The sequence below is a fragment of the Cognatundibacterium crateris genome, assembly GCF_010078235.1.
In the GTDB taxonomy this organism is placed as follows: domain Bacteria; phylum Pseudomonadota; class Gammaproteobacteria; order Burkholderiales; family Burkholderiaceae_D; genus Undibacterium; species Undibacterium crateris.
The window spans coordinates 173015-223806 of record NZ_JAABOS010000009.1; the positions used below are offsets into that span (position 1 = coordinate 173015).

Genomic DNA, 50792 nt, shown 5'->3' on the forward strand with positions numbered 1-50792 from the left:
CATCAGCAGCAGCGCGCTGGCGCAAGGCGTCGCCACCGAACAAATGCAAAGCGTCACCATAGGCGCAGTGCGTGCGCCGCTGGCGGCCCATTTACCGAATACCCTGGCAACGCTGAGCGATGAAGAACTGCGCGCTCAGCAAAACATTTTTAATCCGGAAGATGCGCTGCGCACCATGCCAAATACCGGCATCCGCAAACGTTATAGCGGGGATCGCAATGCGCTGATCAGCGGGCGCAGCTTCGGCAGTACCCAGGCGGCACGCGCACTGGTGCTGATGGATGGCTATCTGCTGTCGAATTTTCTGGGGCGTTTCGATGCACCACGCTGGAATATGCTGGCCCCTGAAGACCTTGAGCGCGTCGATATGCTGTATGGTCCCTACTCCGCTATTTTCCCGGGTAACGCTATCGGCAGCACCGTCATCATGACGACGCGCAAACCCAGTAAGCTGGAAGCCTCGGCGCGTATCGCAGTGCAATCAGAAGACTACCGTGATTACGGACACAGCGAAACCTTCACCAATACCCAGACCACGTTCCGGCTGGGTGACAAACTGGCATCCGGACTATGGTATCGCTTACTGGTGAACCGCCAGGACTCGACCGGTCACCCTATGCAGTATTACGCGCTCAATGCAGCCGCCGATGGCAGCTTCAGCAAACCGGCTGGCGTCAAGCCGGTGACAGCGGTCAGCGGTATTCAATATGATCTGGCACCAACCGGACAGCGTCGTGCCGTGTTCGGTGCGAATAGCGGCGCGATCGATCATACTGTGCAAACCACGGCCAAACTGAGCTGGGGCGCGGATCTCAGCCCGGCACTGACGTTCGATGGCATGCTGGCCTGGTGGTATAACGACAGTGCGAGCCGGAACCGCAGCTTTTTGAAAGATGCGCAAGGCAACAGCGTCTGGTCGGGCCGGGTCAGCCAGGATGGCAATATGTTTGATGTGCCGGCCAATGCGTTCGCGCCCTCTAACCGGCAGGAAAATAATCTGCAGGCAGGACTGACGCTGAAAACGCGTTACCGTGAAGGCTGGAATCAATCACTGGTCGCCAGCCAATACCAATTGCTCAAAGATGTACAACGCACCGCCGCACAGGCAGATCCGCTGGCCGCCAATGGCGGCAGCGGCAGCGCAACCGTGCGTGACGGCACCCGCTTCCGCACCATGGAATATCAGGCGACCTATACCCCGGTCGCGAATGACTGGGGGCGTGGTCAGCATGCCTTGAGCCTGGGACTGCATGCCAACGACTATCATCTGCAACAGAATACCCAGAATCTGAGCGACTGGCGTATTGGCCAGAGTCAGCCTGTGCAGTCGGTCGGTGGCGACACCCGTTTGCTTGCGCTGTATCTGCAGGATGCCTGGCGTTTCGCGCCGGACTGGAAAGTGACCGCCGGCCTGCGCTACGAAGACTGGCAAGCCAGCCACGGCAGCCAGGAAATCAAACCGCTGCCTGCGGTCAGCTATGCCGACCGCCATCTGCAGGCATGGTCGCCGAAATTCTCACTGAGCTGGGACGCGACTGATGATTTGAGCCTGCGTGCATCGCTGGGACGCGGCACCCGCTTTGCCACCGTGGCCGAACTGTTTCAAGGCTCGCAATCCGGCAATACGCTGGTGGTGAATGATCCCTACTTACGTCCGGAACGTTCGGATGCGGCTGAACTGGTGCTGGAAAAACGTCTGCATCAGGCCAACCTGCGCCTGTCGCTGTATCAGGATAAGGTGCGCGATAGCATCTGGAGTCAGACCAATGTGCTGGTATTCCCGAATATCACCAACGTACAAAATGTCGGTCTGGTACGCACCCGTGGCATCGAGCTGGCTGGCGATGTACACGACTGGCTGATCCCGCATCTGGACCTGAATGCTAACCTGGCCTGGAATCAGTCACGCATACTGGAGAACGAACGCTTTCCTGCTTCGGTAGGAAAAAACTGGGTACGGATACCGGACTGGCGCGCCAATATCACACTGGCCTATCAATGGAATGCGCAATGGAATCTGGCCGGCAGCTATCGCTATTCAGGACGTCAATACAATGAACTGACCAATAGCGACATCATTCCGGATACCTATGGTGGTTCGTCGCGCATACGCCAGCTGGATCTGCGCTTGCGCTTCCGTCCGGCCAAAGGTGTGGAGCTGGCTGCCGGTATTGATAATGTGGGCAATCAGCTCGCCTATCAGTATCACCCGCTGCCAGGCCGCAGCCTGTTTGCTGAAATGCGCTACAACTACTGATGTGACCAATCCAGCGGCCAGCGCTATTTAGGCCGCTGTGGACTATTTTCCGGAGACCCTGATGACTACGCACTCCCCTGACCGCCATTCCACCAGTGCGGTATTACACCGGCTGTTCTGGCGTCTGCATTTCTGGTCAGGCTTACTGACTGCGCCTATCGTGCTGCTGGCAGCACTGACCGGAATACTGTATATCTTCACGCCGCAAATCGAGGCGCTGCGCCATGCTGAGCTGGATCGCGTGACTCAAATACCAGCGGCACTACCACCACTGCCGCTCGATCAGCAGCTTGCGGCAGCGCGTGCCGCCGTGCCCGGCTTACCAGTCAAGGCCATCGTACCGGCCTATACGCCAGGTGAAACCAGTCTGGTTTTATTCGGTGAACAAAAAATGCGCGGCATGCCAAAAGCGGCCGCTGCAAACCCCGCAACGGCACCCCATCCGGTGCATCAGCATGCTGATCAACATGCCAGCCATCTGGGTGGCGCGCCAGGCGCTGCATCTGCCATCAGCAGCACTGAGCATCACAGCGCAGCGAAGGAAATCACCAGCTATGTCGATCCCGGCACAGCGACCGTACAAGGCAATTTACCGGATGCAGAACGCTTTAAGAACTGGTCGCGCAAGCTGCATTCCAGTCTGCTGCAAGGTGATGGCTGGCGCTGGCTGATCGAGCTCGGTGCCAGCTGGATGCTGGTCATGATGCTGACCGGTTTCTATCTGTGGTGGCCGCGTGGCCGCGCTGGCTGGCGCAAGGCTTTACTGCCAGCGGCCAGTAATAAAGCAGGCCATAGCCGCGCCAGCTGGCGCTACTGGCATAGCATCAGCAGCGTGCTGCTGGCGCTGTTCACACTGACGATATTGCTGACCGGACTGACCTGGTCGAAATATACCGGTGAAAATTTCCGCGCTCTGCAAAACGCGACCGGGCAAGCCACGCCTAAGCCGCCGCGTGATCTGGCCTCGGTAGTCAATGAGGGACAAGCGCCTCTCAGCGCAGAACAGATCTACACTCTGGCCAAAGCACAGGCACCTGCTATCCGTCTGCGCATGACGCCGCCGAACCATGCGAGCGGTGTATGGCGTATAGAAAATGAGGATCGCAGCCAGCCTGAGAAGCGCTTTCAGCTAGTGCTGGATGCCTACAGCGGCCAGCGTCTGTACTATGCGGGCTGGGATCAGTTACCCTTGCTGTCCAAGGCGACCGCAGTTGGCATTCCATTTCATCGTGGTGAGTTCGGCTGGTGGAATCAGGCGCTGTTACTGGCGATAGGCTGCAGCGCGATTTTTTCCGTTTTGTCCGGCTATGTGATGTGGTGGCAGCGCCGCCGTCCTGCCAGCGTCTCTGCACCCGCGCTGCACGGCAGCCATGTACGCGCGCTGCCGTGGTGGCTGGTAGTGGTTGCAGCGGTACTGGCGTACTGCATGCCGGTATTCGGCATCAGCCTGCTGCTGATGTTGCTGATCGAGGCCAGCGTCTTATTGCTCAAACCTAAGGTCTAAGACCTAAGTACTGAGCGCTGAGAACTGAAGCCTGAGGCCAGATCCGCGTCTGGCCTCAGGATCAATGAAGCAGTATTTCACTGACGCGGGATCTTTCCAAACGCCTCACCGCGCTTCCAGACCGGCATGGCCGGTGCATTGCCGACTTCCTGTCCCAGCCTGAGTGTGAACAAGGCTTGCTGCAGCATGCCGCTCAGGTCCCAGTCGGGATGATAGACATCACGTACGGTGTGATAATCCTGTTTGAAATCGCGCATTTTTTTCAGATAGCTGTCGGGCGGCGTTTTATCAAAGTCAAAATGCCCATCGCCCGAAAATACCGCAGAGCCGACATTGAAAGCCGGGATACCGGCGCGTGCAAAATTAAAGTGATCAGCACGGAAGTACGCACCACCCAGATCCGGCACGGTCGGTGCGATACGCAGCTTCATCGCCTTCGCCACTTTGACTGCGCTGTGATACAGGCTACTGCGCTCACTGCCCGCCACGCCTATGTCCTTAGTCGCTGCCACAAAATTCATACTATCCAGATTCAGATCGGCAGCCGTTTTTGCCAGCGGCCACGGTGCCTGCTGCACATAGGCTGCGCTGCCCAACAAATACTGTTCTTCGGCGGCTGGCCACAGAAAAATCTGAGTACGCCGGGTTGGCTGGCGCACAGCGAGCCTTGCCATTTCGAGTAAGGCGGCGCTGCCGGATGCATTATCGACTGCGCCATTCCAGATCTGGGTCTTGCCATTGGCATCGGTTTCCATGCCCAGATGATCCCAATGGGCCGAGTAAATCACAGCCTCTGATTTCAACACAGGATCAGTGCCCGGCACCATGCCCAACACATTGTACTGCCTTACCTGGCGCACCTGATTGTGCACCTCCACCTGTGCCGTTGCATTCAGCGCCACCGGCTGAAAATCACGACGCTCGGCTTGTTGGCGCAGTTGATCAAGGTCCTGACCAGCTGCGGCAAACAATTGGCGCGCCACCTCTTCCTGTATCCAGCCTTCCAGCGGATTGCCCATGCCAGGAGAGCTGAAGCGTTCGTGGCTGAAACTGGTTTGCGGTACATTCCAGCCATAGGCCGCCGAGGCATTGGTGTGGATCAGTAACACCCCGGCCGCACCCTGACGTGCGGCTTCTTCGAACTTATACGTCCAGCGGCCATAATAGGTCAGCGCCGCTCCGCCAAAGCGCTGTGGCTCTGCTGCGTTAGGCTGCGGATCATTGACCATCATCACCAGCAATTTGCCTTTGACATCGGTCTGTTTAAAGTCGTCCCAATTTTCTTCGGGAGCGCGGATGCCATAGCCGACGAACAGTAAAGGCGCAGAGAAGCTGACTTGCTGGCGGCCACCGGAAGAGCCAAACACGACATCTCTACCCAACACCGGTGTCCACTGTTGGCCACCGGCAGAAAAGCGTATCTGGCTGTTCGCCAGGGTCTGACTGCCTATGATATCGACCGCCTGGCGATAGCCCTGCACTTTGTCACCCGGCAGCACCTGCAAGCCAATCAGCGCAGCCTGAGTTTCCAGATAGCGCACGGCCAGATCACCACCGCGCTGGCCGGTCCCCCGGCCTTCCAGTAAATCATCGGCCAGAAAAGAAAGGTGAGCGCGTAAATGGGTTTCGCTCAAAGGCGCGCCAAGCTTGGTGTTCGTGTTGGTGGCAGTGCTGGCGGACGCGGCAACCGCCAGTTGGCTGGCACTGCCCAACAGGCAGCCGGAGGCCAGCAGCAGCGCCAGCGAGCGGGTCGTCAATTTTTTTGAAGTCATAGAGATCATGAATAAGCCCGGCGATTCAGGCCGGGCGAAATGAGTAAGGAGTGTGACCGTGCGCTGCGAATAAGTCAGGGTACGATGGTCGTAAACAAATACACGGCGAAAATCACCAGATGGATAGTGCCTTGCATGATGGTGGTGCGACCAGTACCCAGCGAGATGGTGGTCACGATCAGCGACAACAGCAAGAGCACGGTGGATTTCGTATCGATGCCCAGTGACAGCTGCCAGCCAGTCAGGATAGAAATCACCGCCACCACCGGTATCGTCAAACCGATACTCGCCAGTGCAGAACCCAGCGCCAGATTGATACTGGTTTGCAGACGGTTGGCACGCGCGGCGCTGAGTGCGGCCAGCCCTTCCGGCAACAGCACGATGATGGCGATGATAATACCGACCAGCGCCTTAGGCGCACCGGCTGCGGCAACAGCGGATTCCAGTGCCGGTGCCAGTGCTTTCGCCAGCAGCACCACTGCCACCAGACAAACTAACAGCAGTCCCAGACTGGTCCAGGCCATGCGCGCCGACGGTAGCGGCGCATGCACGTCTTCATCGGCAGCATGGCTTTCAGGTAAAAAATAATCGCGGTGTCTGACGGTCTGCACCAGCACGAAAGTCCCGTACAACACGACTGAGACGATAGCGATAAAGCCCAGCTGGCTGGCACTGTAAAACGGCCCTGCCACGGACGAGGTAAAGTTAGGCAGTACCAGCGTCAGCACCGATAAAGCAGCCAGCGTGGCGAGTGAGGTGCTGGCGCCTTGCAGGCCAAAGCTTTGCTCGCGATGGCGAATGCCGCCAACCAGCAGACACAGTCCTATGATGCCGGTCAGGATGACCATGATCGCCGCGAATACGGTATCCCTGGCCAGCCCGGCCGTAGTTTCACCGCCCGCTAACATCAGTGACACAATTAAAGCGACTTCAATCAGCGTAACGGCGATCGCCAATAATAGCGTACCGAAGGGTTCGCCGATTTTATGCGCCACCACTTCGGCATGAAACACAGCGGTCAGCACACCACCAAATAAAGCGGCGGTCAGCAGTATTCCATACCAGCTGGCGCTGCATAACAGGCTGCCGCCCAGGATCAGGCAGGCAGCCAGCGGTGTGAGCACCGACCAGCGCGGAAGTTTGTCAGAAATTTTCATAAAGATAGGATGAGTAAAAATCAGTAAGGGAAATCAATGCGTATCAGGATGAAATAGGGACAGGGGATTTCATCATGAGTTCCTGTGCTTCGTGTGCGAGCAAAGAATAACAGCGCAGATCCTGATATTTGCCGTTTTTATATTCACATTCACGCAGTATGCCCTCCAGCTGAAAGCCGTGACGCTCGACCAGGCGCCAGCTGGCGGCATTGTCCGGCTCCACCAGCGCCTGTATGCGGTGCAGACCCAGATCACGGAAGCAGCATGTCAGGATAGCCGGTAACACTTCGGCCATCACACCGCGGCGCCAGAACGCAGGTGTTAACCAGAAACCGATTTCCGCGCAATGATCTTCCTGCTCCCATTCATGCAAACCGCAGGTTCCTATTAATTGCTCCGGGTGTTCACGTTCAGCGATGCCCCACCAGATACCGATGCGGGTTTTCCAGACCAGCTCATACCAGTCCATCTGCGCCTGAGTCGATTCCAGCGTGTCGTAACTGATGCCGTAATAGGCAGTCACTGCTTCGTCAGATAAACCGGCAAAAATCGCGGGCTGATCAGCAGGCACGATCTGCCTCAATATAAATCGTCCGGTCTGGAGTTGTGGGAAGCTGGCAGCTTGGTTCATGGTTCTATCCATCTTCAATTCATTAGTGTTCATTTTTTTATCACAGCACAGCTGCTGCTTGCACTGCCCTGATGGGCGGCACCGCTGATGCTCAGTCCAGTCAGCATCCAATCAGCATCCAGTCACAGCGGGCTTTTTTCTGAGTTCTATTTTAATATTAAGTGAGAATAATTCCCTGCTTTTAGCTACCCTATGCTGAGCCGTAAACGTATAATCGGCGGAAGTTTTTTTTAGGAGTTGTTATGAGTCTGGCCATGATCGCATTTTTTAAGGCAATGATACTGGTGCCTATCACCTTATTACCTCTCGTGAATCCGATTGCGATTGCGCCGATTTACCTGTCTATGACGGGTCCGCAAGAGCCCGAAGTCGCGAAACGCATGGCGAAACGAATCGCGATTAACTGCTTCTTCATGTTGATGGTCACGATTTTTGTCGGCTCTTATGTACTGAATTTTTTCGGCATTTCCTTACCTATCGTCCGTATCGCCGGTGGTATCGTGGTCGGCATGGCAGGCTGGAAGCTGCTGAATGACCAGAGTCAGGATAAATTACTGAACTCGGTCGCGGCTTCGCATACCGGCGCCTGGAGCAAAGAAGAATTGCGCCGCCGCAGTTTTTATCCTTTCAGCTTCCCGCTGACCGTCGGCCCCGGCACTATCGCAGCTTCGATTACCATCGGTACCCAAATGCCACGCAAGCCTATCGACTGGCTGGTGACCAGCGTCGCATCGGCGCTGGGTGTGCTGCTGACCACACTGGTGGTGTATCTGTGCTACCGCTTTGCACGTAATATGGGCCAGTTCCTCGGCGACGTCGGCGGCACTGTATTGATGCGTCTGTCTGCGTTTATCCTGGTTTGTATCGGCATAGAAATCGGCTGGGCCGGCGTATCTGAATTACTCAGCGACCTGGCGCGCTGATTCTGTATCCGCATGGCAGGCACAAGCCTCGCCATGCGCAGCGGCGACCAGCTCATGCAGGATGCCGCATTCCTTCCCCTGATGTCTCTCATCGCAACTGGCTCTTAAGCTGCACAGTTGCTTCTCCAGCGCGTGCATACTCGCCAGCCTGGCCCTGACCCGCGCAATCTGTTGTTCAATGAGCGAGTTGATATCGCCACAATCCTCAGCCGGACTCACCATAAATGCCACCAGGCGCCGTACCTCGGCTAAAGGGATATCGAGTGCGCGACAATGCCGGATAAACGATAGACGCTCCAGATGCAGTGCGCTATAGCGGCGATACCCATTCGCTTCGCGCTCAGGCTCAGGCAGCAAGCCCTGTTTTTCATAATAGCGAATCGTCTCCAGATCGACCCCGGTTGCAGCTGCCAGCTCACTGATACGCATACTTTACTCCGTTTGTTAATGCCGCAAAAAAAAGCTTGACCCTGTAGCGACTCCAGAGTCTACACTGATTTCATTCTATCGTTACAGGCACGCTCACATGACGCACACACCTCACGAACAACCCCACGCCGCCGGTTCCACATGTACGCATCAGCATGAGCATGAGCACAAACATGAACATGCATCACATCAGCACGGCTCACATGCGCACCAGCATGATCATGAACACGCGGAGCAGGACGATGCCTGCTGTGCACCGGCTACGCTCGCTGTGAGCCGTGAACAGCCACCCGCCAATGCGGTGAGCAGCCGCTTTCATATCGCGGCGATGGATTGTCCGACCGAAGAAGCCCTGATACGCAAACAACTGTCCAGCGATAGCAATATCCTGGGGCTGGACTTTGATTTGCTCAACCGTATTCTGACTGTGCATCAGCGTACACCAGACACCGATCATGTCAGCGCAGCTTTAGTCGCGCTGGGCATGCAGCCGCAATTGCTGGAAGCAGGGGTAGAGCCGACACCGGTTTCTGCCATTGACAGCAAACTGCGCTGGCGGGTTGCCATCGGTGGCTTGCTGGCCTTTGGCTCAGAAGCCATCGCCTGGTGGCAGCAAGCTGATCAAACGCTGGCGGTCGCTGCGATGGCATTGGGCTCCATCCTGATTTGCGGTCTGCCGACACTGAAAAAAGGCTGGATTGCGCTGCGCCATTTCACACTGAACATCCATTTACTGATGACGGCAGCCGTGATCGGTGCGTTCGCCATCGGCCAGTGGCCTGAAGCGGCAATGGTGATCTGCCTGTTTGCAGTCGCCGAGATGATAGAAGCGGCCAGTCTGGAACGCGCACGTGACGCCATCAGTGGCTTGCTGGCGCAGGCACCGGAAACCGCGCTGGTGCAACAGCCGGATGCGAGCTGGCTCAGCACACCGACGGCAGAAATCGCTGTCGGCGCGCTGTTATTGTGCCGCCCCGGTGACCGCATCGCGCTCGATGGCGTGGTCGAACAGGGGCAGTCTTCGGTCAATCAGGCCGCCATTACCGGTGAGAGTATGCCGGTCACGAAGCAGCCTGGAGATACCGTCTTTGCCGGCACCATCAACCAGAGTGCGGCGCTGCAGTTACGCGTCACGGCTAACGCTGGCAGCTCTATGCTGGCACGCATCGCACAATCGGTACAGGCGGCGCAAAGCCAGCGCGCCCCCACCCAGGGCTTCGTTGACCGCTTCGCTGCCATCTATACACCGGTAGTATTTATCGCAGCGATTTTGCTGGCTGTGCTGCCGCCCTTATTGTTACAACATGGCTGGCATGACAGCCTGTACCGTGCACTGGTTTTGCTGGTGATCGCCTGCCCTTGTGCACTGGTGATTTCAACGCCGGTCACCGTCGTTAGCGGGCTGGCAGCCGCTGCGCGCCGTGGCATCGTGATTAAAGGCGGCGTCTTTCTGGAACAAGGGCGGCAGTTGCGCCATCTGGCACTCGATAAAACCGGGACCCTGACTGAGGGTAAACCGCAACTGCAGCAAATACGCAGCAGTGGCATCAGTGAATCCGCCGCGCTGCAGATCGCAGCCAGCCTGGATGCACACTCCAGCCATCCTTTAGCCCAGGCCCTGCTGCAAGCCTGTGAACTGCCGGTGCTGGCAGCGGAACAGGTCAGTCTGCTGGAAATGGGACGTGCACGCGGTATGCAAGGCAGCGTTGATGGACGCAGCTATCAGCTCGGCAATCAAGCCTTGCTGCAGGAATTAAACATAGCGCCATCGCCGCTCACAGCACAAATCAGTACGCTGGAGCAGCAAGGTAATACCGTAATACTGCTGTGTCGTGAAGGACAATTATTAGCGCTGTTTGCCGTTGCGGATCAGTTACGCGCCACCAGTCAGGCGGCAATACAGCAATTGCAGCAATTGGGGGTGCAGGTGCTGATGCTGACCGGTGACAATGCCCATACGGCGAATGCGATCGCCGCACAGGCTGGCATACAACAGGTACGCGCCGAATTACTGCCTGACGATAAACTGCGGATTATTGAAGAATTGGCGCAACAAGGCGTGACGGGTATGACGGGGGATGGCATCAACGATGCACCGGCACTGGCACGCGCGCACATCGGTCTGGCCATGGCAGCAGGCAGCGACACTGCACTGGAAACTGCGGACGTCGCGCTGATGCAAAATGACTTGCAAAAAATACCGGAATTTATCCGCCTGTCACAACAGACCGCACGCATACTGAAGCAGAATATCGCGTTTGCACTGGGCGTAAAATTTATCTTCTTCGCACTGGCATTAAGTGGTCACGCCAGCTTGTGGATGGCGGTATTCGCAGACACTGGCACCAGCCTGCTGGTGGTGCTCAATGGTCTGCGCTTACTGAAGGCAAAACTGAATTAAGCCGCTGCTTCGCTGTCCAATGCTGGCAGGGCTTCCTGCAACATCAGCGCATGCTCAACCAGGGTCGATTCATCCCCGACCCGGCTTTGCCAGGCGCGCAGGAAATAGGATTTTTCCTGGGCTGTCGGCGGCTCATACCAAATCACCATCAGCACGCCTTTATGGTCATGAATTTTGGCGATTTTGGTGATACAGACGGTATTGCCATCGACATCAGCCAAACCGATAGCGTAGCCATAAACGCGGCTCAGACGCTCGATGCGATCTGGTTCAGTTTCGCTGTTCGTCGCCGAGATTTTCGGATGATCCAGATACATAATGCCCTCTTCATCAAATGTGATCTGCTGGATTCTATCCGAAGCCAGCGCGCGCGCCTACCTGCTTTTGATATTCAGCAACAGTCCGGCTTCAGCGACTGCCTTTTTCCCAACGACAGTCTTGTTTAGTCAATACCGTTCCATGCTGATCTACGGTTTCCAGCACCACATCAAAGCCCCATAAACGCGCGACATGCTTGAGGACTTCATTGGTCTGGTTATTCAGCGGCCGCCGCAAATACTGATGATGGCGCAAGGTCAGCGAACGGTCGCCCTGCATATCCACCGCCCAGACCTGAATGTCCGGCTCGCGGTTACCCAAGTTGTATTGTCCAGCCAGTTGCTGTCTGACATAGCGATAGCCGGATTCATCATGGATGGCTGAAATTTTCAGCTTATCCTTACTGTCATCATCAAGGATAGAAAAGAAGTGAAAATCGCGGATCAGCTTGGGCGACAAATACTGCGCAATAAAACTCTCATCCTTAAAATTACGCATCGCAAACTGCAACGAAGTCTGCCAGTCCGCCCCGGCCAGATCCGGAAACCATTCACGGTCTTCATCGGTAGGATGCTCACAAATGCGGCGTATATCCTGCATCATGGCAAAGCCCAGCGCATAGGGATTGATACCGCTGTAATAGCGGCTGCCTACCGGCGGCTGATAAATCACATTGGTGTGACTCTGTAAAAACTCCATCATAAAACCGTCACCAACTACACCCTCTTCATACAATTGATACAGGATGGTGTAATGCCAGAACGTAGCCCAGCCCTCGTTCATGACCTGGGTCTGACGCTGAGGATAAAAATACTGCGAAATTTTTCGAATAATACGCACGATTTCGCGCTGCCAGGGTTCCAGCAAAGGCGCATATTTTTCGATGAAGTACAGCAGATTTTCCTGCGGCTCACGCGGGAAGCGCTGATGCTCCTGCTGGCTTTCCTGCACCTCAGGACGGCGCGGCAAAGTGCGCCACAAATCATTAATTTGCGATTGCAGATAGGCTTCGCGTTCGGTCTGACGCTCTCTTTCCTCGATCAGGGAAATCCGGGCCGGACGTTTATAGCGGTCTACCCCATAATTCTGCAAGGCGTGACAGGAATCCAGTATCAGCTCCACCGCCTCAGTGCCGTAACGCTGCTCGCAATGCGCGACATAATTTTTGGCGAACACCATGTAATCGATAATCGCTTCAGCATCGGTCCAGGCCCGGAACAGGTAATTCCCTTTGAAAAAAGAGTTATGTCCGTATGCCGCATGCGCAATCACCAGCGACTGCATGGTCAGACTATTCTCTTCCATCAGATAGGAAATACAGGGGTTGGAGTTAATCACAATCTCGTAAGCCAGCCCCATCTGACCGCGCTTATAACTTTTTTCGGTAGACATAAAATGCTTACCGAAAGACCAGTGGTTATACGACACCGGCATACCGACCGAGGCATAGGCATCCATCATTTGCTCGGCGGTGATGATTTCCAGCTGATTCGGATAGGTATCGAGCCCAAACTGTGCGGCGACCCGGCGTATCTCTTCATGCGCCTGTTCTATCAGTTCGAAGGTCCATTCCGACTTGTCCGGTAAGGCATTCGGATGTCTGGCTCTGCTAGTCTGCGTTTGAGTGTCCATGACAGGCCTCAATTCGTTTGTTTTTTAAACAGTTCCCGGAATACAGGATAGATATCGGCAGGATTCTCAATTTTTTGCATCGCGAAGTGCGCGAATTCCTCGGCAACCCGCTCATATTCCAGCCACAGATTTTGCGGCTCACCCTCGGTAATTTCGACATACGCGTAATACTGCACCAGAGGCATAATGCGCTGACGCAAAATATCGCGGCAAGCGATGGAATCATTGTCCCAGTTATCGCCATCTGAGGCCTGCGCCACATAGACATTCCAGTCACCAGCCGCATAGCGATTGCGTATGGTTTGCTCCAGCAAGACCAAGGCCGAGGAGACGATAGTGCCACCCGATTCACGCGAGTTAAAGAATGCGTTTTCATCCACTTCCTGCGCTGTCGTATGGTGACGGATAAACACCACCTCTATTTTTTCATAAGCCCGTGTCAGGAACAGGTACAGCAAAATAAAAAAGCGCTTCGCTGTATCTTTTTTTTGCTCGTCCATAGAGCCGGAGACATCCAGCAGACAAAACATCACACACTGGCTGGCCGGTTTGGGGACTTTGATACGATTGCTGTAACGCAGATCGAAAGGATCGAGAAATGGAATCGCGGCGATTCTGGTCCGTAAATGACGGATTTCTTCGCGCAGTGCACTGATGCGCAGGCCATCCTGCACCGGCTCTGCCAGCGCAGCATCCAGCTCTTCCAGCGCCAGTTTTAAGCGTCGTGACGACTTGCCACCCACCGCAATCCGCCGTCCCATCGCACCGCGTAAAGAACGTAATACATGCAGACTGGAAGCGGTTCCACTGGTTTTATAACCAGCGCGCTGGCTTTTGAAATCGGTGGTCGACGTGAGCTGGGTTTTCACCATATTCGGTAATTCCAGGTCTTCAAAGAAGTAGTTCATGAACTCTTCCCGGCTCAGCTGAAACGCAAAATCATCCTCGCTGATTTCCTCGCTGTTACCGCCCTGCCCCTTACCTTTGCCGCCACCGCCACCACCTTGCGGACGCGCGATCTGGTCCCCTTTCTGGTATTGCTCATTGCCCGGATGTACGCCTTCCCAGACGCCTCCGCGCGCATGGCCAAAGCTGGGTTCGCCGACATCTTTCACTGGTATAGAAATCCGTTCACCATTTTCCATATCGGTGATAGAACGGCCTTTGACTGCACGCGCTACAGCCTCTTTGATCTGCCCCTTGTAACGCCGCAAAAAGCGTTCACGGTTAGGCGCAGACTTGTTTTTCCCCTGAACCCGGCGGTCGATCAGATGCACCAAGATATTCTCCCTCAGGACTGAGCCAGCATTACCCGTCTATACGCAGCCCGGCAAACACACTGTCCGTCTCTGCCTTTGTATCACGATAACGGTTCGGCCTCAGTCCTATCCCTTTGTCAGTGAAGTCCCTCAGATATCTTCAGGATCAGGATGATTTTCTGACCCGCAGATACCACTCGCACAGCAATCTGACCTGTTTGGTGGTATAGCCTTTGCTGACCATACGCTCAACAAACTCCTGATGTTTATTGGCGTCATCCGCACTGGCTTTGGCATTGAAAGATATCACTGGTAATAACTCTTCTGTATTCGAGAACATTTTCTTCTCTATCACAGTGCGCAGTTTTTCATAGCTGGTCCAGGCCGGATTTTTTCCTGCATTCTGAGCCCGCGCACGCAATACAAAATTAACGATCTCGTTACGGAAATCCTTAGGATTCGAAATGCCTGCCGGCTTCTCGATTTTTTCCAGTTCATTGTTCAAGGCGTCACGGTCAAAGCTTTCGCCGGTATCGGGATCGCGGAATTCCTGATCCTGGATCCAGAAGTCAGCGAAGGTGACATAACGGTCAAAAATATTCTGTCCATATTCAGAATAACTTTCCAGATAAGCGGTCTGAATTTCTTTACCGATAAATTCCGCATAGCGCTGGGCCAGATATTCTTTGATATACGAGATGTATTTTTGCTCTACTTCAGGCGCAAACTGTTCGCGTTCTATCTGCTGCTCCAGCACATACAGCAAATGCACAGGATTGGCGGCGACCTCGGTGTTATCGAAGTTAAATACTTTGGATAAAATCTTGAACGCAAAGCGGGTCGACAAACCATTCATGCCTTCATCCACACCGGCATAATCGGCATACTCCTGATGCGATTTGGCTTTGGGATCGGTATCTTTCAGATTGTCACCGTCATACACCAGCATCTTGCTGAAGATACTGGAATTTTCCGGCTCTTTTAAACGCGACAGCACCGCAAACTGTGCCATCATTTTCAAGGTGCCTGGCGCACAAGGTGCAGCCGCCAACGAAGAGGTATGCACCAGTTTTTCATAGATCTTGATTTCATCGGAAATACGCAGGCAGTAAGGCACCTTCACGATGTAAATACGATCCAGGAAAGCCTCATTGTTTTTATTGTTTTTAAAAGCCTTCCATTCCGACTCATTCGAGTGCGCGAGGATCACGCCATCAAAGGGTATCGCACCAAAACCTTCGGTACCTTTGAAGTTACCTTCCTGGGTCGCGGTCAGTAAGGGATGCAAAACCTTGATCGGTGCCTTGAACATCTCGACGAATTCCATCAGCCCCTGATTGGCCAGGCACAGACCACCGGAATAGCTGTAGGCATCCGGATCATCCTGAGAATAATCTTCCAGTTTGCGGATGTCGACTTTGCCAACCAGCGAAGAAATATCCTGATTATTTTCATCCCCTGGCTCAGTTTTCGACACCGCAATTTGTCTGAGCACTGAAGGATAGCGTTTGACGACGCGGAATTTATTGATGTCGCCGTTGAATTCATGCAGGCGCTTTACCGCCCAAGGACTAGGGATGGATTTCAGATAGCGGCGCGGGATACCGAAGTCTTCTTCCAGCAATGCACCATCTTCATTTTCACTGAACAAGCCCAAAGGCGACTCGTTCACTGGTGACCCCTTGATACTATAGAAGGGGATTTTTTCCATCAGGGATTTGAGTTTTTCGGCGATGGAGGATTTACCGCCACCGACTGGCCCCAGCAAATACAGTATCTGCTTACGCTCTTCCAGTCCCTGCGCGGCATGCCGGAAGTAAGAAACGACTTGCTCTATCACTTCTTCCATGCCGTAAAACTCACGGAAGGCTGGATAAATTTTGATCAGTTTATTGGAGAAAATGCGGGATAAACGCGGATCGTGGCGGGTATCAACCAGTTCCGGTTCCCCAATGGCAGCCAGCATGCGCTCAGCGGCGGAAGCAAATGCGAGTCTGTCTTTTTTACACAGTTCGAGGTACTCCTGCATGGAATACTCTTCTTCCCTGGTACGTTCGTAACGTGCTGCGTAGTTGTCAAAGATAGTCATCCTGACCTCCTGGGTTAAGCAAGACATTGCAAAGACCAAACAGCGCTGGCAGCAGATGCGGGAGAAATGCATTACTTTCCAGCAGACTACGAGCTTAGTGTAGTTGAATTTGAAGAAATATGCTGGGCAAATTATTGCATTTCACAAAATATAAAATTAAGTACGAAATGCAGCATCGGCTGTGCTGGACATTGAAGGCTCATACAGCGTAAAGGACTTATACGATGTTAGTTTTTTTTGCAGCACTTTAATCAATAACTCAGGAATATGTGCTGAGTGACTCAGGCGCGAGCTGAGGGTTGTAGCTGCGTCATGATCGCTGGACGATGTTGTATTTTTTGCTGAGCCAGCAAACAGTTCATGGCCGGCACATCGAGCGGGCGATGATAGTAATAACCCTGGAAGTAATCACATCCGACTTCTTTCAGGAATAACTCCTGGCTTTCATTTTCCACGCCTTCGGCAATGGTGGAGCAGTTCAGAATTTCAGACAGCGAAATGATCGCTTTAATGATCATTTCGCTCTTGCGGTTATAGCCTATCTGCGCCACAAAAGAGCGGTCTATCTTGACGGTATGCGCGGGAAAATGACTGAGCTTGGACAGCGAAGAATAGCCGGTACCAAAATCATCAATCGCAATACCAAAGCCACGATTTTTCAAGGCATTCAGGTGCGTAATGGACTGACTCTCATTGGCGATCAGTCCGGTTTCTGTAATCTCAAATTCCAGATAACTGGTTTTGATTGCATATTTTTCGCAACAGCTGTCTATCAGCGCGATCAGGTCAGGCCGCGCGATATCGCTGACCGACAGATTCAATGCCACCACCGGACTTTGACCAAACTCATCGAGCCAGCCACGTATCTGCGCACACACCTGATCCAGCACAAAATCGCTGACATGGCGTATCAGCCCGCTGCGCTCGGCAATCGGTACAAATTCGGCCGGCGCAATACGTCCCAACGTCGGCGAATCCCATCGTATCAATGCCTCCACGCCAGCGATCAGACCATTGTGGTCGACTTTGGGCTGATACATCATTGAAAACTCACCGAACTTCAAACCATTCAAAATCCCGACTTCAATTTCCACATTGCGGCGGATATGGAAGGCATCATCTTCATCAAATAAGGTGACACTCTGGTCGCTGGAACGGCGCGCGGTATCGAGTGCAACTTCACTGCGTCGTATCAACTCATCCGGATCGGTTTCTTCGGTACGTACCAGCGCTATGCCGGCAGAAAACTGCACCAACAACACATCGTCATTGACCTGCAATTCTTTTGGCATCGCTTCACGTACCTGATTGACGAACTGCACGACATCATTGGCCGTCCGCAACTGATCAATCACGAAAGAAAACACAATGCTGCGCAGACGTGCACAGAAACAGCTTTTCGGTAGTACCTGGGTCAGTTCATCGGCAAAGCGCCGCAGCAGCACATCGCCGGTATGCGCACCAAACTGCTGATTGGCATGCCGCACACTATTGAGCCGGAACGACACCAGGGCGGTCACATTATTGCCGTCATGATTGGCAATCACGCGCTGTAAATACTGGCGCAACATCTCACGGTTAGGCAGATTGGTTAGAGAATCATGGCTGTTCAGATAGTCTTCGCGCTCCATGCTGAGCTGCAAAGCATGCTGCATCTTGTGCAGATTGGACACATCGCGCAAAGCCACGATGTAATGATCGGACGAGGTCTGTGAGATATTATCCAGCGCTACCATACGACCATCACGGGTACGGTAAGCCGAAGTTTTGATACCACCGGTTTCTTCGCCCTGACTCGCTTTCAGGCGAATACTGCCTTCCATCGCGAGCCAGCCAAATAAGCCCAGTTCCTGATCAGTCGCAGGATTGCGTCCCAGTAGTAAATTGGCTTGCTGATTTGCCTGCAAAATCTGGCCAAAGGCATCAGTCAGCAAGAGTGCCGTACCGGCATTTTCAAACACTTCGCGGTACTGAACATAACTGACTTCCAATGCGCCACTGGTGTCGTGAATCCGGACCAGCATCTTATCCAGCGCATGCAGCACTCTGAATACAGCCAGTGGAATACAGATATTTAAAGACAGGAATAACAGGGTATGTATGTACAACTGCGCATCGGGCAGATCGCCAAAAAAACTGCTGTTACGGTTCACTTGCACATCCATGAACAAAAATGCGAAAGGAATCAGATTGAAGGCCATAAAGCCCAAGGCCACTCTGGCATTAAAAAACAGACTGGCAAATACCGGCACCGTGTACATGAACAAATAACCTAATCTGGCCAGCTCCTGATCATGCGTCATAGAGATGATGGCCAGTGCCGTCCCATACATATTCAGCAGCAGCAAAGCGGCACTCATCTTCACAGAACGCGAAGACACATAGATCGCGACAGATTTCAGTACATAGAAAAAAACAACCACCCACCCTATCTGCGTTCGGCCCAGCGTGTAAGCACTGATGGCGCTATGTATCGCAATCCAGGCTTCCAGCAGGAAGCTGGAGACCAGGATAATTCTGAGCGTGCTGATTTTCCATGCTGTGTTTTCGGCAGGCGCGAGAGTATTCTCATGTAAAAAAAGCCAGCGAAACATAGTGTGTGTGTTCTGATTTATAGATAGGTTGTTAAAACACGGAATATATAATTTTCCGACAAGTAATTTTGCATTCTCTCACAACAGCGCCAGCCTCGCCCAGATATTGTTACTTTTTTTTCTATATCAATGCAGCACTAAACCAGCTAGCCGCATCATTTTACTTGACCCTAGACGACTGGTCTAATATTATGTGACCCTATGACGACATCTGCATCTAAATTGACTGGCAACGACACCCGCGAGCGCATCCTGGCGACGGGTGAGCAACTGATACTCGGCAAAGGTTTCAGCGCGCTGGGCCTGAGCGAGATTCTGTCCGCCTCAGGGGTACCGAAAGGTTCGTTCTATCACTATTTTGCCTCCAAAGAGGCATTCGGTGTCGCGCTGATCGAACGCTATTTCCAAGAATACCACCAGCAATTGCGCACGATGTTCGGCGATCAGCATCATACTCCGGCGAATCGCTTGCTACAGTATTTTGAATTCTGGCTAACAACCACGCGCCAATCACAATGCCATAAGCTGTGCCTCGCCGTTAAACTGGCCGCGGAAGTCTCAGACTTGTCTCAATCCATGCGTCAGGCACTGGCGCAGGGTATGCAAACGGTGATAGACCTGATTGCTGCTGTGCTGGAAGAAGCAATGCAGCAAGGAGAACTCGCAGCCGGGCAGGATGTACAGCATCTCGCCACCACGCTGTACAGCCAGTGGGTGGGCGCATCGCTGTTGACGAAAGTCTATCTGCAAACTGCGCCGCTGGAGGCCGCATGGCTACAAACCCGTCAATTATTGCAAACTGAGTCCGGGCTGCCAGCGACAGAGCACAAAGTATAAATATGCGTTCGCCGGTAATTCTTTATGTATTACATCAGGAGTCAACGGCGAACATCCACATCAGGGCCCGGCCCTTTTTTTTGAATCAACAACTAGACGACCGGTCTAATTTTCCGGTTAATTTTTCAAAAGGAAATCCCATGTTAGATAAATTACTGACGCCTGTGACTGCAGGTAAAGCCACACTGAAAAACCGTGTCGTGATGGCCCCACTGACGCGCTCACGCGCTGGTCAGCCTGGCGATGTACCACGTGCACTGAATGTCGAATACTATGCGCAGCGTGCCAGTGCCGGTCTGATCGTGACCGAAGCCAGCCAGATTTCGCGTCAGGGCCAGGGCTATGCGTGGACACCGGGCATCTACACCGATGCGCAACAGGCTGGCTGGGCGGAAGTGGTGCAGGCAGTGCATGCCAAAGGTGGCAAGATTGCGCTGCAGTTATGGCATGTAGGCCGAATTTCACATCATTTGTTGCAGGAAAATGCACAGGCACCGGTATCGGCTTCGGCATTACAGGCAGCGAACAGCCAGTGTTTCGTGGTTCAGCCTGACGGCACACCAGCCAATGTACAGACCGATGTACCACGCGCACTGGAACTGGCAGAAATCCCTGGTATCGTCGAACAATATCGCCAGGCGACCATCCGTGCACGTGAAGCAGGCTTTGATCTGGTTGAAGTCCATGCGGCGAATGGCTATCTGTTGCAGCAATTTATGGCAACCAATAGCAATCTGCGTACCGATGCCTATGGTGGCAGCCTGGAAAACCGTGCGCGTCTGACGCTGGAAGCGGTCGATGTAGCCATTGCTGAAATCGGTGCTGACCGGGTGGGCGTGCGGATTTCACCTAACTTTGTCGCACATGGCATCGCCGATAGCGAAGCTGAAGTGATGGCCCTGTATCTGGCACGCGAATTCAGCCGCCGTCAGATCGCCTATCTGCATATCGCAGAACCTGACTGGGCTGGCGGTGCAGAGTTGTCCGACACCTTCCGTCACGCGCTGCGTGAAGCCTACACCGGTACCTTGATTTGCTGCGGTGGCTACACGGCTGCTGAAGCCGATGCGCTGATCGCCAGTGGCCTGGCTGATGCGGTTGCTTTTGGTCGTCCTTACATCGCCAATCCGGATCTGGTGGAGCGCTTTGCTGCGGGTGCAGAACTGAATACCCCAGACCGCAGCACTTTCTACGGTGGCGAAGAAAAAGGCTATACCGATTATCCTTTCATGGCCTAAGCGGCCGCTGCTGAGGCAGCTGAATTGATTCTCCTTGCTGTCTCTGCTATCCCTGCTGCCTCCCCGCAGCAGGGATAGCAGCCTTACTCAAGTCAGCGCCCCGGCAGTATCAGGCTGACCTGCAGGCCACCACCCGGCCGGTTATTGAGCATGATGCGACCGCCATGTGCTTCTATGATTTCGCGCGCTAATGCCAGTCCCAGTCCGGTGCCGCTGCGTTTAGTCGAGTAAAAAGGTACCAGTGCATTGGTCATCACCGCATCCGACATACCGCTGCCCCGGTCGCATACATCAATACGCCAGCCCTCGTAGATAGGCCTTAACTCCACGCTGATGTCGCCGCAAGCACTGCCAGACTCATGCGCATTCCTGAGTAAATTCAGCATCACTTGCTCCATCTGCGCCACATCCATCAATCCATAGCCGTCGGTTCCATGTTCAGGTCCGGCGAACGCAAACTGATTGCGCAAGCCAGAAAAAAAATGTGACCAGCTCACGCTTTCCAGTCTGGGTGCAGGCAGCTTGGCGAAACGCGCATAACCCAAAATAAATTGCTCCAGATGACGTGCCCGCTCTTCCATCATCGCCAGTATGGCTGGCAAACGTTCAGTCTGTCCGCGCCGCACTAACTCTTGCCCGGAATGCGCGAGTGAAGCGATAGGTGCCAGTGAATTATTCAATTCATGACTGATCACGCGTATCAGTTTTTTCCAGGTCTGCACTTCCTGCCGCCGCAACTCTGTGGTCAGATGACGTAACAGGATCAGCTCATGCGACTTGCCGTTCAGGCTGAACTGGCGGCGCGCCAGATGATAGACCTGCTCGCCGTCATCCTCATCGGTGTCAGCTTCAGCTGTGCCGGACTCAGCAATATCAGCCGCAAGGGAATTCAGCTTCAGCACAGGCACAGTAAACAAACCATCAGCGCCTTTATCCATCGCTTCACGCACCGCAGGTGCTAAGGTATTCAAGAGCGCGGGCAAAGTCAGACCTTCCAGTCTTTTGCCTTCAGATAAGAGCTGGCGCGCAGCCAGATTAGCAAACACGATATGACCCTGCTCTGCGATCAGCAACATCGCGACCGGGGTATTTTGCACCATGGTATCGAGCAGCAATTCACGCTGTACCAGATCCAGTCTTTGCTGCCGCAGCGTGTCACCCAGCGCATTATGCGCCACCACCAATTGCGATAATTCATCCTGATGCGGCCAGTACAGGCTAAAGGTGTAGTCAGCATCGCGATAACTGTGCACAGTCCCGCTGATGGCGCGGAACAGCGCCAGTACCGGCGCCAGCAGCGTATATAACAGCAGTATGGTGAGCAGCAGCATCAGGCCAGCAAACAAGGCCAGCCAGCACAGCTGTTGCCACTGCTGGGCTGGCCTGATCTGCATGATCCAGGCCGTCCCCGCTATGCCCAACAGCAGCAGACTGCCGAACGCAGCGAACAGCCGCCAGATCACGGAGACAAAGTGGCGGGTACGCTGCTGATGCCGTGTGCCCTGTTCTTTCATGTTGAGCCTGAGCCTGAACCTGAGCGCGGAACGCCAAAACGATCCATACGCCGGTACAGAGATTGCCGGCTCAGACCCAGTGCCGTAGCAGCCTGCGCAATCACACCCTCGGCCTGCACCAGCGCCAGCTCAATCGCAGCTTTATCAGGTTCATTCTCGGCCATGCTCTTTGCGACTGCTGCGCTGAGTCCAAGATCCGCCACCGTAATCTGCGCAGCACTGCTCAGCAGCTGCGCCCTTTGCATCAGATTTTTCAATTCCCGCACATTACCAGGCCAGCTATGCGCAAGCAAAGCAGCACAGGCAGCTTCACTCAAGTGTTTGTCCTTGCCCAGAAATGCGCGTGCCAGCGGCAGAATATCGTCAGGCCGGGCCGCTAAGGCAGGCAGATGCAGCTGTATCACATTCAGGCGGTAATACAGGTCTTCACGGAACTGCCCGGCCTTGATCATGGCAGGCAAATCCGCATTGGTGGCGCTGATGACACGCACGCTGACCTGACGCTCGCGATTTGCACCTAAGCGCTGAAAACGTCCGGTCTCCAATACCCGCAACAGCTTCATCTGTCCGGCTAAAGGCAGATTACCGATTTCATCGAGGAACAGGGTGCCGCCATCTGCGGCTTCAAATTTGCCTTCACGTGCCTTCATCGCTCCCGTGTAGGCACCACTCTCGCTGCCGAACAATTCTGCCTCGATCAGCTCGGCTGGTAAGGCACCGCAATTCAGTATCACAAACGGGCCATCGCACACCGCTGAGTTACGCTGCACGATCTCGGCAATCCGCTCTTTGCCTGCACCATTTGGCCCGGTAATCAGTATCGGTGCGCCGGAACGTGCGACCTGACACGCGACCTCCAGCACCTTGGCCGTCGCCCTGTCCTGCCAGATCAAACCGCATAAATCAAAGTCTGCCTCCAGCGCCTGTTTTTGCTGCAATTCGCGCTGGTTGCGGCGCTGCAGAGTCCGGTTCGCCTGGCCCAGTTCGATCAGATTACGTACGGTAGTGATCAGACGCTGATCATCCCAGGGTTTGGCGATGTAATCTGCCGCACCTGCCTTGATCAGTTCCACCGCCATGTCCAGATGAGTCCAGGCCGTAATCAGTATTACTGGCATGTCAGGACTGTGCGCACGTATGCGTTTGAACAGCAACACGCCTTCCTGACCTGAAGTAGTGTCAGCACTGAAGTTCATATCCTGTATCACCAGATCGATACTGTGCGTTGACAGGTAATCCAGCCCTTGTTCCGGTGACGTGGCAATCACGCAATCCAGATCATGCAAGGACAAGGAGACTTCGAGTGCGGTCGCGACCGACAGATTGTCATCAATAATTAATACAGTAGGCATCGTTTCTTCTCTGCAGGCAGCGGCCAGGAACGCCTATTATCCGGCCTCGGCACGCTGTCGTCTATTGAGTCATCACTTCATCACTTATACGCTGCGGGTGGCGGTAGCGGGTGCAATGCCAGCCGCACGCCAGGCAGGCGCCCATGCAGCGCATATGCCCAAGATCAGGAACACAGCAACGGACAAACCCAGATACATGAGCGGTAACTGGGCGATCTCCAGTTGCCGCACCAGGAACTGGTTCAGCGCCAGCGCCAGCACACAGCCCATGCCAGCCCCCAGCAAGCTGATCAGCGCATTCTCCGTCAGAAAATGCAGCAGAATATGCAAGCGGGTGGCACCCAGTGCGCGCCGCACACCGATCTGCCGTTTGCGCTGATTCACCACCAGACTGCACATGCCTACGATACCGCTGGCTGTCACCAGGATCAGCAAACCAGAAACAGCCAACAACATCCAGGACAGGCCTTTCGCATGCCGGTAACGTCCTTCACGCATCGCATCTGCCGTGCGCTGCCGGATATTCAATGGTGTGACGCTATCTTTACGCAAAGCCTGTTCCACTTGCTGCATCACGCGATCGCGCTGACCCGGTGCCGCCCGCAACACATAGCCGGAATACGCGTCATTACTCAGTCTGACAGGAATCAGCGCCGAAATTTCCCCCGCCACGCCTTCCATCGCACTTGAAGTCTGCATGGTCTCCACCACGCCAATAATACGTACCGAATTTGCGCCCGGTCCGCGTCCGAAAAAAAACTCTTTGCCCAGATAAGCACTCGCATCCGGAAATAAGAGCTTGCCCATGGCCTGAGTAATAATCACCGCCGGCGGTAAATCGCTGGCGGCATTCTGATCCAGCTCCACCACATCCTGTGCTGAAAAATCCCGCCCCTCGGTCAGGCGCAGACCCAATACCTGAATCAGAGAACCGGGCGACACATACATGGCAGCACTGCCCTCGGTCGCCGGACCATCGCGCTGACTGGCGACATTGGTAGTGCTGCCAGATTGCGACATGGGCATGGAATTCGTCCTTGCCACACCCAATACGCCGGGTACTGCGCGCATCACTTGTTCCTCGCGTTTTTGCATGGCTAACTGCTCCTCATGCCCGGCAGCACGCTGATTACTGATGTGCAGATAAAACACATCCTGTTCCTGCGCGATACCACTGGGACGAGCCGCCATCGTCAGGCGTTGATTCACCAGATAAATCGCATTCGATAAAATCGCCAGACTTAAGGCAATCTGCAATGCGACCAGCAATGGTCCGGTTTTATTCCTGAGCAGTGCCAGCAAGATTGGTTTAATAGGAAAATAAGAATGGATAGAATTCATCGTTAGCCTCACTGTGACTTTAATTGCAGGGCTGGAGAAATCTGGCAGGCACGCCAGGTCGGCAGCAGACCAGCCAGTAAGGCGGCAGCAACAGACATCAGCAGCGTCAGCAGCAACATACGCCAGTCCATATGGGCGACAGCGCGCAAATACCCGGCCTGTAAAGCGATCAGTTTCAGGAACAACAGGGATAACAGCATGCCGCTTAGCGCACCAACCAGACCGATTACTCCGCTTTCTATCAATACCTGAAAAAAGATATCCCGCCGCGATGCGCCCAAGGCGCGCCTGACACCAATCTCAGCGGCCCGACTGGAGAATTTTGCCAGCAACAAACCGATGGTATTCACCAGGCATAACAATAAAAAACCAGCCGCCAGCCAGGCCGATAATTTATCGTCATCGCCCACCAGCTTCACCTCCACCAGCCACTCAGGAACATTGAACAGGCTGTTGGCAGCATGACGTGGAAAACGTCCGATTTTTTGCTGTTCACTGACATAGCCATCCAGATAGGCCTGCACTTGCTTACGCTCAGCCGCATCGCTCACTTCAAACCAAAATGTCAGCCACAGACATTCTGAGCGCAACAATGCCTGCCAGCCCGGATCACGCTTGCCGGTACAGCTCATATTTCCGGCATGCGGCGTTTCGTTACGCATCGCGCTGTAGAAAGGCACGATAAACTGCTCTTCCGCATTGAAGGCGGAACCGCGGCCATTGTAACGATAGAACTTAGGCTCAGAGCGCCAGCTATCCATCACGCCACTGACCTGATAACTACGCCCCCACATAGTCACCTGACTTCCTACCGGGTTAGTCTTGCCAAACATTTTTTCAGCGATAGCACGACTCAGCACGACCACATCGCGGCCACTGCTATCATCCTGCTCCGACCAGCTGCCGCCGAATAAAAAAGGCACATCCAGCATGCCGAAAAAATCCCGGCTGGCTGCCATACCATTAATTTCCAACACACCCAGATCACGGCGCGGCATTTCTATCACGGCATCGATGCCATACAGACCAACCCGGCGCAGGCCTATAGGACTGTGTAGCAGATTGTTCACGTCCTGATAGGACAACTGCTTTTCACGCGGTTTATCGCCCGGCGTATAGTCTTCCGCCGGGCCGTTATCCAGCACAGGAATGAACAGGCGCTGACTCTTAGACGGTATAGGATCGGCAGACATCACATGCAGTATCGTCAGAGTAGACATGCTGGCCGCCACACCGACCGACAGTATCAGTATCATCAGGCCAGTCAGCCAGGGATGGCGGCGCAAACTGCGAAAGCCCAGCCACAGGTAATAAGAAAACATGCTGCCTCCTGTCTCAAATCTGCTGGTTGGCAATGCTGGCAATGGCAGCCTGCACCAGCGTCGGGGATGAGCGCACCAGATCAGAGACTTGTCCATCAATGATGTGGACATTTCTTTGAGCGCGCACCGCCAGTTCGGGATCATGGGTCACCATCAGTATGGTGGTGCCACGTGCATTAATCTCTTCCAGTAGCTCCATCACACTGCGTGCCATCTGGGTATCGAGATTACCGGTAGGTTCATCCGCCATCAGGACTTTCGGTTCACCGGCCAGTGCACGCGCAATCGCCACCCGCTGTTGCTGTCCACCCGATAATTCTGCGGGATAATGCTTCGCTCTGGAGGCCAGACCAACCTGCGCCAGCGCCTCCTCGATACGGCGCTTGCGCTCTTTGGCGGGCAGGCCGCGATACCGCAAAGGCACATCCACATTGTCGAACAGATTCAGGTCCGGAATCAGATTAAAGCCCTGAAAAATATAGCCCAGCTTTTCATTACGCAAACGGGTACGCTCGCGGTCAGTCAAGCCTTTCACATTCACGCCATCCAGAAAATAATCGCCTTCTGTGAAATCTTCCAACAAACCGGCGATATTCAGAAAGGTGGTTTTGCCGGAACCCGATGGCCCGGTCACGGTAACAAATTCGCCTTCGCGCACATGAATTTCAAATCCACGTAAAGCGTGGGTTTCGATCAGATGAGTGCGATATACCTTACTCAATGCGTTCATACGTAACATCTGTGACTCCTAAGGGTGAATGCGGACAGCCTGGGCTTGTTCAAATAACTCAGTTCCGGAAATGATCACCTGATCGCCGGGCTTCAGACCGCTGATGAATTCAACTGCAGCAATGCTGGTCGCGCCCATGCGCACCGGGGTGCGGGTGGCGATACCATCTTTAAGTACATACACATAGCGCCCACCTTCGCTCTCAACAAAAGCGCCACGCTGTACCAGTAAGACATTCTTTTTTTCTTCTATCAGCAAACGTGCAGACACACGCTGACTTTGGCGCAAACCAGCTGGCACCTCAGCATCAAAACGGACCCGTGCCAGCACCTGATTTTTGACCACTTCCGGCGACATCGCAGATAACTTGCCTTGCGCCTTGATGCCATTGATATCAAGCTCGACGCGCATCCCTATGCCTAAATCAGCGACATAGCTTTCCGGAATTTCCAGCTCAACTTCTAACTGCGACAAGTCGATCAGCGTCATCAAAGCGGCATTGGCAGTCACCACACTGCGGTTGGCTACAGCCAGCGTACCAACCACACCATCAACCGGTGCCCGCAGGCGTAATTCTGCCACCCGCCGCTCCAGATTTTCCTTGTGCAGACGTTGCTGCTGCCATTGTGCGATTCTGGATTTCAGCACCAGATCGACATCCTCACTTTCCAGCAAACTGGCCTGAGACGCATGTCTGGCGCGGATTTCCGCACTGTGCAGGTTATCCTGCACGCGCTGGAATTCATTTTTTTGTACTACCCCGGCCACACCGGCTTTTTCTATACGCTGAAAGGCACGCTCAGCCGCAACCCGCTCGATCTCAGCTTGGTCAGCATCTCTGACCGCCAGCAATTTCTGTTTGCGTGCCAGGATTTTCTGACGTGCGATTTCCGCCTCCAGCTGATCCAAAATTGCCTGCTCACGCTTGAGTTCAGATTGCAAATCCGGCGATTCCAATTCAGCCAGCACATCGCCCTTCCTGACCGCATCACCCGCCTTGACCAGTAATTGCACGGTACCGGCACTGCCCGCAAACAAGCTTGGGCTATTGGCAGCGACCAGCCGGCCATTGACTGCAGCATCGCGTACCAGCGTGCCGGTTTTCACTTCTGCCACGCTGATGCGCGCCATAGAAAATGAACGTGAACTATCGCTGCGCATACGCAGACTGAAATAAAGTACAAGCGCCAGTAAAGCTATCGCCAGCACAGCAATTTGCCAGCGGCGCTGACGCCACCAGCGTGGTGCGGCGATCACCATATCCTGTTGTGAAGTATCCCTGATACCCATTTTTTCTCTATCCCTCTCCATTAAATTTCTAGCTGGTAGTGCTTTACATACAGCGTCGTAACTAAGCACGACGGATGTAACGTACTTGCAGCATGACGCCATCCCAGTGCCAGGTGTGCGTGACCAGGCGCACCGCGCTGCTGTCCGTTTGCCTCACATACTGTGTGGTGATGATGCGCTGACTACCCTGTGACCACAGATGAACGCCGCTCAGCAGGCAGCACGCAGCCAGCACAAACGACATCAGATGTCGCAGGCAAGCTGTTATCCGCAAACTGTTTTCAACATCAACAAAAAGTGCCATCTGTTTCTCCTCTGGTGCTGGCAAACTCTATTGCAGAATGCGTGCCAGGCAAGAGGAAAACACTAAGCCCTTGTTTTTATTCAGGATTTATTTTTTCTCAGGAAGCGCAGATAGTGTCCGCACGCGAAGCGGACAGGTGAGCGGACAGCTTGCGGACAGGTAGCCGGACGATGTTCAGTTGTCCGGTGAGGGATGGGCTAAGGCCTCGATGATGGGACATTGCGCCTGCTGCGAGGCAGCAGCGCAGGCATGGATCAGTTGTGACAGCATGCTTTCCATCTGACGCAAATCCGCCAGTTTGGATCTGACCTGTGTCAGTCTGTCCTGTGCGATATCGCGTATCGCGCTTTTGTCATTACATTCTTCCAGCATCAGTAAATGCCCGATTTCGTCCAGGCTGAAACCCAGTTCCTGCGCCCGCTTGATAAAGCGTATCCGCTCTGCCAATGCAGTTGGATAAGTACGAAAGCCGCTCGCTGTCTGTGGTACCGGTAACAGAGCGCGGCGCTGGTAGTAGCGTATGGTCTCGACACCAACACCCGCCGCGCGCGCGAGCTGGCCTATGGTGAGTTGATCCTGATCAGATTTCGCCGACTTAGCTGACATTTTAAATTCTCCTTGACTCCGTTCTCAGGTACAGAGTCTATGATACAGAGAGGACTTACGCAAAATTGCGCTGGCTAGACGCGGAGACGAAGACAGTACAACTGTACGGCGAGGCGAACGCAACAACGCCAGCGTCTGTTTTGCCTAAGTCCTAACAGAAAACAAAGAATCAGGAGTTCTTATGCAACATCAGCATCAAGGCGATTGCTGCGCACACCAGCCAGCGCAGCAGAATGAAAAAAAATACACCGACCCGGTGTGCGGCATGCAGGTCGCCAAAAGCGAGAAGACCACGCGCTTTCAAGGCGTCGCGTATTACTTCTGCAGCCCGACCTGTGTCAGCCGGTTCGAGGCTGAACCCGGGCGCTACGTGAAAAAGAAGAAGGTGATACAACTGGGTCAGACCAGTCCTGCTGCCAGCGCAGTACCAGTGCCTGCCAGCAGCACATCATGCTGCGGCGGCCAGGACCAGATGCAAACCGATGCACTAGGTGCTCACACCGATCCGGTCTGCGGCATGCGCGTCAATGCCGAATCCGTGCATCAAACCACGCATGCGGGACAGTCCTATTATTTCTGCTGTGCGTCCTGCCTGCAAAAATTCAGTCAGTCACCGCAACGCTGGCTCGATCCTGCGCAGCGCCCCGCTGCTGCACCGGCAGATCCGGGCGCCGTGTATATGTGTCCTATGGACCCTGAGATCGAACAAATCGGTCCCGGCATTTGCCCTATCTGCGGCATGGCGCTGGAGCCAAAAGAAGCCAGCATGCATGAAGACACCAGCGAACTCGATGATATGACGCGCCGCTTCCGCATCAGTCTGCTGCTGGCACTGCCCCTGTTGCTGCTCACCATGCTGGATATGGTGCCAGCACTGTCCATGCACAGGCTGCTGGGTATGCAAGTCTTTAACTGGCTGCAGTTTGCGCTCGCAACACCGGTGGTGCTGTGGTTGGGGCGACCGTTTTTTGAACGCGCACTCAGCTCATTTCAAAGCCGTCATCTGAATATGTTCAGCCTGATTGGTGTCGGCACCGGCAGCGCCTATTTGTTCAGTCTGGTCGCGTTAATTTTCCCCGACAGTTTGCCGCCAGCCTTCCGTATGGATGGCATGGTGCCGCTGTACTTTGAGGCCGCGGCAGTCATCATCAGTCTGGTATTACTGGGTCAGGTGCTGGAACTGCGCGCACGCTTCCAAACCAGCAGTGCGATTAAAGCGCTGCTGTCACTGACACCGGCCACCGCCTTGCGCGTGCTGCCCGATGGCAGCGAGCAGGAAGTGGCACTGGATCAGGTGCAGGTCGGTGACGTATTGCGTGTCAAACCCGGTGCCCATATTCCGGTCGATGGCAAAGTGCAGGACGGGCAATCCTATGTCGATGAATCCATGATTACCGGCGAAGCGGCAGCGCAAGCCAAACAGGCGGGCGATACAGTTGCAGCCGGCACCCTGAATCAACAAGGCAGTTTCACCCTGCGTGCAGAACGGGTAGGCCGCGACACCCTGCTGGCTGGCATCATCGCGATGGTGAATCAGGCCAGCCGCTCACGCGCACCGGTACAAAAACTGGCAGATGCAGTCGCGGGCTGGTTTGTACCGGCTGTGATTTTCATCGCCCTTGCTGCGTTTGGCTTGTGGGCCTTTTTCGGCCCACAACCCGCACTGGCTAACGGTCTGATGGCTGCGGTATCGGTGCTGATCATCGCTTGTCCGTGCGCACTGGGACTGGCAACGCCGATTTCTGTCACCGTTGGCATAGGACGCGGCGCGTCGGAAGGCATACTGATCAAAGATGCAGAAGCCCTGCAATTGCTGGAGCGCGTCGATACCCTGATCATCGATAAAACCGGCACCCTGACCGAAGGCAAGCCACGCCTGCAAAGTTTCCAGGTTCATCCTGCGGCCGATCGCCAACAACTGCTGAGCCTGGCTTTACAACTGGAGCGCCAGAGCGAACATCCGCTGGCGCAAGCCATTGTGCACTATGCAGAATCTGAACATTCCGCAGCCAGCCTGCCAGATGTGCAACTGAGCCAGTTTGAAGCGGTCACCGGCATGGGGGTACGCGCTAAGATCGCTACACCGTCCGGTATGCAGGCCGGTGCACAGACCGTGATACTCGGCAAGCTCAGTTACCTGCAATCGCTGGGTATCGATACCACCTACTGGCAACATCAGGCCCAGCTCGCACAACAACAGGCGCACACAGTGATGGGGCTGGCCGTCGGTCAGCAATGTCTGGCATTGATCAGCGTGGCGGACAGCATCAAGTCCGGCAGCCTGCAAGCGGTCGCTGACTTGCAGGCGCAAGGCCTGCGTCTGATCCTGATGACCGGCGACAATGCCGCCACCGCCAATGCGGTAGCCACCCAGTTAGGCATACGGGAAGTCCATGCCGATGTGCGGCCAGAAGATAAATTCCGTATGGTGCAGCAATTACAGGCAGCAGGCAGTGTCGTGGCGATGGCGGGCGATGGTATCAACGATGCCCCGGCATTAGCGCAGGCGAACGTCGGTATTGCTATGGGCAACGGCACCGACATTGCGATGCAGAGCGCCCATGTGGTGCTGGTCAAAGGTGATTTACGCGGCATCGCGAAAGCACGCAAGTTGTCCAAACTCAGCATGCGTAATATCCGGCAAAACCTGTTTTTTGCGTTTGCCTATAACCTGACAGGTGTGCCGGTTGCGGCCGGTGTTCTGTTCCCATGGTTAGGCATCTTGCTGAGTCCCATGATCGCGAGCGCAGCGATGAGTCTGAGTTCGGTATCTGTCATCACCAATGCGCTGCGCTTGCGACACGCGCGTCTGTAAGTCATGCCAAGTGCCGCTGCGGACAGAGAGTATCGGTCTCTGTCCAGCGGCCTCAGGTAAAATAGCTATTTTTTGGCCGCCAGCCTTAGCCGCTGCCACCTGCATCTGCACCTGTACCCCTTATCTCAATTATGCGACTGTATTATTTACTTCCTCTTCTTTCCGGCCTGTTACTGAGCACCAGTCTGCGTGCTAACGACCAGGTATCGCAAGTAGCGCAAATCAAAAAAACCCAAAAACTGAAAAGCCCGCTCACGCTGTATATCGCTGGTGATATTGCCGACTGCCGTAAGCAGCCAGCGGGCGACACCATGGCGGCGCGCACGTCGGATCTGATCCTGGCTGCGCTGGAAAAAGACAGCAATGCCTATGCCATGACCCTGGGTGACAATACCTACCCGATTGGTAAGCCAGAAGAATTCGCGAATTGCTACGATCCGACCTGGGGCCGCTTTAAGGAGCGCACCCTGCCCTCACCCGGCAACCATGACTACGGTCAGCCTAAGGCGCTGGGTTATTACAATTATTTCGGTGACATCGCAGGGCCGGAACGGCGCGGCTATTACAGCAAACGCATAGGGCAATGGCATATCCTGTCGATTAACAGCAATCTGAGCGGCAGTCAGATGCAAAAACAAATCGAGTGGCTGCGCGAAGAATTAAGCAGCAATCAAAAGCAATGCACACTCGCGTTCTGGCACCATCCGGCTTACAGCTCAGGCGGACACGGCAATAACAGTTTCATGCACCCGGTCTGGAAAATGCTGGCCGATGCCAAAGCAGATATCGTGCTGACCTCACATGACCACGATTACGAACGCTTCGCACCGATGAATGGCAATGGCGATAAAGATGAGCAAGGCGGCATACGCAGCTTCGTGGTGGGCACTGGCGGTGCCAAACTCACGCCTATGTTTTTCCCTAAGGGCACGACAGAAATCCGTGACAACAATACCCATGGCGTGCTGAAACTGGTTTTGCATGAGAAATCCTATGAATGGGACTTCATTTCTGTCGGTGACGGTAACTTCAGCGACAAGGGCAAAGGCAGCTGTCACTAAGTTGAGGCTGAGTTGACTCAACCATGACTTTGCGCCGGGTATACGCTAAGCGTGATACCCGGTATCCATAAATCTGATGCAAACGAAGGCCGCTTCAGGACTATACTGAACTACGGCTCAACGGTTTTGTTCGTCTTCTCGACAAAACTGCCTTTTCCCGCGTCCGCCAGACGCATTACGGAGTCGTTATGCACATCGAAGAAACCCTGAGACTGGACTTTAAAGACGTTTTGATACGTCCTAAGCGCTCAACCCTGACATCCCGTTCCCAAGTCGAATTAGCGCGTGAATTTGTATTCCGCCATTCACGTAAAACTTACCACGGCATTCCTATCATCGCAGCCAATATGGATTCCACCGGCACCATAGAAATGGCGCGCGCACTGGAAGGCCATCAGTTATCGGTCGCCCTGCATAAGCATTACGACGTTGATACCCTGGTCGCGTATTTCAGCTCGCTGGAAAAAAAATCGACCGCGTTTTACTCCATGGGCATCACCCAGAGTGATTTTGAAAAATTCACCACCGTGATGACGCGTGCCCATAATGCGATCGAATACGTCTGTATCGATGTCGCCAATGGCTACACTGAAACCTTCATCCATTTCGTCAAAAAAGTCCGTGATACCTACCCACATCTGACCATCATGGCCGGTAATGTGGTGACCGGTGACATCACAGAAGAGCTGATCCTGGCAGGCGCGGACATCGTGAAAGTCGGCATTGGTCCCGGTTCGGTCTGCACCACACGCAAAATGACCGGTGTTGGCTATCCGCAGTTATCGGCGATTATCGAATGCGCGGATGCAGCCCACGGTCTGGGTGGACAAATTTGCGCCGATGGTGGCTGCGTCGTGCCGGGTGATCTGGCCAAGGCCTTTGGTGGCGGCGCCGACTTCATCATGCTGGGCGGTATGCTGGCTGGTCACGATGAATGTGCGGGTGATCTGGTCGAGCGCGATGGTCAGCAATTCAAACGCTTCTACGGCATGAGCAGCCGCGCTGCGATGGATAAATATGCGGGTGGTGTTGCCAAATACCGCGCTTCTGAAGGTAAAGAAGTGCTGATTCCTTACCGTGGCCCAGTCGATGCCAGCCTGCAAGACATCCTGGGTGGCGTACGCTCAGCCTGCACCTATGTCGGCGCGCACAAGCTCAAGGAGCTGACCAAACGCACCACCTTCATACGCGTGACTCAGCAGTTGAACGAAGTGTTTGGTAAGTCCTGATCTGATCCTGACAGCACTAAAGTAGCGCTCTAACAAGCCGTGCTGCACCAGAATGCAGCACGGCTTTTTCGTGAGTCGGGTCGGAGGCAACACTGCCTCTGCTTCCGCATGACTCCTGCCCCTAAGCGGATACTCTCTGCCTCTTTGCTGCCCGTCCAGCCTTCCCTGCCTATGCGGCAAATTTACCACAATCAACATTTCTGATTGGCATGATCCCTGCTAGGTAAAACAGGTAATTCAAGCTGGTAACAATGAAAATTGTTATTCATCAATCATTGCGATAAGAAAATTTCCGTGGCAGCATAGTTTCAAAATAAACAGAATACATCCTCAGGACTGACGCAAAATTGTCCCGGCAAGGCCTCGCGACGCAGGCAGTACGCAGTGTACAAGGTGTGCAACTTGGAGCCAAAACGCAGCTGGAGCGATTTTGCGAAAGTCCTGATTCTGAATCATGCTGTGCTCAGCGAGCCCGCATTTCATGGCAAAAGCCGACGGAGATCGCGCCAGTGCCAGATTCTGCAATGTAAAAACCGATTTGTATGTGGAGAGATATGAAGAAGGTAGTTAAAAAAGCATGGCCAGCCATGTCTGCGCCAGCACTTGTTTTTGTTTGTGGCGGTATGTTGTTATCCGCCTGTTCCAAAGATCCTGAACCTGTTGCACCTGCAGCCGATGCAGCAAGTGCAGCCAGCACCAGCAACAGCCAACCTACCGGACTGGTGAAAGACCCGGTCAAACACGCGCATACTGCCGACGTGACCAAGTGGATGGATCAGGCTTCCAAGAAAACGCCGGCACAAATCGCACAAGAAGAAAAACTGGCGCGCGAAGCAAAAGAAAAACAGGCAGCAGAAGCGAAGAAGGCACTGGAAAGCAAAGCTGCAGCGCCTAAAACTGCGACCAGCGCTATCAAAGAAACTGTGACCCCGATTCCGGCACCGGCGCAAGCCACGCCTGCAGCCGTACAGACCGCCGCCGCAGTACCGGCCACCAAAGCCCCGGAAGTCGCACCAGCCACGGTGGCACCCGCTCCGGTCGCCAAAGCACCTGAGCCAGAACAAAACACCAGTTTGAAATTGCTGAACAGGGTGCAGCCTAAATACCCGACGGCGGCGGCCCGTGCGGGTATCGCAGAAGGCAGCGTGAGCGCCAAACTGCACGTAGAAGCAGATGGCCGGGTATCCCAGGTTGAAATTCTGAAGGCCAGACCAGCAAAAATGTTTGATAAGGAAGTGATTGCTGCCGCCAGCCAATGGAAGTATGCACCGATCTCCAAGGCGCAGACCACGGTTGCTGAATTCAGCTTTAAACTGGATCAATAACCGTGGCGGTCACATACCGGGCGGCAGTCTATGCGACCCGGTATGTATATCAGGCAGGCTGTATCAAACCGAGCTCAGGGCTGCTCATGAGCTTATCGATATCCAGCAAAATCAACATACGCTGATCTACTTCGCCCAGACCGGTGATGAAGTCAGTGGAAAATACCGAACCCAATTCTGGCGGCGGCTTGATGGAGGAATGAGGCAGTGTGACGACATCGGATACGCTGTCTACCATCATCCCAATCACGTGACCCCGGATATTGAGGATGATATTGACGGTCGCCTCGTCCATCCTGGCTTCGCCAGTGCCAAAGCGTAAGCGCATGTCGACCACAGGTACGATTACACCACGCAGATTCAGCACGCCACGCAGGTAATCCGGTGCATTGGCAATCCGCGTCAGCGCTTCCAGATTACGGATTTCCTGAGTCTGCAGGATGTGTATTCCATATTCCTCTGCCCCCAGACGGAAGGCCAGATACTCCTGTTCGCCAGCGGCTGCCTGAACTACCTCATCCTGCGATACGACTTCACTCATTTCATACTCCCTTTCATATTTAACCGGTCGTCGTGACTGCTTTTTGTCCTATACCTGCCAGCTTGCGCAGCACATGGGCTGCAGCCATGAGCCCAAATGAAGCTGTCACCACCACTGAAGATCCGAAACCTGCGCAATTGAGGCCGGTAATCCCGGCATTCTCTGCCCCACCGGCATCCACCTCACACACCTCGGCAGATTCTGGCATGGTCAGCACTTCCATAGAAAACACAGCATCAATCCCGAATTTATTCTTGGTGCCACGCGGGAAGCCGTGATTCTGCCGCAAACGCTTACGTACCAGCGCCAGCAAGGGCTCTTGCTCAGTACGCGATAAATCGCGGATTTCTATTTTCGACGGATCAGTTTGTCCACCCGCTGCGCCTATCGTGATTAAAGGAAGCTGGTGCTGACGGCAGTACGCAATCAGTGCCGTTTTCGCTTTCACATCGTCGATCGCATCAATCACGTAATCAAACGGCGCAGATAGCATTTGTTCCAGATTATCAGCTGTAATGAAATCTTCAAGCTCTGTGACCTGACAAGTTGGATTAATCAGCCGTATTCTTTCAGACAACGCGGTAACTTTTGCTTTGCCCAGTGTATCGGTGGTGGCCTGAATCTGACGATTGATATTCGATTCCGCCACATTATCCAGATCTATCATGGTGAAGCGTCCGATGGCGCTGCGAGCGAGCGCCTCCACCACCCAGGAACCAACGCCACCGACGCCGATCACGCAGATATGTGCAGATTGAAAACGTGCCAGTCCGGCACTGCCATACAAGCGGGCGACGCCGCCAAAACGACGGTCAAAGTCGATTTCTGAATCTTGTTGCATAATTGAAGTAATGGTGAATTCAGACTACATTTTACAAGAGCGCGCTTGATATGACGCAAGCACGTACCAGGTACCTACTGCATAATGCGAACTTGCTTCTCCCAAAGGAGTCACTATGAGCACTTTATTTGATGCTGCACCCGGTTTCGATACGCCTATCGCCGTGTTAAAACATTGCCATGACCGTATCCGCAAACAACTGGCAACGCTGGATAAATTAGTCAATTACCTGCCAGACCGGGGCGTGGATGAGAGTGTGCAGCAAGCTGCCAAAGCAGTGCTGAAATACTTCATCAAAGCGGCACCGATGCATCATCAGGATGAAGAAGTCGATCTGTTACCGGCCTTACGGGCGACAGTTAGTGGCGCCGATGCGGAATTACTGAGCGAGCTGAGCAAAACGATTTTGCAACACCATGCGCAAATGGATCAGCAATGGAAGGTATTGCAGGTTCAGCTGGAAGCGCTGGAAGACGGCAGCGGCTACGATTTATCGCCCTCAGACGTAGACGACTTTACCACCCTGTATCAGGCGCATATGCAAATCGAAGAAACGCAGATCGCACCGATGGCATTAAGAGTGCTGAGCGAGGCGCAAATGAAGCAGTTGGGCGCATCGATGCAAGCCCGGCGCGGCATCACCTGAGCTGGCCAGCGCAAAGACCAGCACTGCTGATTTTTTAATTAACAAGGAAATCTATGTCTATTGCTGACATTCGTAAAGATTATCAACAAGCGAGTTTATCTGAGGCCGATGTGCAAGCCGATCCGTTTGCGCAGTTCGGCCTCTGGTTTCAACAGGCATTGAAAGCCGATGTGGCAGAAGCGAATGCCATGAGCCTGGCTACTGTCAATGCTCAGGGTCGCCCATCTTCCCGCATCGTACTGATCAAGGAATTTGATGAACGTGGTTTTTGCTGGTTCACCAATTACGACAGCGCCAAGGGCGGCGATCTGGACCTGAATCCCCATGCGGCCTTGCTGTTTTTCTGGACCGCGCTGGAACGCCAGGTCCGCATCGAAGGCAAGGTAGAGAAAATCACTGCTGAAGAAAACGACCGTTATTTTTATAGCCGCCCGCTGGGCAGTCAGCAAAGCGCGAATGCTTCGCATCAGAGTCAGCCAGTGGCTGGCCGCGAAGTCCTGGAGCAGCAACTGCAAGCTGTGATTGCACAATTTGGTGATCAGCCGCCGCGCCCGGAACACTGGGGTGGCTATCGCCTGATTCCTGAGCGCCTGGAGTTCTGGCAAGGTCGCGCCTCACGCCTGCATGACCGCATCGTCTACACCCGCAATGCGGATCACAGCTGGAGCATCTCGCGCCTGCAACCATGATCGCCTGACACCGGGATAGATGTGCTATCCAGCGGCCTGCCTCTTACCAGGCAGGCCGTTTTTTTATGTTCCCATTTTCACCCTGATCTGTGTCGCGATCTCTTACACTTACTGAATGGCGATATTGACAAGTGCATGGTATTCTGCCCACCTGTTTCCCCGATTCCGACTTTTTGGTGGCATGCCATGCGCAAGAAAAAAATTCTTTTACTGAGCGTCTCTGCGGGCGCCGGACATCAACGTGCAGCTGAAGCCATACGCAGTGCTGCGCTGCTCAAGGATAGCCAGTTCGAGGTACTGCATCTGGATGCGATGGAGTTTGTGACAGCTGGCTTTCGTAAAATTTACACCGATTTTTATATCAAGCTGGTCAATAAGGCACCTGCATTATGGGGCTATCTGTATCATGCCAGTAATGAGGCACAAAGCGACAGTACGACGGAAAAACTGCGTCGTGCACTGGAGCGCCTGAATGCACGCAGCCTGCTGAAAGCGATAGAAGAGTTTCAGGCCGACGCCATTATCTGCACCCATTTTTTACCTGCTGAGATGTTGTCGCGCGAAATACGCAAACAGCGTCTGCATTGCCCGGTCTGGGTGCAAGTGACTGATTTCGACCTCCACCGGATGTGGGTGCATGAACACATGGCTGGCTATTTTGCAGCCAGTGAAGAAGTCGCGGACCGTATGCTGGAAAATGGAATTCCAGCCGAAAAAATTCATGTCACCGGCATACCCATCATGCCTGCGTTTCAGCAAAAACTGGAGCGTGCAGTCTGCGCCCCGGAATTCGGTCTGCGCCCGGATGTCACCACGATCTTGCTGATGGGCGGTGGCGCCGGGCTGGGCGGTCTGGATCAGGTGGCGGCCCGCTTACTGAGTCAGCAGCCCGACTTTCAACTGATTGCACTGGCCGGTAAAAATGCGACTGCGCTGCAAGCCTTGCAAACACTGGCGCAGCGCTACCCTGGCCGCCTGTTCCCGCAAGGTTTTACCAATCAGGTGGAGCGCCTGATGGCATGCTCCGATCTGGTGATTACTAAGCCTGGTGGGCTGACCACCTCTGAATGTCTGGCGCTGGGCTTACCTATGATCGTGAACTCGCCGATACCTGGTCAGGAGGAACGCAATGCTGATTATCTGCTGGAGCAAGGCGTGGCACTGAAAGCCTATGATGACATCAGCCTTGCCTATCGCGTGAAACACCTGCTCAACGATACGGCGAAACTCAGCGCTATGCGTTCGCGCGCCAAGGCACTGGGCAAACCGGATGCTGCTGCACGCGTACTCGCAACGGTAACGGCGGAACTATAAAGGAGTGAGCATGAAATCTATCCGAAACTCGATACTGCTCACCCTGAGCTGGGTTGCCTTGCTGGCGATATTTTTTGCCCAGGTAGAAATCCAGATTGAAGGCAGCGCGGGCTGGGCCGTGAATTTGCCGACCTGGCGCATAGAACAACACTGGTTGCTCGATCTGTTCTGGGGCGGGCGCGCCATGACGGGTTACCATGCCTGGGTCTTTCCGCTGATCGCGATGTTTTTTCACTTCCCTATGTTCATGCTGCAGCAATGGTCACTGGCCTTACAGGCTCGTACGATCGCCTGCATCATCGTATTTTGGATCATAGAAGATGCGAGCTGGTTCATTATGAATCCTGCCTTTGGCTGGCATGCCTTGCGCCCGGAAAATGTACCCTGGCATCACCATTGGTGGTGGGGCTTGCCGGTCGATTACTGGCTGGGAAGCGCGGTGGCTTTTGTTTTATTCTATCTTTCGTACCGGAGAAAATGATGCGCTACGATTTGCGTACCAGCGGTCTGATGCTGACGCTGTGCCTGAGTCTGCTCAGCTGGCAGCAGAATGCCGTCGCAGCCCAGGCTGCGACTGAGGCTGCGACTAAAACGTCGCCTGCAGTTCAGCGTCCGCAACAATGGGCGCAGGCAGTTGATACTGAAGCTAACTTATTCAAAGTGAACGATCAGTTTTACCGCAGTGCGCAGATACAGGCAGAACAGCTTCCTACACTGCAAGCCCTGGGTATCAAAACGGTCGTCAGTCTGCGCGCGTTTCATTCGGATGAACAGATACTGAAAAACAGTGGCATACGCATGCAGCGTATTGGCATCAACACCTGGGATATCAACGATAACAATGTCATCCTCGCTTTGCGCACTTTGCGCAGCGCACAGCAGCAAGGCCCGGTGTTATTACACTGCCAGCACGGTGCAGACCGCACCGGCCTGATCACTGCGATGTACCGCATCCTGTATCAGTCATGGACCAAAGAACAGGCACTGGAAGAATTGACTCAGGGTGGCTACGGCTATCACAGCATGTGGAAAAACATTCCTGATTATCTGCGCCGGGTGGATATAGAAAAAATCCGTCATGGCATCAATCTGCCCTAATCCTCTCTTTATAAGTTCACTTCTTTTTCTATGAATAGTCATCGCTACCTTGTCCCGCTCCGGCGCACAATCTGCACACGCACACTGCTCGGCCTGTCCAGTCTGTTTTTGTTATGTCAAAGCAGCCAGGCAGAACAGATAGAACTGAGCAAAATCAATCACAGTGTTCAGTTGCTGGATTTAAGCAAAGCCGATAGCCGCGCTAAACGTTTTGAAGCCGCGACTTTGATGGATGCTCCAGTCACACAAGTATGTGCTGCGATTATGGCGTATGACAGCTATCCATCTTTTATGCCAAATACCAGCAAAGTCAGTGTGCTGAAACTGAATGACTCTGCCTCGCAGGTGGATTTCACACTGTCACTGCCTTTGGGTAAAACTAAAAAATACCGGCTCAGGATGACGCCTAAACAGACTGGCACTAACTGCCATCTGAGTTGGAAAATGCTGCCCTGGGAAGGCTTAAAACAGGAAGAAACCATCGCAGACACGCAAGGCTATTGGTCACTCAGCAGTGTCAGCAATGATGCGCAAAAGACGGTAGTACGCTATGTGGTGGAAACCGATCCTGGACCGGTTCCATTAGGGCTGGGCTGGATAGTCGACAGCATGAGTAAAGACAGCATCCCGAAAATGCTGGAAGCGCTGAGAACTAAATTACGCTAGTCCGGTTCGCGCCTGCATTTCAGTGCGCTGAGCTCAGAACAAAGCTCAGTTCGCTGGCGTCAGGAACAAGGCGCGCTCAGCTGCGCGTCGTTTCACCAGGCCGGGGAAAGGTTTACCATCGGCCATCACCCAGCGTCCAAATTCATCGGCAGCGCCCTGATAATCGCCCTGATTCAGTTTTTTGAGTAAGGTAGAACTCTTCAGATTGCCTATGCCCAGATTAAACGTAAAACTGGTCAAGGCACCGAACTGGTTGTCATTCAATGCCACGCTGACCACAGATGACACATCCCGGCCCGCATTCATCAAATCGCTTTGCAACAGACTTTGCGCCTGCACCATCGTAATACCTTGCGGATACAAAGCCAGCACCTGCGCCCGGTCCGCTTCGCCTTTTAAGAAACGGCCCTGAAACGTAATCGCATGACCCCAGCCTATGGTCCAGATACCAACCGGATCCAGATAGGGATCAATATTCCGCGTAGCGGAATTTCCATCTGGAATTCCTTCATACTGCTGAACCAGATCAAGCGTAGCCTGATTCACATTGCGTAGCGCCATAGTTCACTCTCCGGCTAAATTAAAAAAAATACAGAGGCGTAACGATAGCGCAGCAGGGTTACATACAAGCACTTGTTTCGCAGGGCAAATATTAACAAAAACCCATGCCCAAATGCGAAAAAATATCAACCCTCTTTCCAGAACTTTTGGAAGGCCTGACGTGCCTTACTTACCTTAGGAGCGACCACAAAAGCACAATACCCCTGCTGAGGATGCTGAGTAAAATAATCCTGATGGTAGGCTTCTGCCGGGTAAAACATGGGTGCCATCGCAAGCTCAGTCACGATAGGTGCATCCCAGTGTTCAGCCACAGCGGCTTTGACGGATTCAGCAATTGCATGCTGCTCAGGACTGTGGCTGTAAATCACGGAGCGGTATTGGGTACCAAGGTCGTTGCCCTGACGATTCAGTGTCGTCGGGTCATGGATTAAGAAAAAAATCTCCAGTATCTCGCGGTAACTGATGACGGCAGGATCAAAGCTGAGCCTGACCACTTCCGCGTGCCCGGTTTTGCCGCTACAAATTTGTTCATAGCTGGGTTGATGAACCTGTCCACCGCTATAGCCAGATTCAACGCTGAGCACGCCATGAATACGTCGGTAAACAGCGTCTAAACACCAAAAACAGCCGCCACCCAAAGTCGCTGATTCGCTCATAGTCATTTCCTCCCAATAGACGTTCTGATCTGCACTGTATGCAAATCGTCGCAAAAAATTTCCTGCCAACTATTCTGACAGACGCAGTCATTTTCTGCTTGAAGCCAGCTTCAAGCCGTCGCCGTTATTGAATTGCAGTTGATTGTGGATTGAACTTACATTCGGCAAATGACTCGCCAAATTGGCCGAGTTTGGACAGCCGTAAATATAAAAGGAATTACGCTTGGGCTGAGCCTGGATTAAGTTTGATGATGAAGCAGTTGCTGCTCAATCAGCGCAATCATTTGGCGAGGTGCCTGGTAAGCGAAACTGGGATTCAGATAGCGCCGCTTAGCGTTTATTTCCAGTATCAGGCTGGGCGGTCCACTGCTGCCCACACTGCGCTGTAATTCCTGGCGGATGCTGTTTTTTTCAGCAAGACGCAAACCTAGTTCCGCATAGCTATCCAGAAATGCTGTCTTAGAGAAATCCAATGCTTCGGCAAAACACGCCAGAACTTGCAAGTCACTTACGTCCAGTCCTTCGACATAATGCCCATTTTGAATTTTCTCCAGCATCAATAACGCCAGATTTGCAGACTGCTGACCGCAAGATAAGACCGCAATGGTGGAAGGTACAGAATGGTAGCTCAGTTCATGAGCTCGTATCATTTTACTCACATAGGCCGCGCCATACGGAACACCTGTCAGTGCAGCAATTTTTGCATCTGAATTCAGCATATGTGCGCGATATTCAGAAGAGATAAATGTAGGCTCAGGGAACAGCAAGCCGGGGTGAAACTCCATTTGCAGACGATCTTCGAAATAAGCCTGACTGGCATGTAAGAAAGGCTGCATCGCATAGCACCATCCGCATAGTGGGTCAAAAATCAAATGCAGTTTGATGCGCATACTTCTTATCTCCATGAAAACAGGATGTAAGGGATTGTAAGCAATGCAACACACTGAACATAGTGGTATTAGCGAAAATGACTTTTCTGTGTAGCGAAACAGTCTTTTTTTATTAAATTGAAAACAAGTATAAAAAAATTCTTTCTGCTATTTCCAATTATTTTGCTCTCAGCTTTGATACCATAATCAAAATAAAAGGAAACGGTGTTATGCAATTTGACAAACTACGCCGCATGGCTATATTTGCACAAGTGGTACGGTACGGTTCATTTTCGGCAGCGGCCAGAGCGCAGGATTTAACGACTTCCGTCATTAGTGCCGCAGTGACACAACTAGAGGACGAACTTGGCGTTCGCTTGCTGCATAGAACGACACGTAGTCTGTCGCTCACTGAAATTGGCCAGGAGTTTTACCACAAGTGTGCCGATATGCTGTCTACCGCAGAGGCAGCTCAAGAAATCATTCATGAACATTCGGGTGAAATCAGCGGCCGTTTAAGGATTTCCTGTGCCTCAGATGTCGCTACCAGGATCTTACTTCCAGCGCTCAGCAGTCTGATATCGACTCATAAGCAGTTGATGCTGGATATTCGCGTTTCAGACCAGATTGTTGATCTGGCAGAACATCAGATTGATCTTTCTATCCGTTCAGGTTGGCTGCGTGAGTCGGCGCAGGTTGCGCGCAAACTTGCTGAGCTGGATGAAATTTTGGTAGCAAGCCCTGCCTATTTGCGTTCTGCTGGCGTGCCGGATACCCCGGCTGAATTGATGCAAAAACACAAAATCATAGGCTTGACGAAATTCAATGATCCGCTTCAACTCAGTCTTCAGCATCTTGACGGTAGCCATGAAAAAATCAATTTGCAGGCTTTTGCGATGACGGACAGCGTGACAACCATGATTGCAATGTGTATGCGCTCCTATGCAATCGCCAGAGTACCCTCCTATACCGTAGCGGACGAAATTCAGCATGGAAGCTTAGTGCGCTTGCTGCCAGACTGGAAAATGCACGGTGGAGGGATTTTTGCAGTAACTTTAAAACGCAAACTACAACCACCGAAAGTGCAGGCTGCCATTACCGCATTAACCCGTTTTTTGGAAAACAAGGTGTGGATAGCCCCCGCATAGCACTCATAGCATTAAGACCTGACAACCCTCAGTTCCCGGCTTTACATCACTTACAAAGCATTACAAGCTAGTTGCAGCTGTAACAATAAATCCGTCTACAATGCAGAAACTTTTTTTCTGTATTTCAGGATGGTATGAACATCTCAGATATCCAAGACTGTCTGCGTAGCTTATTCCGTATACGCCAGCAACGTAGCTTGCCACCGCCAGGCCCCAAGCCGGCATTCGGTGCGACTATTGTTAATCAACAAATAAAGATCCAATTGTTTCTCCCCATCGATTATGAGCAATGGGACTGGCTGACTGGTCACGGATGGCGCACTATGGATATGCGGGAAAACCGCCGTCGTTATTTCCGTGTTCCACGTAATGCAGTTCAACGCATGTTAAGCGCGTCCAAGGAAGAGCGCGAGCATATTCATCAGCGCGTGATCAGCTATCGCTATCCACGCAGCAGACTGGAATAGCAGCATCCTGGCGACATAGGCGCGGGATCTCTGAACCGGCATTCTGAGCGGCTTGAGACTCAGGCAATCGGGCATAAAAGTTTCACTTAAAACAATATTCAAGCCTCTTGCAAGCGGGTAAAATGCCGTATGCAAAATTTTAGTGACGACGCTCACGTCCAGACCGGGGATGACCTCGCTCTGCAGACGTATTTCAAAGCAGGAATTTCACCCGACGACGTTTCCGCTGTATTCCCACTTAAACGTGCCCAGCCTGTGCTACAGGCGTTTACCGCATTGTTTCATGGTGGGTTTAATGCAGTGTTGTTGCGTCTGCTGGTGCTGCGCGAACTGGCGGCAGATGTGGAATCGCCATCTTTAACACGTGCCGATATCAATGCCAAACTGGCCTACCTTGAGCCGGAAGCACTGGAAACCGTACTATCTCGCTTGCGTGGCAATGGCCTGCTGGCCTGGGATTCCGGCGCTGGGGTTTACCGCATTACGCCGACGGCAAGAAATGTGATGGCAGCACTGGAATCCTTGATACAGGTCGAGGAGCATAATGACCAGGCCGAAATGAGTTATATGCTGACCCAGGTAGCCGGTGCACAGGCGGTGGGTGGTGTATCGGTAGAGCAGTTGCATCATTTGCTGGGGCGACTGATAGAACTGACTGAGGAATTTTCAGATGCGATCGCGTCCGGCTCAGAATTTCAGTTACGCGCAGCGCAAAAGAAATGGCATACCGCCTGCGACTGGGTAGAAAAAGGCTCTAAGATAATTCATGCCATCACCCATGATGAACGTGCTGACGCGGCAACGCACAAAGCAGCCCAGGCCATAGGACGCGCCCAAAGTGCGCTGCTGAATATGCAGGGAATGTTTTCGCGTGCATTAAATCAGATAGAACGCCAACGGGTGCATCTCGGCCAATCAGGTTTATCGACCACAGATATCAAGACCTGGCTGCTGCAAAAAGACGATCTGGCCGCACTGGCAGATCAGGCCTTGGCACATCCGGTGACGCCCCTGTTTATCACGCCGTCAGAAATGATCGATGTAGCAGAAAGTGAATTACTGAGCCACCGTGTATCAGCGCTGGCCGGTGCTTTACCGACAGGTGAAAATGCAGTTTCTATCGCTAATGACAATGACGATGCACTGCATGAACTCGATCACTGGCTGGACTTGCTGAGCAATATCGAGCCTGGTGAAAAAGGGGTTCCACTCCAGGATCTGCTACTGCCCGCCAGCTTTGCAGTTGCGTCTTACCGCGCCTCTATGCTGCCTTTACTGGGTGATCCCAATGAGTCTGCCTTGCAAGGTGCCACCGGCACACTGGCACGGCTGCCACTGATATTCCAGTCCAAAGACAAAATGCAGAAACTCAATGATGCGCAGCTCGCTGCGATTTCCATTGCCAGTCTGGTCGCTGCGCCACGCGCCGACGATACACCAACTGCAGCCTCCCCTATTCAGGAAACACCATGACTGAAGATGTACAAATTCTGATTGCGCGACTGCTCGCGCATCAAACTTTGCGCCGTGAAGACAAACTGGTTAAACGCGCTTTGTCCGATGAACTGTTCCGCGTAGAACTGGATACACGGCTCAAAGCCTGTGGCATGAAATTTGTCGATAATGTGTATGCTGACCATGTAACGCTGGCGCTCACTCGGGATAGTGAATCCAAAGTATTCGGCACCAAAGACACCTGGCAAAACAATAATTTTGGTCTGGCCCGCGATGGCGTCGCCTTACTTGTCGTGTTGTGGTCGCTGATCATCTTACCGAAACGTGAGCGGCAAGAAGCGCATCAGCTTGCAGAAGAAGATCAGAACGATATGTTCGGCAAAGAGAAACCTTTGCCACGTGCAGAAGATACTTCTATCGGTATTTCTTATCGTGCTTTGCTGGCCGATTTCGGCGACAAACTGGGCAAGAAAACCCGCATGGATATGAATCTCGGTCAACTGGTCAGGCTGGGCTTTGTCGAGAAAAAAGCGGATCTGATTGTGGAAGGTCCCTTGCTCGATCTGCTAATGGATACCGACACCCTGAAAGACCGCATCATCAATGGTGCACTCTCGGATATTTTCCATATCCCGGTAGCGCGCACCCCGGCAACGATAGTAGCTAATGCCGGTCAGGTTGCCAACACCGATATGTCTGGCCCAACCGATACAGAAGAAAATTAAGCACCATGTTTCATATCAAATCACTTGAGCTGGTTCATTGGGATTACTGGCAACGTATTAAGAATATCCCGCTGGATGCAAAAATCATCACTATTGCAGGCCAAAACGGATCAGGGAAAACAACGCTGCTGGATGCCTTACGCACCTTGTTTGGACTGGAATGTTCGATGGGCCGCTCGTATAAACATTATGCACGCCATTCTGGCCAGCAAACCGCATGGTTGCGCGCTGTAGTGGATAACAGTGCGGTTGGTCCACAGATTTCTAACCGTCCCTTCCGTCTGTCCGGTCTGTATGAAGATGAAGTCACGCTGTTCTGCAAGATAGAAAAAAATGGCGGTGACTGGAAGCGCCAGTATCTGATGCGCGGCGGTAAAGTCGACATCGAAGACATCATTGATGCCAATGACTGGCTGGGTGTGGAAAGTTATCGCAAACGTCTGTCGCATGCCGGCTTATCTAATGCGATGGGCAAAGTACTCGCGCTGGAGCAAGGTGAAACCGATAAATTGTGTGAGTATTCTCCGCGCCAGTTACTCGACCTGGTGTTTCAGGTATTCGGTGATAAAGAAGTCCTGGATGCCTATGATGATGCGAAACATCATCAGCAGGATACTGAACTGGAATTGCAACGATTTGAAACTGAGCTGGAAGCGGCTAAAACCAATTTGGAAGGCTTACGCCTCAAAGTCGCGAACTATCATCAATACGAGAGTCTGAACAAAGAAAAACGCGACTTGCAGGAAGCGATTTTACCTACCTTGCAATATCACGAAGATCTGGCGAAAGCAGCGACCACCAGTGATTCACTGCGTGCCTCACGCCGCTTTCTGAAAACGCAGGATGAGGCGCTGTCAGGTCGTCGCCAACAATTAGCGCAACAGGCACAATTACTGAGCGAAGCCAAACAGGCCGAAACTACGCTGGAAGCTGAGGAAGGGGCGCTGCGTGAAAAACTGCAGCAGATTAATGCAAAACTCAAGCCCCAGGAAAGTCTGCTCGAACAGAAAACCCGTCTGCAAAAGCTGGCGGCTGAAGCGGATGCCGATGTCGCGCACATAGCCAACGATCTGGAAAACAAAGAAGCCAGTCTGTCCCGCCTCAAGCAGGAACGTGACACCTTAAATCAGCGCATCGCGAGTGACATGGATACGATCGCTGCGCTGCAGGGTAAGTCTTCCATGCCAGAGCCTGAAAATGTCCGGCAAATGCGGCGTGCACTGTCGGAAGCTGATATCGCACACTGCATGCTGACCGATATCGTAGAGGTCACAGAACCCAAATGGCAGGCCGCCATCGAAGGTGTGCTGCGCGCCTATACCTCAGTCATTTTGTTGGATAAGGCCAGTGATGCCAGCGCTGCTTATCGTATCGGTGAAAAACAAAAATATAATCACTTTATCGTACCGGAACGCATCAGTGCGCCTGTCGTCAAAGATAAGAGCCTGCTCTCTGTAGTCAACTTCACCGCTCAGGCACCCGCCTGGCTGATCGAGCAATTACAGCGCATCGTCACAGTCGATTCTATTGACAGCGGCATGAAGCTGGCACGCCAGCAAGAATGGATCACACCGGATGCCTATCATTTTGAACGACGTGGTGGCCGCTCTTTATTTGTCGAAGTCTCACGCTACCGCTTTGGTAATGCAGGCCGCAGCCAGCGACTCGAAGCGCTGTTAAGAGCCCTGCCACGCCTGCAATCGCAGGAAGATGTGCTGACGATGCAAATCAGTCAGCTGGCTGGAGAAATCAGCGCCTATAAAGCGCGTCTGGCAGGCGTGGATGCGGCAAAAGAGCTCAGTGCACGACATGCTGAATTCGAAGAAGCAAGCCGCAATACTCAGCCTTTGAAACAACAAAGGATAGAGGTTGGTAGCCGTCTGGGTGAAATCGCTCCACTGTTGAAAGCCGCGACAGAGCAACGCTCGGTGGCACAATTGAAGTGGGAGCAGGCAAAAGCAGCCATCGCGGATGCCGAAGCGCAAAGCCGCACGCTGGAAAAACGCCACACTGAAGAACGTCAGCATCACTTCGATACTTTACGCCAGATGCGGCAGACCTGGAACAATCTGCCTGCTGCCTGGAAGCGTAGCAGCCATCGCCACGAGCTGGTTGCTGAACATGAGAATGTCCACCAGGTTGAACTGCGTATCCGTAGTCTGAGCAATAATCTGGCGCGCGATGACTGGGAAACAGATGCGACTGTGGTCGATCAGTTCACCCGTCTGCAAACCTTGTTACAGGGACGTCAGGCAGAAACGGATGAGCGCCGCTATCAGAATAACCGCGCGATAGAAGCCACGATCAATGCGCGTGCGGCCTATATGGACAGACTGCGTTACACCATCAAAGCGTATAGCAAAAATATACGCCAGCTGGGTGAGTTGGCCGGTATTGAAGTACACACCGATCCTGTGAAACTGGAAAACGATGATATCCAGCTCGCTCAAGCCGGTTTGCATGTACGCTTTAAATTCGATGGCAAAGGCCCAATAGGCATGAATGACGGCGAAGCCTCCGGTGGTCAGCAGGTGATGAAGTCGCTGATATTACTGATAGGTCTGTTGAAGTCAGAAGATGGCTCGGGTGGCTTTGTGTTTATCGACGAACCTTTTGCGCATCTGGATATCCGTAATATTCAGCTGGTTGGTGAATTCCTTAAAAACACCGATGCACAGTATTTGATGACCACCCCGTTGACACACAATACGGATGTGTATGACCCTTCGGAACTGACACTGATCACCAGTAAAAAGAAAAAAGAATCGGAGTGGGCGCAGCCTATCTTTGTATTACAGCGCAAACAGCGGGCTCATTGAGTTTGCTGTGTGATCGCTTTTAATCAGCCTTACAAGTCCTGTGCAAACCTAATCAAAATACACAAATTAAGATCCTTCAGTAATAATAAAGGGAGAACGCGCGAGCGTTCTCCCTTTGTTTTTGATCTTTGATCTTTGGTTTTTAGCTCAGCTGCNATCTTTGATCTTTGGTTTTTAGCTCAGCTGCTTGCTGCAGCATTGCCTCCGTCACTTGTATTGGGCTGCTCCGTATGTGCCTGGCGCATCGGTGTGCCGCTAACTGCCAGCGTGTATGCTGTTCGTCAAATCTGAACCTTAAAAGCTTAAAGCAAAGCGCAGAGCGCATGAAGCAAAAGCAAAAGCAAAAGCAAATCACAAAGCCCATAAA

At 53.3% G+C, this 50792-nt stretch carries 43 protein-coding genes (1 of these 43 cut by a window edge); 21 read left to right on the plus strand and 22 right to left on the minus strand.

What is annotated here, in order from left to right:
* A protein-coding gene (locus EYB48_RS16250) for a TonB-dependent receptor (RefSeq protein ID WP_162021421.1) crosses the window boundary here: on the plus strand, positions 1-2257 show its 3' portion. The gene continues 62 nt to the left of window position 1, outside the view; only the last 2257 of its 2319 coding nucleotides appear in the window; the start codon falls outside the window, past its left edge; its stop codon occupies positions 2255-2257.
* Between the two features lie 61 nt (positions 2258-2318).
* Positions 2319-3761, plus strand: coding sequence for a PepSY-associated TM helix domain-containing protein (locus tag EYB48_RS16255; protein ID WP_162021422.1), 1443 nt, complete (start codon positions 2319-2321; stop codon positions 3759-3761).
* Between the two features lie 77 nt (positions 3762-3838).
* Here the strand turns inward: EYB48_RS16255 and EYB48_RS16260 are convergent, their stop codons facing one another.
* The 3 genes from EYB48_RS16260 to EYB48_RS16270 all read right to left on the minus strand — a co-directional run bounded on the left by EYB48_RS16260 (position 3839) and on the right by EYB48_RS16270 (position 7321).
* Entirely contained in the window at positions 3839-5533 is a 1695-nt protein-coding gene (locus tag EYB48_RS16260; protein WP_162021423.1) for a M28 family peptidase, read from the minus strand.
* Positions 5534-5607: 74 nt separating this feature from the next.
* A complete protein-coding gene (locus EYB48_RS16265; protein ID WP_162021424.1) occupies positions 5608-6690 on the minus strand; it encodes a calcium:cation antiporter in 1083 nt (360 codons plus the stop codon).
* A 43-nt stretch (positions 6691-6733) separates the two neighbouring features.
* Positions 6734-7321 carry a GNAT family N-acetyltransferase gene (locus tag EYB48_RS16270; RefSeq protein ID WP_162021425.1) on the minus strand — a complete coding sequence of 196 codons (588 nt, stop codon included), beginning with the start codon at positions 7319-7321 and terminating at the stop codon, positions 6734-6736.
* Positions 7322-7563: 242 nt separating this feature from the next.
* Between EYB48_RS16270 and EYB48_RS16275 the strand changes: the two genes are divergently transcribed.
* Positions 7564-8244: a MarC family protein gene (locus tag EYB48_RS16275; RefSeq protein WP_230404100.1), complete on the plus strand. Its 681-nt coding sequence runs from the start codon at positions 7564-7566 to the stop codon at positions 8242-8244.
* Here the strand turns inward: EYB48_RS16275 and cadR are convergent.
* Positions 8221-8673, minus strand: coding sequence for a Cd(II)/Pb(II)-responsive transcriptional regulator (gene cadR, locus EYB48_RS16280; protein WP_162021426.1), 453 nt, complete (start codon positions 8671-8673; stop codon positions 8221-8223). The two genes, EYB48_RS16275 and cadR, sit on opposite strands and share 24 nt — an antisense overlap.
* Positions 8674-8770: 97 nt before the next feature.
* Here cadR and EYB48_RS16285 point away from each other — a divergent pair, with 97 nt between their 5' ends.
* Positions 8771-11074 carry a heavy metal translocating P-type ATPase gene (locus EYB48_RS16285; protein ID WP_162021427.1) on the plus strand — a complete coding sequence of 768 codons (2304 nt, stop codon included), beginning with the start codon at positions 8771-8773 and terminating at the stop codon, positions 11072-11074.
* Here the strand turns inward: EYB48_RS16285 and EYB48_RS16290 are convergent.
* The 5 genes from EYB48_RS16290 to EYB48_RS16310 all read right to left on the minus strand — a co-directional run bounded on the left by EYB48_RS16290 (position 11071) and on the right by EYB48_RS16310 (position 18966).
* Positions 11071-11391, minus strand: a complete 321-nt coding sequence (locus EYB48_RS16290; protein WP_162021428.1) for a hypothetical protein — start codon at positions 11389-11391, stop codon at positions 11071-11073. The two genes, EYB48_RS16285 and EYB48_RS16290, sit on opposite strands and share 4 nt — an antisense overlap.
* Before the next feature lie 91 nt (positions 11392-11482).
* Positions 11483-13024: a SpoVR family protein gene (locus EYB48_RS16295; protein WP_162021429.1), complete on the minus strand. Its 1542-nt coding sequence runs from the start codon at positions 13022-13024 to the stop codon at positions 11483-11485.
* A gap of 8 nt (positions 13025-13032) precedes the next feature.
* Positions 13033-14304, minus strand: a complete 1272-nt coding sequence (locus EYB48_RS16300; RefSeq protein ID WP_162021430.1) for a YeaH/YhbH family protein — start codon at positions 14302-14304, stop codon at positions 13033-13035.
* Positions 14305-14449: 145 nt separating this feature from the next.
* The gene (locus tag EYB48_RS16305; protein WP_162021431.1) at positions 14450-16372 is read right to left on the minus strand and encodes a PrkA family serine protein kinase; all 1923 of its coding nucleotides are present in this window, start codon (positions 16370-16372) and stop codon (positions 14450-14452) included.
* 281 nt (positions 16373-16653) lie between these two features.
* On the minus strand, positions 16654-18966 hold the full coding sequence (locus EYB48_RS16310) for a putative bifunctional diguanylate cyclase/phosphodiesterase (RefSeq protein WP_162021432.1): 2313 nt from the start codon (positions 18964-18966) through the stop codon (positions 16654-16656).
* Positions 18967-19167: 201 nt separating this feature from the next.
* On the opposite strand from EYB48_RS16310, the gene EYB48_RS16315 reads away from it, so the two are divergent.
* The gene (locus EYB48_RS16315; protein WP_162021433.1) at positions 19168-19803 is read left to right on the plus strand and encodes a TetR/AcrR family transcriptional regulator; all 636 of its coding nucleotides are present in this window, start codon (positions 19168-19170) and stop codon (positions 19801-19803) included.
* Positions 19804-19943: 140 nt separating this feature from the next.
* A complete protein-coding gene (locus tag EYB48_RS16320) occupies positions 19944-21041 on the plus strand; it encodes an alkene reductase (protein ID WP_162021434.1) in 1098 nt (365 codons plus the stop codon).
* 92 nt (positions 21042-21133) lie between these two features.
* Here EYB48_RS16320 and EYB48_RS16325 read toward each other — a convergent pair whose 3' ends face one another.
* From EYB48_RS16325 to EYB48_RS16360, 8 genes are all read right to left on the minus strand, one after another.
* Positions 21134-22555, minus strand: coding sequence for a sensor histidine kinase (locus EYB48_RS16325; protein WP_162021435.1), 1422 nt, complete (start codon positions 22553-22555; stop codon positions 21134-21136).
* Positions 22552-23907, minus strand: a complete 1356-nt coding sequence (locus EYB48_RS16330) for a sigma-54-dependent transcriptional regulator (protein WP_162021436.1) — start codon at positions 23905-23907, stop codon at positions 22552-22554. The genes EYB48_RS16325 and EYB48_RS16330 overlap by 4 nt, the downstream gene beginning before the upstream one ends.
* 84 nt (positions 23908-23991) lie before the next feature.
* Entirely contained in the window at positions 23992-25248 is a 1257-nt protein-coding gene (locus EYB48_RS16335; protein WP_162021437.1) for an FtsX-like permease family protein, read from the minus strand.
* Positions 25249-25256: 8 nt separating this feature from the next.
* Entirely contained in the window at positions 25257-26570 is a 1314-nt protein-coding gene (locus tag EYB48_RS16340; protein WP_162021438.1) for an ABC transporter permease, read from the minus strand.
* Positions 26571-26583: 13 nt separating this feature from the next.
* Entirely contained in the window at positions 26584-27309 is a 726-nt protein-coding gene (locus EYB48_RS16345; RefSeq protein WP_162021439.1) for an ABC transporter ATP-binding protein, read from the minus strand.
* Between the two features lie 9 nt (positions 27310-27318).
* Entirely contained in the window at positions 27319-28590 is a 1272-nt protein-coding gene (locus EYB48_RS16350; RefSeq protein ID WP_162021440.1) for an efflux RND transporter periplasmic adaptor subunit, read from the minus strand.
* Positions 28591-28651: 61 nt separating this feature from the next.
* Complete coding sequence (locus EYB48_RS16355) at positions 28652-28894, minus strand: hypothetical protein (RefSeq protein ID WP_162021441.1); 243 nt, start codon at positions 28892-28894, stop codon at positions 28652-28654.
* Positions 28895-29068: 174 nt separating this feature from the next.
* Entirely contained in the window at positions 29069-29500 is a 432-nt protein-coding gene (locus EYB48_RS16360; RefSeq protein ID WP_162021442.1) for a MerR family transcriptional regulator, read from the minus strand.
* A 181-nt stretch (positions 29501-29681) separates the two neighbouring features.
* Between EYB48_RS16360 and EYB48_RS16365 the strand changes: the two genes are divergently transcribed.
* The 4 genes from EYB48_RS16365 (at position 29682) to EYB48_RS16380 (ending at position 35930) form a co-directional block, all read left to right on the plus strand.
* Positions 29682-32315, plus strand: a complete 2634-nt coding sequence (locus EYB48_RS16365; protein ID WP_162021443.1) for a heavy metal translocating P-type ATPase — start codon at positions 29682-29684, stop codon at positions 32313-32315.
* A 131-nt stretch (positions 32316-32446) separates the two neighbouring features.
* A complete protein-coding gene (locus EYB48_RS16370) occupies positions 32447-33376 on the plus strand; it encodes a metallophosphoesterase family protein (RefSeq protein WP_162021444.1) in 930 nt (309 codons plus the stop codon).
* 188 nt (positions 33377-33564) lie between these two features.
* Positions 33565-34605, plus strand: a complete 1041-nt coding sequence (locus EYB48_RS16375; RefSeq protein WP_162021445.1) for a GMP reductase — start codon at positions 33565-33567, stop codon at positions 34603-34605.
* 554 nt (positions 34606-35159) lie between these two features.
* Positions 35160-35930 carry a TonB family protein gene (locus EYB48_RS16380; protein WP_162021446.1) on the plus strand — a complete coding sequence of 257 codons (771 nt, stop codon included), beginning with the start codon at positions 35160-35162 and terminating at the stop codon, positions 35928-35930.
* A 49-nt stretch (positions 35931-35979) separates the two neighbouring features.
* On the opposite strand, the gene EYB48_RS16385 is transcribed toward EYB48_RS16380, so the two are convergent.
* Together EYB48_RS16385 and tcdA are read right to left on the minus strand one after the other, a co-directional pair.
* Entirely contained in the window at positions 35980-36471 is a 492-nt protein-coding gene (locus EYB48_RS16385; RefSeq protein ID WP_162021447.1) for a chemotaxis protein CheW, read from the minus strand.
* Positions 36472-36490: 19 nt separating this feature from the next.
* Positions 36491-37312, minus strand: a complete 822-nt coding sequence (gene tcdA / locus EYB48_RS16390) for a tRNA cyclic N6-threonylcarbamoyladenosine(37) synthase TcdA (RefSeq protein ID WP_162021448.1) — start codon at positions 37310-37312, stop codon at positions 36491-36493.
* A gap of 115 nt (positions 37313-37427) precedes the next feature.
* Here tcdA and EYB48_RS16395 point away from each other — a divergent pair, with 115 nt between their 5' ends.
* The 6 genes from EYB48_RS16395 to EYB48_RS16420 all read left to right on the plus strand — a co-directional run bounded on the left by EYB48_RS16395 (position 37428) and on the right by EYB48_RS16420 (position 41725).
* A complete protein-coding gene (locus EYB48_RS16395) occupies positions 37428-37958 on the plus strand; it encodes a hemerythrin domain-containing protein (protein ID WP_162021449.1) in 531 nt (176 codons plus the stop codon).
* Between the two features lie 53 nt (positions 37959-38011).
* Positions 38012-38647 carry a pyridoxamine 5'-phosphate oxidase gene (gene pdxH, locus EYB48_RS16400; protein ID WP_162021450.1) on the plus strand — a complete coding sequence of 212 codons (636 nt, stop codon included), beginning with the start codon at positions 38012-38014 and terminating at the stop codon, positions 38645-38647.
* A gap of 186 nt (positions 38648-38833) precedes the next feature.
* A complete protein-coding gene (locus EYB48_RS16405; protein WP_162021451.1) occupies positions 38834-39961 on the plus strand; it encodes an MGDG synthase family glycosyltransferase in 1128 nt (375 codons plus the stop codon).
* Positions 39962-39971: 10 nt separating this feature from the next.
* The gene (locus tag EYB48_RS16410) at positions 39972-40442 is read left to right on the plus strand and encodes a hypothetical protein (RefSeq protein ID WP_162021452.1); all 471 of its coding nucleotides are present in this window, start codon (positions 39972-39974) and stop codon (positions 40440-40442) included.
* Positions 40439-41059 (plus strand): dual specificity protein phosphatase family protein, encoded by a 621-nt coding sequence (locus tag EYB48_RS16415; protein ID WP_202927812.1) that lies wholly within the window; start codon positions 40439-40441, stop codon positions 41057-41059. The genes EYB48_RS16410 and EYB48_RS16415 overlap by 4 nt, the downstream gene beginning before the upstream one ends.
* Positions 41060-41167: 108 nt before the next feature.
* Positions 41168-41725 (plus strand): SRPBCC family protein, encoded by a 558-nt coding sequence (locus EYB48_RS16420; RefSeq protein WP_235935211.1) that lies wholly within the window; start codon positions 41168-41170, stop codon positions 41723-41725.
* Between the two features lie 45 nt (positions 41726-41770).
* Here the strand turns inward: EYB48_RS16420 and EYB48_RS16425 are convergent, their stop codons facing one another.
* From EYB48_RS16425 to EYB48_RS16435, 3 genes are all read right to left on the minus strand, one after another.
* Positions 41771-42286 carry a lysozyme gene (locus tag EYB48_RS16425; protein ID WP_162021454.1) on the minus strand — a complete coding sequence of 172 codons (516 nt, stop codon included), beginning with the start codon at positions 42284-42286 and terminating at the stop codon, positions 41771-41773.
* Between the two features lie 125 nt (positions 42287-42411).
* The gene (gene msrA, locus EYB48_RS16430) at positions 42412-42942 is read right to left on the minus strand and encodes a peptide-methionine (S)-S-oxide reductase MsrA (protein WP_408058335.1); all 531 of its coding nucleotides are present in this window, start codon (positions 42940-42942) and stop codon (positions 42412-42414) included.
* A 239-nt stretch (positions 42943-43181) separates the two neighbouring features.
* Complete coding sequence (locus tag EYB48_RS16435; protein WP_162021455.1) at positions 43182-43832, minus strand: hypothetical protein; 651 nt, start codon at positions 43830-43832, stop codon at positions 43182-43184.
* A 209-nt stretch (positions 43833-44041) separates the two neighbouring features.
* On the opposite strand from EYB48_RS16435, the gene EYB48_RS16440 reads away from it, so the two are divergent.
* From EYB48_RS16440 to EYB48_RS16460, 5 genes are all read left to right on the plus strand, one after another.
* On the plus strand, positions 44042-44959 hold the full coding sequence (locus EYB48_RS16440) for a LysR family transcriptional regulator (RefSeq protein ID WP_162021456.1): 918 nt from the start codon (positions 44042-44044) through the stop codon (positions 44957-44959).
* A gap of 134 nt (positions 44960-45093) precedes the next feature.
* Positions 45094-45426, plus strand: a complete 333-nt coding sequence (locus EYB48_RS16445) for a hypothetical protein (protein ID WP_162021457.1) — start codon at positions 45094-45096, stop codon at positions 45424-45426.
* 129 nt (positions 45427-45555) lie between these two features.
* Positions 45556-46899, plus strand: coding sequence for a hypothetical protein (locus tag EYB48_RS16450; RefSeq protein ID WP_235935213.1), 1344 nt, complete (start codon positions 45556-45558; stop codon positions 46897-46899).
* Complete coding sequence (locus EYB48_RS16455) at positions 46896-47606, plus strand: hypothetical protein (RefSeq protein WP_235935214.1); 711 nt, start codon at positions 46896-46898, stop codon at positions 47604-47606. Before EYB48_RS16450 ends, EYB48_RS16455 begins: the two co-directional genes overlap by 4 nt.
* 5 nt (positions 47607-47611) lie before the next feature.
* A complete protein-coding gene (locus tag EYB48_RS16460) occupies positions 47612-50425 on the plus strand; it encodes an ATP-binding protein (protein ID WP_162021458.1) in 2814 nt (937 codons plus the stop codon).
* Positions 50426-50792: the final 367 nt, after the last annotated feature.

Excerpts from the sequence above, each read along its gene's own strand:
- EYB48_RS16325 (WP_162021435.1), bottom strand. The coding sequence starts at position 22,555 with ATGAAAGAACAGGGCACACGGCATCAGCAGCGTACCCGCCACTTTGTC.
- EYB48_RS16410 (WP_162021452.1), top strand. The coding sequence starts at position 39,972 with ATGAAATCTATCCGAAACTCGATACTGCTCACCCTGAGCTGGGTTGCC.
- EYB48_RS16445 (WP_162021457.1), top strand. The coding sequence starts at position 45,094 with ATGAACATCTCAGATATCCAAGACTGTCTGCGTAGCTTATTCCGTATA.
- EYB48_RS16330 (WP_162021436.1), bottom strand. The coding sequence starts at position 23,907 with ATGCCTACTGTATTAATTATTGATGACAATCTGTCGGTCGCGACCGCA.
- EYB48_RS16425 (WP_162021454.1), bottom strand. The coding sequence starts at position 42,286 with ATGGCGCTACGCAATGTGAATCAGGCTACGCTTGATCTGGTTCAGCAG.
- EYB48_RS16265 (WP_162021424.1), bottom strand. The coding sequence starts at position 6,690 with ATGAAAATTTCTGACAAACTTCCGCGCTGGTCGGTGCTCACACCGCTG.
- EYB48_RS16270 (WP_162021425.1), bottom strand. The coding sequence starts at position 7,321 with ATGAACCAAGCTGCCAGCTTCCCACAACTCCAGACCGGACGATTTATA.
- EYB48_RS16350 (WP_162021440.1), bottom strand. The coding sequence starts at position 28,590 with ATGGGTATCAGGGATACTTCACAACAGGATATGGTGATCGCCGCACCA.
- EYB48_RS16385 (WP_162021447.1), bottom strand. The coding sequence starts at position 36,471 with ATGAGTGAAGTCGTATCGCAGGATGAGGTAGTTCAGGCAGCCGCTGGC.
- pdxH (WP_162021450.1), top strand. The coding sequence starts at position 38,012 with ATGTCTATTGCTGACATTCGTAAAGATTATCAACAAGCGAGTTTATCT.
- EYB48_RS16320 (WP_162021434.1), top strand. The coding sequence starts at position 19,944 with ATGTTAGATAAATTACTGACGCCTGTGACTGCAGGTAAAGCCACACTG.
- EYB48_RS16310 (WP_162021432.1), bottom strand. The coding sequence starts at position 18,966 with ATGTTTCGCTGGCTTTTTTTACATGAGAATACTCTCGCGCCTGCCGAA.
- cadR (WP_162021426.1), bottom strand. The coding sequence starts at position 8,673 with ATGCGTATCAGTGAGCTGGCAGCTGCAACCGGGGTCGATCTGGAGACG.
- EYB48_RS16380 (WP_162021446.1), top strand. The coding sequence starts at position 35,160 with ATGAAGAAGGTAGTTAAAAAAGCATGGCCAGCCATGTCTGCGCCAGCA.
- EYB48_RS16290 (WP_162021428.1), bottom strand. The coding sequence starts at position 11,391 with ATGTATCTGGATCATCCGAAAATCTCGGCGACGAACAGCGAAACTGAA.
- tcdA (WP_162021448.1), bottom strand. The coding sequence starts at position 37,312 with ATGCAACAAGATTCAGAAATCGACTTTGACCGTCGTTTTGGCGGCGTC.
- EYB48_RS16295 (WP_162021429.1), bottom strand. The coding sequence starts at position 13,024 with ATGGACACTCAAACGCAGACTAGCAGAGCCAGACATCCGAATGCCTTA.
- EYB48_RS16360 (WP_162021442.1), bottom strand. The coding sequence starts at position 29,500 with ATGTCAGCTAAGTCGGCGAAATCTGATCAGGATCAACTCACCATAGGC.
- msrA (WP_408058335.1), bottom strand. The coding sequence starts at position 42,942 with ATGAGCGAATCAGCGACTTTGGGTGGCGGCTGTTTTTGGTGTTTAGAC.
- EYB48_RS16395 (WP_162021449.1), top strand. The coding sequence starts at position 37,428 with ATGAGCACTTTATTTGATGCTGCACCCGGTTTCGATACGCCTATCGCC.
- EYB48_RS16340 (WP_162021438.1), bottom strand. The coding sequence starts at position 26,570 with ATGTTTTCTTATTACCTGTGGCTGGGCTTTCGCAGTTTGCGCCGCCAT.
- EYB48_RS16275 (WP_230404100.1), top strand. The coding sequence starts at position 7,564 with ATGAGTCTGGCCATGATCGCATTTTTTAAGGCAATGATACTGGTGCCT.
- EYB48_RS16415 (WP_202927812.1), top strand. The coding sequence starts at position 40,439 with ATGATGCGCTACGATTTGCGTACCAGCGGTCTGATGCTGACGCTGTGC.
- EYB48_RS16375 (WP_162021445.1), top strand. The coding sequence starts at position 33,565 with ATGCACATCGAAGAAACCCTGAGACTGGACTTTAAAGACGTTTTGATA.
- EYB48_RS16370 (WP_162021444.1), top strand. The coding sequence starts at position 32,447 with ATGCGACTGTATTATTTACTTCCTCTTCTTTCCGGCCTGTTACTGAGC.
- EYB48_RS16285 (WP_162021427.1), top strand. The coding sequence starts at position 8,771 with ATGACGCACACACCTCACGAACAACCCCACGCCGCCGGTTCCACATGT.
- EYB48_RS16460 (WP_162021458.1), top strand. The coding sequence starts at position 47,612 with ATGTTTCATATCAAATCACTTGAGCTGGTTCATTGGGATTACTGGCAA.
- EYB48_RS16455 (WP_235935214.1), top strand. The coding sequence starts at position 46,896 with ATGACTGAAGATGTACAAATTCTGATTGCGCGACTGCTCGCGCATCAA.
- EYB48_RS16260 (WP_162021423.1), bottom strand. The coding sequence starts at position 5,533 with ATGACTTCAAAAAAATTGACGACCCGCTCGCTGGCGCTGCTGCTGGCC.
- EYB48_RS16345 (WP_162021439.1), bottom strand. The coding sequence starts at position 27,309 with ATGTTACGTATGAACGCATTGAGTAAGGTATATCGCACTCATCTGATC.
- EYB48_RS16365 (WP_162021443.1), top strand. The coding sequence starts at position 29,682 with ATGCAACATCAGCATCAAGGCGATTGCTGCGCACACCAGCCAGCGCAG.
- EYB48_RS16315 (WP_162021433.1), top strand. The coding sequence starts at position 19,168 with ATGACGACATCTGCATCTAAATTGACTGGCAACGACACCCGCGAGCGC.
- EYB48_RS16440 (WP_162021456.1), top strand. The coding sequence starts at position 44,042 with ATGCAATTTGACAAACTACGCCGCATGGCTATATTTGCACAAGTGGTA.
- EYB48_RS16255 (WP_162021422.1), top strand. The coding sequence starts at position 2,319 with ATGACTACGCACTCCCCTGACCGCCATTCCACCAGTGCGGTATTACAC.
- EYB48_RS16305 (WP_162021431.1), bottom strand. The coding sequence starts at position 16,372 with ATGACTATCTTTGACAACTACGCAGCACGTTACGAACGTACCAGGGAA.
- EYB48_RS16405 (WP_162021451.1), top strand. The coding sequence starts at position 38,834 with ATGCGCAAGAAAAAAATTCTTTTACTGAGCGTCTCTGCGGGCGCCGGA.
- EYB48_RS16435 (WP_162021455.1), bottom strand. The coding sequence starts at position 43,832 with ATGCGCATCAAACTGCATTTGATTTTTGACCCACTATGCGGATGGTGC.
- EYB48_RS16335 (WP_162021437.1), bottom strand. The coding sequence starts at position 25,248 with ATGAATTCTATCCATTCTTATTTTCCTATTAAACCAATCTTGCTGGCA.
- EYB48_RS16355 (WP_162021441.1), bottom strand. The coding sequence starts at position 28,894 with ATGGCACTTTTTGTTGATGTTGAAAACAGTTTGCGGATAACAGCTTGC.
- EYB48_RS16450 (WP_235935213.1), top strand. The coding sequence starts at position 45,556 with ATGCAAAATTTTAGTGACGACGCTCACGTCCAGACCGGGGATGACCTC.